This window comes from Micromonospora sp. DT63 (assembly GCF_049841615.1).
Lineage (GTDB): Bacteria > Actinomycetota > Actinomycetes > Mycobacteriales > Micromonosporaceae > Micromonospora.
In genome coordinates this window covers 175,868-224,267 of record NZ_JBNCKQ010000006.1, presented here as the reverse complement: position 1 = coordinate 224,267, position 48,400 = coordinate 175,868, and the positions used below count along the sequence as shown (strand labels likewise).

Here is a 48,400-nt window from a genome sequence, read left to right as displayed (position 1 = left end):
GCGCAGGGATCAAGCCTGACCGCCCGGAGCCGGGCACGGTCGCCCCCAGCCCACAACCGCAACCACCGGCAAGCCCGAGCCCGGTCACCCCCAGCCCACAACCGCAACCACCGGCAAGCCCGAGCCCGGTCGCCCCAGCCCACAACCGCAACCACCGGCAAGCCCCGCAGGCCCGCCAACCCGCCACACCACCGAGCCACGAACGCCAGCCGAAGGCCCCGCACACCCGTCGGTCGCAGCCGGTTCAATCGCCCGTCCCCGGGTAGCAGTCAGGCAGGACCGACGGAGGGCAGCCAGACATGAAGGCGTTGACCTGGCAGGGCAAGCGGGACGTACGGGTCGAGGAGGTGCCGGATCCCCGGATCGAGGAGCCGACCGACGCGATCGTGAAGATCACGTCCACGGCGATCTGCGGCTCGGACCTGCACCTGTACGAGGTGCTGGGGCCGTACCTGAAGCCCGGTGACGTCCTGGGTCACGAGCCGATGGGCATCGTCGAGGAGGTCGGGTCGGAAGTGACCGGGCTCAAGCCCGGCGACCGGGTGGTGGTGCCGTTCAACATCTCGTGTGGCAGCTGCTGGATGTGCCGCCGCCAGCTCTACGCCCAGTGTGAGACGACCCAGGTGACCAGTGCGGGCAAGGGCGCGGCGCTGTTCGGCTACACCTCCCTCTACGGTTCGGTGCCCGGCGGGCAGGCCGAGTACCTGTGCGTACCCCAGGCCCACTTCGGACCGATCAAGATCCCGCAGACCGGCGCGGACGAGCGCTACCTCTACCTCTCGGACATCCTGCCGACCGCCTGGCAGGCGGTGAAGTACGCCGACACCCCGCCCGGCGGCACCCTGGCCGTGTTCGGGCTGGGCCCGGTCGGCCAGTTCTGCGCGCGGATCGGCCGGCACCTCGGCGCCGGCCGCGTCATCGGACTGGACCTGGTGCCCGAGCGGCTGGAACTGGCCCGCCGGCACGGCATCGAGGTGCTCGACGTCCGCGAGTTGTCCGACGTGCCGGGCGCGCTGATCGACCTGGTCGACGGGCGCGGGCCGGATGCCGTCATCGACGCCGTCGGCATGGAGGCGCACGGTTCGCCGGTCGGCAAACTGGCCCACGCGGCCGTCGGGCTGCTGCCGGACAAGCTCGCCCAGACGATGACCGACCGGGTCGGCATCGACCGGCTGAGCGTCCTGCACGCCGCGCTCAAGGCGGTCCGTCGCGGTGGCACCGTGTCCCTCTCCGGCGTCTACGGCGGTGAGGCCGACCCGATGCCGATGATGGAGATGTTCGACCGGGGCATCCAGCTGCGGATGGGGCAGTGCCACGTGCGCCGGTGGACCGACGAGATCCTGCCGCTGCTCTCCGGCGACGACGACCCCCTGGGCGTCGAGGACCTGCGCACGCACCGGCTGCCGCTGAGCGAGGCGCCGCAGGCGTACGAGATGTTCCAGAAGAAGGAGGACGGCTGCATCAAGGTCGTGCTGGCTCCGTGAGTCGGGTGGTGGTGGTCGCGGGCGCGACCAGCGGGATCGGCCGGGCGACGGCCCGGGCGTTCGCCGAGCGCGGCGACCGCCTGGTGCTCGCGGCCCGCGCCCCGCAGACCCTCGCCGAGGTACGCGAGGAGTGCGCGGACGTCGAGGTCCTGACCGTGGCGACGGACGTCACCGAGCCGGGCGCGCTGGAGGCGCTGGCGGATGCGGCGATCGAGCGGTTCGGCCGCATCGACGTGTGGGTGCACACCGCGGCGGTGATGGCCTACGGGCGCTTCGACGAGCTGCCGGAGCGGGTCTTCGAGCAGGTGGTGCGGACCGATCTGCTGGCCGCCGCGGGTGCGGCCCGGGTGGCGCTGCGGCACTTCCGGGCCACCGGCGCCGGCACCCTGATCCTCACCGGGTCGGTGCTGGGGCACATCACCGCTCCGTACATGAGCGCCTACGTGACGAGCAAGTGGGGGTTGCAGGGGTTGGCCCGGACGGTCCAGCAGGAGCTGCGGGACAGCCCGGACATCCACCTCTGCCTGGTCAACCCGGGCAGTGTGGACACCCCGGTGTACCAGCAGGCGGCCAACTACCTCGGTCGGGTCGGCCGGCCCCCGCCGCCGGTCGCCGGGCCGCAGCGGGTGGCCCGGGCCATTGTCGACTGTGTGGACCGGCCGCGTCGGGAGGTGTCGGTGGGCCGGCTGAACGTGGTGCTGCGGGCCGGTTTCACGGTGCTGCCGGGCGTCTACGACGTCCTCGTCGGGCCGTTGATGCGCCTGGCCGGCCTGAGCGGGCGGCCGGTCCCGGCGCACGACGGGACGGTCTTCGCCCCGAACCCGGCCGGCGAGTCGGTCCGCGGCGGCCACCTGCCCGACCTGCGGCAGTTCGCCCGCGCCGTGTCCGGGCCGGCCGCGCAGCTGCGCGGGGCGGCCGCCGGCGCGGTCGACGCCGTGCTGCGCCGACGCCACGGCTGAGGTGTTCGGGACTGTTCGGGACTTCTCTGGGGGCATCGTGCGTCGATCAACTCGCCTAGGGTGGTGGGCCGGCAAGCGCTCCGGCGCCCCACGACGGGAGAGACGATTGACCATCCGACTGAACCGCAGGACGGCACTCGGACTGGGCACAGTGGCCACCGCCGGTACGGTGCTCGGCGCGGCCGCCCCGGCCAGCGCCGCTGAGAGCACCGAGGCGGCACCGACCACCCCTGCCCGGGCCGCCAACCGGGTCGCCGCCGCCTTCACCAGGTACAGCACCGAGGCCGGTGGCAACTGGCAGGCGTACGTCAGCGTGGCCGACCCGGCGGGCCCGCCGGTCGTCGCGGTGGCGGCGGACCCGGACCGGCGGATCGAGGCGTACAGCGTCAACAAGATCGCGGTGGCCACGGCGGTGTTGGACAAGGTGGACCGGGGGCTGCTGGCGCTGGACCAGCGGGTCGACGTCACCGCGTCGATCGTGGTGCCGGGTGGCGATGGCATCTTCAGCCTCGACGGCGCGTACCCCAGCAGCGTGACCCTCGGGCACGTGCTGGCCAATCTGCTGACCGTCTCCGACGACACGGCGGTACGGCTGTGCGGGCTGGTAGCTCCCGCCGCCGAGATCAACTCGATTCTGGTCGGTAAGGGCTTCCCGAACACCCAGGTCGAGCCGGTGGCCAACCCGAACCGGTTCTTCCTCGGCACCAGCACCCCCCGGGAGACCCACGACCTGCTGCGCGCCCTGGTCGCCGGCACGCTGCTGTCGCCGGCCTCGACCGCGCACCTGCTCGGGTTGCTGCGCGCCCCGGTGGCCTTCACCGACGGCATCCGGCGCACCATGTCGTCGGACGAGCGGGCCCGCATCGCCACCAAGGCGGGCTGGTTCGCCGACGCCCGGCACGAGGCCGGGGTGATCTTCGACCGGGCCGGCGCGGCGGTGCTGACCTACGCGCTCTTCGCCGACGGGCAGGCCGACCCGGACAACTTCGGCGCGACCCACCCGGCGGTGCAGGCCCGGGCCGCCATGGGTCCGAAGTTCCTGGCGGCGGTGGACCGTCTCGGCGGCACCGGCACCGTCTTCCGGACGACCGCCCGCCGACCCAGCAACGGCGGCTGATCCCGCTGCCGGGTCGGTCGTCGGGTGACGACCGGCCCGGTGCGGGCCACCGCCGGGGCGGGAACGGCCGGGGGGAACTACCGTGTAGTGCGGGACACGGCGGAGGGACGGCGATGGCGCCAGCGGAACGCACGGACGGGCAACTGTCGCTCGGGCGACTGATGCGGGGAACGGCAGGGCTGGCCGCGCTCGCCGGCCTGGCCTGGGTGGCCCGGGACGTGCCCGCGGCCCTCGGCGGCCGGCTCGCCGGCGCCCGCGCCGAACGGGCGGCCCGCTCGCCCCAGTTTCGCGACGGCACCTTCCACAACCAGGCCGACACCCGCACGATGGTCGCCGCAGAGCCGGGTCGCAACCTGCTCCGGGAGCTGATCTTCGGCAAGCAGAAACGGCGGCCCACCGCGCCCGTGCCACTGCTGCGCCCCAGCGCGCCGCAGGCCGCCGCCGACGAGCTCAACATCATCTGGTACGGCCACGCTTCGGCGCTCATCGAGATCGAGGGTCGGCGGGTCCTGCTCGACCCGGTCTGGAGTGACCGCTGCTCGCCGTCCGGGCTTGTCGGCCCGCGCCGGCTGCACGAGCCGCCGGTACGCCTGGACGAACTCCCCCCGCTGGACGCGATCCTGATCTCCCACGACCACTACGACCACCTGGACCTGCCGACCGTGCGGGCGCTGGTCGCCGGGCAGTCGGCACCGTTCGTGGTGCCCCTCGGGGTGGGCGCCCACCTGGACCGGTGGGGTGTGCCCGCCGAGCGGATCATCGAGCTGGACTGGTCCGAGTCGCACCGGGTCGACGGGTTGGAGATCACCGCGACCGCCGCCCAGCACTTCTCCGGCCGAGGGCTGCGCCGCGACGGCACCCTCTGGAGTTCGTGGGTGGTCGCCGGGGCCCGACGCAAGGTCTTCTACACCGGTGACTCCGGCTACTTCGCCGGGTACGCGGCGATCGGCGCCGAGCACGGGCCGTTCGACGTGACGCTGATGCAGATCGGCGCGTACGACCGGGCGTGGCCGACCATCCACATGTTCCCGGAGGAGGCGGTCGACGCCCACCTGGACCTGCGCGGCGGCCTGTTCATCCCGGTGCACTGGGCGACGTTCAACCTGGCCCTGCACGACTGGTCCGAGCCGGTGAACCGGCTGTGGGCCGAGGCGAAGGCCCGCGACGTCCGACTGGCCGTGCCCCGCCCCGGCGAGCGGGTGGTCGTCGACGACCCGCCCGCCGTCGACGGGTGGTGGCAGTCGGTCGCTTGAGGCGTCGGGTCAGAGCACGAAGGCGTCGGTCCAGAGCGCGCCGGAGCGGCCGGAGAGCGCGTCCAGCATCGCGACCGCCTGACCGTCGGTGAGCTGCGCGACGAAGTCCACGATGGCGCGGCCCCGGGCGCGGCCGATCCGGTCCGGCGTACGCGGGTGCAGCTCCGCCTCGGCCAGCTCCACCAGGTCGTGCAGCCGGCGGGGCAGTCGGGACTCCTCCTCCGGGTCGAGCAGCCACTCCCACAGCGCCTCCACCAGGGTGCCCAGCAGCCGGGCCTGACCACGCTGGTGCAGGGCCAGGTCGGGGCGGGCCAGCACGAACCGGTGGTGGACGAACTTGAGCACCTGCACCTCGTGCCACTGCGCGCAGCCGAGCAGCACGTACCCGGAGCGCACCGACGGCTGGTCGGTCACCGTGATCGCCTCGACGAAGCGGGTCGACCAACGGGCGGAGAACCGCGACACGTACTGCTCCGCCTCGATCGAGCCGTCGAACGGCATCGCCAGCAGCCCGTCCACCAACTCCTCGCGGACGTGCTCGACCGCGGCGGCGAACGCCTCGTCGTCGGCGATCCACGCGTCCTTACGGTGCAGTTGGCGGCGCAGGCGTTCGATGGCGGCGCCGGGCCGCCGGGCGGCGGTGGCCAGCGCGGCATCGGTGATCGCCCGGAAGTGCCCGCTCTCGCGCTGCCAGGCCATCAGCTCGGCGGAGACCGACCCCTGCTGGAGCACACCGACCCGGTAGAAGTCCTCCACGTCGTGGATGGCGTACGCGATGTCGTCGGCGGTGTCCATCACCGACGCCTCCACGGTCTGCTGCCAGTCCGGGATGCGGCCGACGAACGGCTCCCGCGCCTGCCGCAGGTCGTCCAGCTCGGTCCGGTACGCCCCGAACTTCAACGAGCCGCTCTCCGGGTCGTCCGGGGGCGGGGTGGCGCCGCGGGGCGGCGGGTCCAGCAGGCGTGGGTGCGGGTCGGGGTAGTCCAGCCGCGTCCACGGGTACTTCAGCATCGCCGCACGGACCGCGGCGGTCAGGTCCAGCCCGGTGGTGGCCGCGCCCCCGATCTCGGTGCTGGTGACGATCCGGTACGACTGGGCGTTGCCCTCGAAGCCGTCGGCGAGGCCGAGACGCTGGCGGGCCAGCCGGTCGAGCACCCGCTCCCCCAGGTGCCCGAACGGTGGGTGGCCGAGGTCGTGGGCGAGCGCCGCGGCCTCCACCACGTCGGGGTCGCAGCCGCCGAGCTTGTCCAGCAGGCCGCGCCACCTGTCGTCGGCCGTCAGGCGCTCGGCGATCGCCCGGGCCACCTGAGCGACCTTCAGGCTGTGCGTCAGCCGGTTGTGCACCAGCAACCCGGAGCCGACCGGGCTGATCACCTGGGTGACCCCGCCGAGGCGGGCGAAGAACGGCGAACCGACGATCCGGTCCCGGTCGGCGCGGAACGGGTTGGCCGTGAGGTCGCCGAGGGCCCGGGCGCTGCCGCCGAAGAGCCGCCGGGTGCGCGACTCCGCAGGTGATTCCATGATCGCCACGCTAGCGCAGGCCCGGCGGGGCCGTCGCCGGTCACCCCGGCCGAGCGCGGCGGTTCGGTCTGCCGCCTCGGCCGGGCGCGGCGACAGCGCCCCGGGCCGCCCGGCAGAATGCAGGCGGTACCCACTCCCGAAGGCGGATCGAGATCGTGACCCAGTCTGTTCATCAGCGGATCGCCGACGAGCTCGGCGTGGCCGAGCGTCAGGTGCGGGCGGCCGTGGAGCTGCTCGACGGCGGCGCCACCGTGCCGTTCATCGCCCGCTACCGCAAGGAGGCCACCGGCCTGCTCGACGACACCCAGCTGCGCACCCTGGAGGAGCGGCTGCGCTACCTGCGGGAGCTGGACGAGCGGCGGGCCGCCGTGCTGGAGTCGATCCGCGGCCAGGGCAAGCTGGACGAGGCCCTGGAAGCGCAGATCATGGCCGCCGACTCGAAGTCGCGGCTGGAGGACATCTACCTGCCGTACAAGCCGAAGCGGCGGACCCGGGCGCAGATCGCCCGCGAGGCCGGGCTCGCGCCGCTGGCCGAGACGCTGCTGGCCGACCCCAGCCAGGACCCGAAGGCCACCGCCGCCGGGTTCGTCAACGCGGAGAAGGGCGTCGCGGACGCCGCCGCCGCGCTGGAGGGCGCGCGGGCGATCCTCATCGAGACCTTCGCCGAGGACGCCGACCTGATCGGCACGCTGCGCGAGCAGATGTGGTCGCGGGGCCGTCTGGTGTCGCGGGTACGCGACGGTCAGGAGACGGCCGGCGCCAAGTTCTCCGACTACTTCGACTTCTCCGAGCCGTACCCGAAGCTGCCCTCGCACCGGATCCTGGCGATGTTCCGGGGCGAGAAGGAGGGCGTGCTCGACCTGACCATGGACCCGGAGGAGGCCGGCGAGGCGGACGCCGTGCCGACCGGCCCGAGCCGGTACGAGGCGGTGATCGCCGGCCGGTTCGGCGTGTCCGACGCGGGCCGCCCGGCCGACCGCTGGCTGGCCGACACGGTCCGCTGGGCGTGGCGTACCCGGATCCTCATCCACCTCGGTGCCGACCTGCGGATGCGGCTGTGGCAGGCGGCCGAGGAGGAGGCGGTACGGGTCTTCGCCACCAACCTGCGGGACCTGCTGCTGGCCGCTCCGGCCGGCACCCGAGCGACGATGGGCCTGGACCCGGGCCTGCGTACCGGGGTGAAGGTGGCCGTGGTGGACGCCACCGGCAAGGTGCTCGCCACCGACACCATCTATCCGCACGAGCCACGTCGACAGTGGGACGCGTCGATCGAAACCCTCGCCCGGCTGGCCGGGGCGCACGGGGTGGAGCTGATCGCGATCGGCAACGGCACCGCCTCCCGGGAGACGGACAAGCTCGCCGGGGAGCTGATCGCCCGGCACCCGCAGCTCAACCTGACCAAGGTGATGGTCTCCGAGGCCGGCGCGTCGGTCTACTCCGCCTCCGCGTACGCCTCGCAGGAGCTGCCCGGGATGGACGTGTCGCTGCGCGGCGCGGTCTCCATCGCCCGCCGCCTCCAGGACCCGCTCGCCGAACTGGTCAAGATCGATCCACGGTCGATCGGTGTCGGCCAGTACCAGCACGACCTGTCCGAGGTGAAGCTGTCCCGGTCGCTGGACGCGGTCGTGGAGGACTGCGTGAACGCGGTCGGGGTGGACGTCAACACCGCCTCGGCACCGCTGCTGACCCGGGTCTCCGGGATCGGGGCCGGGCTGGCGGAGAACATCGTGCTGCACCGGGACGCCAACGGGCCGTTCCGGTCGCGGACCGAGCTGAAGAAGGTCGCCCGTCTCGGGCCGAAGGCGTTCGAGCAGTGCGCCGGCTTCCTGCGCATCCCCGACGGCGACGACCCGCTGGACTCCTCCAGCGTGCACCCCGAGGCCTACCCCGTGGTGCGGCGCATCCTCGCCAGCACCGGTCAGGACCTGCGCTCGGTGATCGGCAAGAGCGCGATCCTGCGCGGGCTGCGGGCCACCGACTTCGTCGACGACCGGTTCGGCCTGCCCACCGTCACCGACATCCTCGCCGAGTTGGAGAAGCCCGGCCGCGACCCGCGACCGGAGTTCCGCACCGCCACCTTCGTCGAGGGGGTGGAGAAGATCAGTGACCTGACGCCCGGCATGGTCCTGGAGGGTGTGGTGACCAACGTGGCCGCGTTCGGCGCGTTCGTCGATGTCGGGGTCCACCAGGACGGCCTGGTGCACGTGTCGGCGATGTCCCGGACGTTCGTCAAGGACCCCCGCGAGGTGGTCAAGTCCGGCGACGTGGTCAAGGTGCGGGTGCTCGACGTGGACGTACCCCGTAAGCGCATCTCGTTGACCCTGCGCTTGGAGGACGATCCCGCCGCGACCGGTGGTGGTCGGACGAGTCAGGAGGGGCGCGGCGGCCCGGCGCAGCGCGGTCCGCAGGGTGCGCGCGGCGGGCAGGACGGTCGCGGCGGGTCCGGTGGCGGCGCCGGCGGTCGCGGCGGGTCTGACGGTCGCGGCGCGTCCGGCGGTCGCGGCGGGCAGGGCGCACGGGGCGGGCAGCAGCGGCAGGGCGCTCCGGCACCGGCGAACGACGCAATGGCGGAGGCTCTGCGCCGCGCGGGATTGGCCTGATCAGCGCGATCGGTCAGCCCCCGTGAGGAGGCGCCCGGGATGCCCCGCATGGGCGGTCATCCTCGGCGCCTCCCAGGCCACCACCCCGCATTGACCGGCCCGCCGGCCCATTGGCGGGCCCTGTCGAGCTGCCCCATTCGTGGGGCGGGGCGAGCGAGCCCCACCCATGGGTGGGGCCGAGCTGTCCCGCCCGTGGGTCGGGCGAGCGGGCCCCAAGCGTGGACCGGGTGGGTCGGGGGCGAGCGGCCCATGGGTGGGGCAGGCCAGCCATCGACACGCCCTTAACGCCCGCCCACGAGCCCGGGCCCAGCCGCACGCACGACTTCCCGATTTCGGTGTAGATCTTGGACAGTTTCCGTTCGACGCGAACGGAAACTGTCCAAGATCTGGAGTTGTCGGCCTCGTCACCCGGCCCTGCCCCAGATCTGGGGCAGCTCGACAGGGGACGCTGGGGAAGGTTGGGTGCCGAGCGCGCCAGCCGTGACCGTGTCAGTCGGCCGCGGGGGCGAGCGAGCGACGGGGCGAGCGGGCGGCGGGCGGTGAGCGAGCGCACGGCGGGGCGAACGGCAAGCGAGCGCACGGCCGGGCGAACGGCGAGCCGACCGCGAGCGGGCGACGGGCGGCTAGGCAAGCGGGGGGGCGGGCGGGGCGAGCAGAGCGGGCGGAGCGAGCAGGGCGGGGCGGGCGGGCGGGGCGAGCAGGGCGGGGCGAGCAGGGCAGGGCGGGGCGAGCAGGGCGGGGCGGGGCAGGGCGGGGCGGGGCGAGCAGGGCAGGGCGGCGGGCGGAAACGGGTCGCGTGTCCGTGGCGGTCTGGGTGATGATCTCGCGGTGCGGATGCATGCCGACCAGATGGACGTGAGCGCGGACGTTGTTGCCGCGCTGGTGGCCGAACAGTTTCCGCGTTGGCGGGGGCTGCCGGTGCGGCCCCTCCGTTCGGCCGGCACCGTGAACGCCCTGTTCCGGCTCGGTACCGAATTCGTGTTGCGGTTTCCGCTGCGCCCCTCCGCCGACCCCGCGCTGCGCGACGAGCTGCGGCGGGAGCAGGAACACGCCGTGCTACTCGCCGCGCACCTGCCGATCGCGGTGCCCGAACCGCTCGGCCTCGGTGCGCCGGGCGACGGCTACCCCGGGTCGTGGACGGCGTACCGGTTCATCCCGGGGGAGACGGCCCGGGCCGACCGGATCGACGACCCGGACGTCTTCGCCCGTGACCTGGCCGCCGTCGTGGTCGCCCTGCACGGCATCGACACCGGCGGACGGTCGTGGCCGGGGTCCGGCCGGGGTGGGCCCCTGACGGACCAGGATGCCGGCGTACGGGCCGCCCTCGCCATCAGCGGCGAACTCACCGACACCGACGCGCTCGCCGAGGTGTGGGACCGGTGCCGCAACGCGCGCCGGAACGATCCGGCCGACGTGTGGATCCACGCCGACCTGATGCCGGGCAACCTGCTCGTCCGCGACGGGCGCCTGGTCGCGGTCATCGACCTGGAGTCGGTCACGGTCGGCGACCCCGCGGTGGATCTGATGCCGGCGTGGAACCTGTTGGACCCCGGGCCACGGGAGACGTACCGGCGGGCGTTGGGCGTGGACGACGCCACCTGGGAGCGGGGGCGCGGCTGGGCCCTGGAGCAGGCGATCAACGCGCTGCCGTACTACGTCGACACCAACCCCGTGATGGCCGGCATCGCCCGGCACACCCTGCGGGCCGTGCTCGACTGAGTCGGGGCGTACCGTCGGCTCGTGGGTGAGGACGACGGCCGCGAGTGGCGGGAGCGGCAGCAGCGCGCGGTGCGGGCGCACGCCGACGCGGACGCGCGGCGGCGGGCCGCCGAACAGGCGCAGGCCGCGGAACTGGTGGCCTGGTTCGTGGCCGAGGCCACCCGGCGCGGGCTGCCGACCACGCGCCTGGTCGCCCGGGGGTACGACGGGCGCGGGCGCTACCGGACCGGGCTGACCGGTTGGTACGTCGACCGGGCCGAGACGCGGGCGGTGGACGTGGCCGGGCGGTTCCACCTGCTGACCGTGCCGGGCGGCCTGCGGGCCCGACTCCTCGGCGTCGACCCGCAGCCCAGCCCACCGCCGCTGGTGGTGGGGGCGGGTGGCCGGGACGGCGAGTCGATCCCGCTGCGGACCCTGCTCAACCGGCGGCTGAGCGACGGGACCGACGAGCCAGGTTCCACCACCAGAGCTGCTGCACCACGAGCGTGAGCAGCCCGGCCACGACGATCGCGCACACGTTGATCACCAACTGGAGGGCCGAGCCGCCGGCCTCGTCCCACACTCCGTAGGCGGCGGCGACCGCCACGTTCGCCGCGGCCGGGACCGTCGTCACCGAGATCAGTACCCCGACGAGGCTGCCCGACTTCTTCGAGGTCAACGAGAGCATGCCGGCCACGCCGGCGAGCAGGCCGACGACCCAGGACAGCGCGTCCGGTCGCCAGATGAAGTCGGTGAGCGGCCGGTCGGCGAGCAGCATCTCCTTGCTGACCAGCCCGGCGGCGGTCAGGGCCCAGGTGCTCAGCACGGTCGCCACCATGGCCGCCAGGAAGCCGACCGTCAGGGCCTGCACCGACCGGCCGATCACGCCGAGGCGGCGGCGCAGCAGCGCCACGCAGAGCGCGGCGAGCGGGCCGAACTCGGGGCCGACCACCATCGCGCCCACGATGAGGATCGGCTGGTCCAGCAGTACGCCGATGCCGGCGATCATCGTCGCCACGATGATCAGCACCAGGTAGGTGCCGGACAGCTCGGTCTGCTCGCCGGTCTTGGCGGCGATCTCGTCCCAGACCACCGCGTCGGCGCCACTGCCGGGCGCCTCCTCGGCCGCGCGGTCGGCCGCCGCCGAGATGGTCAGCTCGACATCGTCGGCGGCGATCCCTCCGCGCGCCTCCACACCGAGGCGCTGAAGGCCCTGGAGCACGTTGTCGGCGCTCTCCCGGACCACGTCGCACTGGATGAGGTCGCCGCGGGGCTGCCGGGCGACACCGGGCAGCACCACCAGGTGGGTCACGCCGGGGTCGGCGGCCAGCAGGTCGGCCACCGCCTCCGACTGGTCCTTCGGAGCGATCACCCTCAGATGCAGCACCCACAGGCTCCCTTCGCGCGTTGAGCCCACCGGTGGGCGCGGCTCGCAGCACTGTAGCCGCCGCTGACGGGGGCTCGACGCGAAGAGTCTTCCGGGACGGACACCCCCACGGCGGGTGGTATATCCCGGAACCGGCCTCGAAAGGCCAAAACGCATGTATGGGAGCTGTGCTGGTGGTACAACCGGTTTGTCAGTTTGGCCCGGCGACGGCGGGAGTCATCCGAGCATGAGCAAGGTCTACCTCTCCCCGCCCGACGTCGGTCAGCTTGAGGAGTCGTACGCGCTTGCCGCCATCCGCTCCGGCTGGGTGGCGCCGCTGGGTCCCGATGTCGACGCCTTCGAGGCCGAGCTGGCCGAGCGGATCGGGACGTCGTACGCCGTTGCCACCAGCTCCGGCACTGCCGCCCTGCACCTGGCGCTGCTGGCGGTCGGCGCCGGCCCCGGGCAGGTGGTCGTCATGCCGACGCTGACCTTCGCGGCCACCGCCAACGCCGCCGTCTACACCGGCGCCGAGCCGATCTTCGTGGACTGCGATCCGATGACCGGCAACATCGACGTGGACCTGCTCGAGTCGCTGCTCGACCGGCTCGACGCCGAGGGGCGGCGGGTCGCGGCGGTCGTGCCGGTGGACATGTTCGGCGTCTGCGCCGACTACGACCGCCTGCTTCCGGTGTGCGCCCGTGCCGGCCATCCGGTCATCGAGGACGCCGCCGAGGCGCTCGGCGCCACCCGCTCCGGCCGGGCCGCCGGGTCGTTCGGCCGCGCCGGGGTGCTGTCCTTCAACGGCAACAAGATCATGACCACGTCGGGCGGCGGCATGCTGCTCACCGACGACGCCGAGCTCGCGGCCCGCGCCCGGTACCTGGCGACCCAGGCACGACAGCCCGTCGCGCACTACGAACACACCGACATCGGCTACAACTACCGGCTGAGCAACGTGCTGGCGGCGATCGGGAGGGCGCAGCTGTCCCGGTTGGACGGCATGATCCGCCGCCGCCACGAGCTGCGCGACAGGTACGCCAAGCTGTTCGCCTCGGTGCCGGGGGTTCGGCTGCTCGGCGACGGAGATCCCGGCGCCAACTGCTGGCTGACCACCATCGTGGTGGAGCCGGAGATCTCCGGGTGGTGGCCCGGGGAACTGGCCGCGCACCTCGCCGCCCAGGACATCGAGACGCGTCCGGTGTGGAAGCCGATGCACCTGCAACCCGTGCACGCCGGGGCGGAGGCGGTGCTCACCGGCGCTGCCGAACGGCTCTTCGCCACCGGCCTCACCCTGCCCAGCGGCTCGGCGATGGCCGAACACGAGGGCGAGCGGGTCCGCCGGGCCATCGACGAGTTCCTGGGCCGCCGGTGACCGACGGATTCGCGGTGACCGGTCCCGGCGCCCCGGCCGCCCTGCTGGACGCCTCCTGCCCCGACGTGTACTTCACCGCCGGCTACGGCCGGGCAGCCGCCGAGACCGAATCGGGCAGCTGGCAGACCATCCACGAGTACGACCGACTCATGCTGCCCCACGTACTGCGGTCGGTGAACGACACCGACGCCGACGCCGCGAGCCCGTACGGCTACTCGGGTCTGCACGTCGACGCCGGCTGCACCCCCGCGGACCTGGCCCGCTTCTGGTCCCGTGCGGTCGCCCACTGGCGGGACGCCGGCGTCGTCACGCTCTTCCTGCGCTTCTCGCCGCTGGATCCCGCCTCGGTCGAGGCGGTCCGGGGGCTCGCGTCCGTCGAGTTGACCCGCCGAGCCGACACCGTCACCGTCGACGTGTCGCCGGGGCCGGACGAGGTGTGGGACGGGATGGAGGGCCGATCCCGCACCGCCATCCGCAAGGCCCGCAAGAGTGGTCTGACCGGCACCGTCCGTCCCGCCCGCCAGGAGGACCTGCTTCCCGGTACGCCCTTTCGCCGGCTCTACGAGTCGACAATGATCCGGCTGGGCAGCCAGCCCTGGTACCTGTTCCCGGACCGCTACTACCGCCACCTTGCCGCCGGGCTGGACAAGGCTCTGTCCATCGTGGAGGTACGCGACGCGGACGCCGCCGTGGTGGCGGCCGCCCTCGTGCTGCGGCACCGGGACCGGGCCCACTACCACCTGGCCGGGTCCGACCCGCTCGCCGCGCGCGCCGGCGCCAACAACCTGCTGGTCTGGAGCATCCTGGAGTGGGCTGCGGAACACGGGTGCCGGCTGGTCCACCTGGGCGGCGGCGTCCGAGCCGACGACGGGCTCTTCCAGTTCAAGCGCTCCTTCGGCGGCGCCCGCACCCCGTTCTGGACGGGCTCCGCTGTCATCGTCCCGGCCCGCTACCGGGAGCTGGTCGCCGCGCGGGCCCGACGGCTGGGCCGTACGACCGAGGACCTGGAGTCCAGCGGCTACTTCCCGGCGTACCGGGCGGGTGTCGCATGAACACCGCGACCCTCGACACGCAACGTCGGATCAAACGGCTCATCGACGTCGTGGTGAGCCTGACCATCCTGGTCGTGCTCTCTCCGGTGCTGGCCCTGGCCGCGGTCCTGATCCGCCGGCAGCTGGGCAGCCCGGTCCTGTTCCGCCAGCAACGGACCGGCCGGGCGGGCCGCCCGTTCACCGTCTACAAGCTGCGCACGATGACCGACGAGCGCGACGCGCACGGCATGCTCCTGCCGGACGGGGAACGGTGCAAGGGCATCGGTCTGCTGCTGCGGCGGGCGAGCATCGACGAGCTGCCCCAGCTGGTGAACGTGCTCAAGGGCGAGCTCAGCCTGGTCGGGCCGCGCCCGCTGCTGCCCCGGTACGACCCGTTCTACACCGAACGGGAACGGCTGCGCTTCGAGGTGCCCCCGGGGATCACCGGGCTGGCGCAGATCCACGGGCGCAACGGGCTGGCCTGGAACGAGCGTCTCGAACTGGACGTCGTCTACGTCACGAACTGGTCGCTCGGGCTGGAGCTGCGGATCATCGCCCGCACCGTCCGCGCGGTCCTGAGCGGCGCCGGCGTCGCGACGGACCCGTCGGCGCAGATGCTGGACCTCGACCGGGAGCGGATGCTGACGTGACAGTCCTGGTGCCGCGGACCGGCATCGTCACCGTCGACGAGCCGACCGATCCGCACCTCGACGGGATCGTGGAGCTGCTCCGCCAGTCCATACCCACCGGGTGCGCGGGTCTGACGCCGTACCACGCAACCGACTTCGCCGCCTTCCTCGGCGCGGCCGTCGCCCCGCCCAGCGATCTCCGTACGGTCGTGCTGCGCTGTGTCCGCGACGCCTCCCGGGTACGTGCCGTCGCCGACTGGCGGGTGCTGGGGCGGCGACTCTTCCTCAACGGCATAGCTGTCGCCGCCGGGCAGCGGGGACGCGGGTGGGGCGGGCTGCTGCTCGACGACGGGTACGACCTGGCACGCCACCTCGGGTGCGCCGACCTCGCGCTGGACGTGTCGTTGGGAAACCCACGGGCGCGGCGCCTCTACGAGCGACGCGGCTTCACCGACGAGTCGTACGCACAGTGGACCGAGGTGCGACTCGATGGAGTCGCACCCGATCCCACCGTCCGCCTGCTCGACTGGCCGTCGTTCGCGGCGCACCACTCGGCGTACGGCTTCGGCGATCTTCGGATCGGGTGGGCGACCGGCACGACGAGCGTCCGTGTCGTCGGCGCGTCCCTGCGTCTCGCCGCGGACGCGCCCGGCCCGGGTCTCGCCGCCGCCCTGGCGGAGGTCGTGCCGACCAGCCGCTGCTATCGGATCAGCTCGACCCGCAAAGCCGAGGCCGGGACGGCCGACGGGTTCGCTCATTTTGCCCGGATGTCGCGTCCGGTCGAGCTGCGGGGCTGAGAGCTCCGGAGCTGAGCACAGCGCCCGGCGAGGCAGTACGCGAAAAAGACAACTGATCAATAAATAGGAGGTATCACTTCACAAGGCGTAAAAGCCACCGCCGGTCCTGGCGGCCGAACGATTGGGACGAGGACACACATGCCGCGGCACATCGAAGAAGAACGACGCTCGGAACGGGCCGGAGTGCGATGGGGGGCGGTGCCCCGGGCGGCTGTGCTCCTCGGCACGGACGGTGGCGCCTGGATCGTCGGGGTTGTGCTGGCCACCTGGGCGCGGTACGAGTTCGCCCTCACCGCTGGCGAACTGACGCGCGCGGTGACCCTCGGTGGCATCGCGGCGGTCCTGCACACCGGGTTGGTGCCGCTGCGGCGGCTCCGCTCGGGCCGGCACCCCGTCGGCAGCCTCCACGAGGTCCAGCGTGTCGTCGGCACGGCGATCACGATCGCGGGCATCCTGACCGTCGGTCTGTTGCCGCTCGCCGAGCGACCGGTACCCGCCAGCACCCCCCTCATCGGTGGCGCGCTGGCCGTGCTGTTCATGCTCGCCGCGCGGTTCGTCTACCGGCACCGCCACGATCTGGCCATGCGCCCCGACGTCCGCTCGGCGACGCCGGTGCTGCTGTTCGGTATGGGCGACGCGGGCCAGGGCCTGCTGCGGGCCATGCTCGGCGACCCGCGCGGACGGTACCTGCCGGTCGGCGCGCTCGACGACGATCCGGAGAAGCGCGACCTGCGCGTCGGCGGGGTGCGGGTGCTGGGCGGCCGCCACGACGTCGGCGCTGCCGTCCGACGTACCGGGGCCGGTGCCGTGATCTTCTCGGTCGCCAACGCCGACGCCGCCCTGATCCGTCAGATCCGCGAGGCGACCCTCGAGACGGGCGCCGCCTTCAAGGTGCTGCCGCCCGTGCGGGACCTGGTGGACCACCGGATCACCGTCACCGACGTCCGCGACGTGCAGATCAGTGACCTGCTCGGCCGTCGTCAGGTCGTCGCCGACCTGCCGCTGAGCGGCAACAGCCTGACCGGCCTGCGGATCCTCGTCACCGGCGCCGGCGGCTCGATCGGCTCGGAACTCTGCCGACAGGTCATGAAGGCCGACCCGGGTGAGGTGATGATGCTGGACCGCGACGAGACGGCCCTGCACAGCCTCCAGATGTCGCTGGCCGGTCGTGCCCTGCTCGACGGCCCGGAGCTGATCCTCGCCGACCTGCGCGACGACGAGGGCATCCGCCGGATCATCCGCGAACGCCGGCCGGACGTCATCTTCCACGCGGCGGCGCTCAAGCACCTCACCCTGCTCCAGCGGCACCCCGGCGAGGCGGTCAAGACGAACGTCTGGGGCACGCTGTCGGTCCTCGACGCCTGCCGGGACGTGGCCAAGTTCGTGAACATCTCCACGGACAAGGCGGCCAACCCGATCAGTGTCCTCGGTTACTCGAAGCGGATCACCGAGCTGCTGACCGCGCACGCCGCGTCGCGGTTTCCGGGCACGTTCCTCAGCGTCCGGTTCGGCAACGTGTTGAGCAGCCGGGGCTCGGTGGTGACAGCGTTCCAACGGCAGATCGAGGCCGGGAACCCCTTGACCGTCACCCACCCGGACGTGACCCGCTATCTCATGACCCTCCAGGAAGCCGTCCATCTGGTTCTCCAGGCCACGGAGATAGGCCGGGACGGGGAGGCTCTGGTGCTGGACATGGGCGAGCCGGTGCGCATCGCCGACCTCGCCCGGCAGATGGCCGACCATGCCACCAGCAGCGTCCCGATCGTCTACACCGGCCTGCGGCCGGGCGAGAAGCTGCACGAGGACCTGCTCGGGGCCGGCGAGATCGACACCCGGCCGCTGCACCCTCTGGTGTCACACGTGACGGTTCCAACGCTGGACCCGAGGGAGGTGCGCGGGCTCGACCCGTACGCCGAGCCGGCGAAGGTCGTCGAGCAGCTCGCCCTGCTCTGCGCCCAGCCGACGCCGCCGGTGGTGAACGGTCCGCTGGGCGTACCGCTGCAGTCGCGCTGACGATTGCCACAGGGCCGGCCACCGCGGTTCGCGGTGACCGGCCCTGTGGCCTGTCCGGCTGGATGCTCCCGGGTTCGGCGCTGACGGGTTCGGCCCCGGCTGGTTCAGCGGCGGATGCCCGCCCAGTCGTGGTGCCGGCGGACTGTGGAGAGGATGAAGTCGACGACCCGCCGGGAGGTGTCCGGCACCTGGTAGTCCACCGGGCAGGGGACCCCCTGCGCGGCGACCTGGGCCACTGTCACCTCGACCGCCTCGACCACGCCCTGCGGGTCGAGACCGGTCATGATGATGCCGCCGGCGTCGAGCGCCTCCGGGCGTTCGATCGACTCGCGCAGCGTCACCGCCGGGAAGCCGAGGATGGCGGACTCCTCGCTGACGGTCCCGCTGTCCGACAGGGTGCAGTACGCCCTGGTCTGCAGGTGCACGTAGTCGAGCAGGCCGAACGGCTCGTGGAAGGCGATGCCGTCCAGCGCGGTGGCGTCCGGGGCCAGCGCCTCCAGCCGCTTGCGGGTCCGCGGGTGCGTGGAGACCAGCACCGGCAAGCCCCACCTGTCGCGCACCGCGACCAGGCAGTCCAGCAGCCGGCGGAGCCGGTCCGGGCGGTCCACGTTCTCCTCGCGGTGCGCGCTGACCAAGAAGTACCCGCCCGGTTCCAGCTCCAACTGCCGCAGGATCGTCGAGCTGGCGATCGACGCCCGGTAGTGCTCCAGCACCTCCCGCATCGGCGAGCCGGTGTGCAGGATGCGGCGCGGGTGCAGGCCCTCGGCGAGCAGATTGCGCCTGGCGTGTTCGGTGTAGACCAGGTTGAAGTCCGCCACGTGGTCGACCAGCCGACGGTTGGTCTCCTCCGGCACGTTCAGGTCGAAGCAGCGGTTTCCCGCCTCCATGTGGTACACCGGCACCCGCATCCGCCGCGCCATCAGCGCGGCGATGCAACTGTTGGTGTCGCCCAGCACCAGCAGCGCGTCCGGCCGCAGCTCGGCGATCGCCTGCTCCATGCCGACCAGCACGCCCCCGAGGACCCGGCCGAGCGACGAGGTGTCGACCTCCAGGAACCGGTCGGGCTGGCGCAGCCGCAGCTCGGTGAAGAACACGTCGGACAACGTCGGGTCCCAGTTCTGCCCGGTGTGGACCAGAACGTGGTCGACCGTGTCGTCGAGCCGGGCGAGCACCCGCGACAGCCGAATGATCTCCGGTCGAGTGCCGACCACAGTCATGATCCTGGTCATGCCCGTCCTCTCTGCGCAGCCACCTTGGTCAGGATGTCCTCGAACTGGTCGACGCCCACCCGCAGCGACATCCGCTCCTGGTAGACGTGTCGGGCCCGGCTACCCATCTCGCGCCGGACGTCGGTGGGCAGGTCGGCCGCCGCCACGAACTGGTCGGCGAGCGCCCGCCAGTCCTCCGGCGGGCAGACCAGACCCAGCCCGGCCGAGCGGACGAGGGCGGCGGTGTCGCCGCCCGCCGCGGCGATCACCGGCATGCCGCAGGCCAACGCCGCTTGGAGCTTCGACGGGACGGCGGCCCGCAGGGCGGGCACGTCACGCAGACACACCAGCTGCCAGTCCGCGGCCGCGGACAGCTGGGCCATCTGATCGGGCGGGTGCCTGCCGATGAACCGCACGTTGTCGGCGCCCAGCTCGGCTGCCAGCCGACGGGCCGCGTCCTCGCCCGCGCCGGAACCGACGAGCACCAGGTCCAACCGGTCCCGGGCGGCGGCCGCCGCCCGGATGGCCGTGTCCAGGCCCTGCAGGAGCCCGAGGTTGCCGGCGAACATCACCGTGCACCGCCCCCGATGACCCAGCACCGCACGAGCCTCGGCGGTGACCGGCACCGGCCGGAACAGGGCGTCGTCGGTCCAGTTCCAGACCACGCGCACCCGGTCCGGGTCGGCGCCTCCCGCCACCACCCGCTCGGCCATCGTCGGCGAGATCACCACGATGGTGTCCGCCGACCGGTACGTCGCACGCATCAGGGCGCCGACGGCCCCCTCCAGCGAGCGACCGGCCCGGCCGGTGGGCGCCATGCCGGAGTGCGTCACCGAGTCGGGCCACAGATCCTGCACGTGCAGGACCATCGGTGTCCGCCGGGTGGCACGCAGCAGCGCCGCGGCGGCGACGGCCGTGGGGGGCGGGTGGTAGACGTACGTGACGTCGACGTCGGCGAGCCACCGCGCCCCGGGCACCGCGCTGCTGGCGCCGAAGGACAGCAGGCTCAACGCCCGCCGCAGGGCGGAGGCGTCATGACTCGGGTAGGCCGGCACCCGCCGGACCGCCACCGGCCCGTCGGTTTCGCGGTGCCCCCAGCGCTGCCGCCAGCCGGGGTAGGTCCGGCCGTACGGGTAGCTGGGAAAGGTGGTGAGCACCCGCACCTGGTGGCCCCGATCGGCGAGCCCGCTGGCCAGGTTGCCGGGGATGAACGCCCCCTCGGGGGGATACCACTGGCTGATCAGGCCAACCTTCACCCGCCGACCGCCACCGGTGCCGTCCGGGTCGCCTCCACCGGCTCGGGCCAGGTGTCCGGTCGGTCCGGGTCGAACAGCTCGTTGGTCCAGAACATCGTCACCAGGTCGTCCGAGCCGGTGTTGACCAGCTTGTGCGCCCACATCGTGGGCATGTCCACCAGCACCGGCTCGTCGCCGCTGACCGGGAACCGCAGCACCTCAGTGTCGTCGACCCGGCGCAGACTGATCTCGGCCGAGCCGCGCAGCACCACGAACCGTTCCACCTTCGCCAGGTGGAAGTGCTCACCGCGGGTGATGCCGGGGCGGGTGGTGGAGCAGAACGTCTGCCCGGCACCGCCGTGCGCCTTGACCGTCTCGACCAGCTCGCCCCGGGCGTCGGCCCGGCGCGGCAGCGCGAGCGGGTAGTGCGCCGGGAAGCAGTGCGACCGGTAGGTGTTGAACAGCCGCACGTCGTGCCGGCCCACCAGGGACGGGAACTCCCCGGTCCGGTACGTCGCGGCCATGCCGGTGAGCAGGCTGGCCAGAGCCTGCACGCCGATCCGCACCGGCGGCATGGCCGGATCCCACGAGCCGCCCGTCGGCACGCCGATGAGCCGGGCGGCCGCGTCGGTGACGTGCACGAGGCTCAGCTCGCGGTCGGCGTGCACCTCCGGCCGGCCACCCTCGGCGAGCACCCGGCAGAACGTCGCCACTGCCGAGTTGTAGTACGGACGCCCGTGCTCGCCGTACAGGTTCGGCAGCAGCACGTCGTCGACCTCGATGCCGGTGGCCGCCAGCACCCGCGCGGCGGTGGCCTTGGCGTCGCCGTACGGGGTGCCGTTGCCGGCCTGCACCGAGTTCGCGTAGACCACCCGGGCGGGCGGATTCGCACAACGCTTGAGGCCCTCGGCGAGCTGCGCGGCGAGGTGGACGTTCCCGGCCGCGACATCGGCCGGCTCGCCCCGGTTGACGCCGGCCAGGTGCAGCACGCGGTCGACCCCGGCCACCTTCGCGGCGACCACGTCGGGATCGGTGAGGTCGGCCCGGGTGAGCACTACCGGTTCGGGCCAGTCCAACGCCCGCAGCAGCACGCGCACGTGCCAGCCGAGGAACCCGCCGGCGCCGGTGACGGCGAGCCTCAGCACGCCAGCACCGGATCCCGCAGCGCCAGCTCCGCGCGTACCTCGGGCAGCGTCTTCAACAGCGCGATGATCTCGGGTACGCCGAGCTGCGGCGCGTTGGCCGAGTTGAAGTCCTCGCTCGGCCCCTCGCTGAGGTCACCCTCGGAGACGTACAGCGCGTAGTTGAGGTCGCGGGCGTCCAGCGGCACCCGGAGGAAGTCGCCGAAGTCCTCGGCCTGGGCGAGTTCCTCCCTGCTGGCCAGCGTCTCGGCGTGCTTCTCTCCGTGCCGCACGCCGATCACGTCGAGCTTGGCGGGCACGTCGAAGAGGTGGCAGACCGCCTCGGCCAGGTCGCCGACGGTGCAGGCGGCGGCCTTGCGGATGAAGATGTCGCCGGGCCGACCGTGGTGGAAGGCGTGCTCGACCAGCTCGACCGAGTCGGCGAGCGACATCAGGAACCGGGTCATCCCGGCGTCGGTCACGGTGGGCGCACGACCGGCCTTGATCTGCTCGATGAACAGGGGGATCACCGACCCCCGCGAGTACATGACGTTGCCGTAGCGCACGCAGGAGACGGTGGTGCTGCTGTTCGGGTTGTTCCGGGCGTGCGCCTGGGCGACCTTCTCCATGAGGGCCTTGCTCATGCCCATCGCGTTGACCGGCTGGACGGCCTTGTCCGTGCTGAGCACGACTACCGATCCGACGCCGTTGCGCTCGGCGGCCTCGATGACGTTGGCGCTGCCCAGCACGTTGGTCCGGACGGCCTCCAGCGGGAAGAACTCACACGACGGCACCTGCTTGAGGGCGGCGGCGTGAAAGACGTAGTCGATGCCCCGGCTGGCCTTGAGCACCGAGTCGTAGTCGCGCACGTCCCCGACGTAGTAGCGAACCCGTTCGTCGCCGAACAACCGACGCATGGCGTCCTGCTTGGCTTCGTCCCGGCTGAGCACCCGGACCTCACCGGCGCCACGGTCGAGGAGCCGGCGCACCATGGTCTGGCCGAAGGAACCCGTACCGCCGGTGATGAGAACACGGCGTCCGGTGGTTGCGAAATTCATTGATTCTCCCGTGTCGTCGCTGCGCCGGTCCGCCACCCGACGACTCGACGAGAGAGTCACGGGGCGCCCGCGCACCCGTCCCGGAGCAAGGGCCGTATCGGCCAGTTTCAGCATTCGGGACAACGAGAGGCGACCCTCGCAGATACGCTTTTCTTCACGATTTGACCGCAAGCATGACCAGCGACGCAATGATCAGCCGGTCCAATGTGAATCGTCCACTCGTCACCGCGGAAACGCGAGATGAATCGCGTTCGCGTGCCACGCGTGGCCGCTCATGTACGCGGGGCCGCCATTCGTGAAAGACGCCAGATATCCGGTCGGTCACTGGTATAAAACCTTCAGCACTTGTGACACCACCATCGGGCACGCCCCTTTCGCGATCTGACCCGCTCGCACGGCGACATGCCTCTGGCCGATCCAGGTGCCGACCCGGCGGACCAGATCGGGGGCGAGGGGAACCACCCCCGCCGGGAGGCACCCGGCGGATCGGGAACTGATGCGGGAGCACCAGCCGGATGACCACGACAGCACCGAGCACCACACGTTGGAACGTGCCCGCGCCTGCGGCCGCACGGCCGGTTCACCACCATGGCTCCTTCCGTCATTCCTCGCGCGCCTGGTTGCCACTGCTGCTGGCCCTCGGCTGGATGCTGGGAACATTCGGCTTCTTCTGGGCCGGGGCGCTGTCGCAGCAGGTCCCGAACCCCGCCAAGCTGTGCCTGTTCGTGTTCAGTGCGACCGGGGCCTTCGCCGCCGGTTACGCCGCGCAGCTCTACCGCCGCGCCACGCCCCGACGATCAGGTGGCGCGACGCGATCCACCGACGTTCGCCGGATCCGAAGGCTCGTCCTGGCCGGTGGGATCTACCATGTCGCGCTCGGTGTGGCCCTGCTGCTCGAATACGGGGCGACCGGTCCCGGCAGCATCCTCGCCAGCCTGCAGGACCCCGCGGCGGCCTACCTCAACAAGTTCACGGTTTATCAGCAGCAGCAGGACAGTGGGCGGACCAATCCGGCCATCCAGGTTCTCACTCTGCTCGGCGTTCTGGGCACGGTGCTCGTTCCACTGCTCGTCGTCCACTGGCGACGATTGTCGAGCGGCCTGCGGCTCGTCGGAATCGCGGGCGTCGGTGTCTACAGTCTTTTCTTCCTCTACATCGGCACCCTCAAAGGGCTCGGCGATTTCGTGCTGATGATGGCGGCCAGCCTGCTGATCGCCGCGTCGCGTGGGCCGGGCCCGTTCGGCCGGACGAAGAAGCGACGGCGGGCGACGGTGCTGGTGGCGGTCGTCGTGGCCCTCTTCTGCGCCTATCTGGTCAGCAACCAGGCCGATCGGGTGGACCAGTTCGGCACCCAGGACCGCGTCCGCGCCAACCCGACCGTTGAGCGGATCGTCGGCGAGCATGCCGCGACCGGAGTGGCCGCACTGATGATCTATCCGACCCACGGCTATCTCGGTCTCGCGTACAACCTCGACACACCGTTCGTCTGGTCGCACGGACTCGGCAGCACCCCGGCCGTCACCTCGTACGGCACCCAGTACTTCGGCGTCGACGCCGACCGGTATCCGGCCTACCCCCTGCGTACCGAGGCCCGGACGGGGTGGCCGGCGGGCATGTACTGGTCGACGATCTATCCCTGGCTGGCCTCTGACCTCACCTTCCCGGGGACCGTCCTGTTCATGGCACTGCTGGGCTGGTTCTTCGCCGGTCTCTGGCGTGCGGTGAACCTCGCCGGCGGCATCCTGCCGACCCTGCTCTTCGTGCAGATATGCCTGCTCGTCACCTACATCCCGGCGAACAATCAGCTCGGTATGTCCCGTCCGGCGATGATCGGCCTTGCCACCCTGCTGATGCTGTACCTGTGGAACGCCCTGACGAACAGCGCGGGCGACTCAAGGCCGCCCGAGTGGGTGCAGCGGCGACCCGCTCCCCTGCTCCACGGCGTCCACACCCCCTGAGGGAGCGACCGGCAGGCCAGCCAGAAACGACCGGATGCGCCGGCCCTGCGCTGCGGGACCACGGCTCTCCCGTACGAATGCGGCGCCAGCGGCCCCGAGGGCGGCTCTCTCCCCGGGAGGCGTCGCCAGCAGTCGCAGCAACGCTTCGCGCAGCCCGTCGGCCGTGTCCGTCTCGGCGAAGCGCAGGTACGGCTCGTAGTCGGGCGGAATGCCCGGCAACCGTGTGGTCACCACGGGAACGCCGGTGGACAGGTACTCGATGAGCTTCGACGGAAACGAGTAGCGGACGAACGACTGCTCCACCGGCCGGGGGTTCACCAGCACCGACGCGCTGGCGAGGCGCCGCACCAGCGCGGCACGGTCCAGCAGTTCCGGCGGGGAGATCCGGGGATCGACCTCCGCCTGGGTCCGTGACCAGTCCTCCAACTCGCCCCGACCGAACAGGAGCAGGCGCAGATCCGGGTCGGGCATACCGCGAAACGCCTCGATCAGACGATCGACGCCGTACGCCCGGGTCAGCCCGCCCGCGTAGACGATGTCGCGGGTGGCGGCGTCGGGAGGCGGGCCGGCGTCGGGACCGCCCGTTGACGCCCCGGTGGTGGGTGGATCGCAGATCCCCTCCATGACCAGGCGGGGAATCGATGGGGCGAAGTCCTCGCCGAGCGCCGCGGTGAGCACCACGACGCCGGAGGAGCGACGCAGCGCCATGCGGACGAGCGCGTGATCGAGCCGGCGCAGCGCGCGGACGATCCGCCCGTCATCGGGCAGGACCACACCGGGAGGATCGGTCAGCACCGGCACCACCCGGGCCGAGCCCCGCCACGCGACCAGAACGCCGAACCACAGGAACGGCGTGTGGACGCCGTGGATGAGCAGGATGTCGTCGCCGTGTCGGCGCAGGGTCCGCGACCCCGCGCGCACGGCGGCCACGAACCGGGTCAGGTGTTTCAGGCCGAGCAGATTGACGAAGCCGAGCAGTTCGCCGGGCACGCCGTCCTGCTGGAAGTGCCCCGACCGGAAGCGGATCTGCCGGTTGCGCGGGAACGTCGACGCGGGTGCCGCCGAGAGCAGACGTACCGGACAGCCCGCCGCGCGCAGGCTCCGGACCAGGCTCCAGGCGAACGTGTGCGTCTGGGTGGGCAGGACGACATCTCGCGCCACGACCTCTCGGAACACGTCGTCGCCGACCGTGAAGCCGAGCAGCAGTACGCGGGGAGAGTGCTTGTCGGTCACGCCGCTCCTCGCAGGATGCGCTGATAGACGTCGTCGAGGGACCGGAGCATCACCGGCAGGCTGTACGCGTCGTGCACGACCTTGCGGCCGGTCTCCCCCAGGTGCCGGCGTTCGGCGGCGTCGTCGAGCAACGGCTCCAGGGCGGCGGCGAAGGCGACCGGGTCTCCCGCCGGCACGAGATGACCGCCACCCTGACGCAGCACCTCGACGTTGCCGCCGACGGCGGAGGCGACAACGGGCAGCGCGTGGGCCATCGCCTCCAGCAGAGCATTGGACAGGTTCTCGTGCAGGGTGGGAAAGACGAAGATGTCGGCGGCCGAGAGGAGATCCGGCACGTCGAGCCGATTACCGAGCAGCCGCACCTCGGTGCCGTGCGCGTCGGCCAGGGCTTCGGCGATGCCAGCCCGGTCCGGTCCGTCGCCGGCGACCAGCAGCACCCGGCGGCCCGGTCGCGGCGGCAGTCGCCGCAGCGCGTCCGCCAGCACCCCGAAGCCCTTGTCCCAGTTCAGCCGCGCTACCGCGATCATGGCCACGTCCTCGCGGCCCAGGCCGAGGGCGGCACGTCGGCTGCTCCGCACGGCGCCGACGTCGGCAGGTAGTGGAACCCCGTTGGGGATCACGCCGACGAACCTGCCCGCGTGCGCCCGTACGAAGTCCCGGTCGGCGGCGTACTCGCACACGGTCGCGACGTGGCTGGCCATCCGTAGCGTGGCCGGTTCCGCGCAACTGGTCAACATCGCTCTACGCCAGGTGTTGCCGCCGTGCCTCAGGTCCCGCACGGTGCCGTGCACGGTGACCAGGATCCTGGGGCAACCCGCCAACCGGGCGGCGACCACGCCGTGAAAGCCCTCGTTCTGCAGACCGCGCACGTGCACCAGGTCGGGGCGTACCCGCCGCAGGAGTCGGACCCATTCGCGCAACAACGGCACGTTGAGGCCACCGTTGCCGCCGACCTGATGCATGCGGACGAACTCGTATCGCTCGCTCAGCGCGGAATCCAGCACCCGTCCCACGGCGGTCAGTGGCCCGTTGGCGCCGGGTGTGCCGGCCGAGTGCTGCACGACGACCGGCCGGGCGCGCACCGGTGGGGTGCTCGGACCATGGTCGTCCCGGCTGACTGGCTGCACTGGCACTCCATCGTCGACCTCGGGCCGCCGACGGCGTGCCCTGATCCCCGGTAACCGCATGGGTGCGTACAGTAACACCGGCAATAACCGTCAACCGCTTGAGACACGCTTTATACGAACGGAACGCATGAAAAGCGACGAGACCCTCATCTCTCCAGCTCAGTCGGCAATTGCCTCGGGCGAGCCGGTGCCACGAGTGGTCATGGTGGCGGCGTACCGGTTCCCGCACGGTGACGCCATGTCCAATCGGCTGCTCCAACTGGCCCGCTCCGCGACTCCCCCGGGCGCGACAACCGTGATCGTGAACGACTGGCCTGGCACCGACCGTCCACCCGAGCCGGTCGCCCTGCCACCCGGACTGCGCCTGATCACGCTGTTCGCCGCCGGCGGGGGCGGCCGATTCCGACGCTGGGTGCGCCGACAGAGTCGCCCACTGCGCGTACTCCGGGCCCTGCGCCGGGCGGGAATACCCACCGGTGAGATCACCGGCATCTGCCTTCCGCTGGGATTGTGGAACCTGAGCACCTGGATCGTGTTGCGGCTGACGGTGCGCTGCCCGTTGACGGTGGACGTCCTCGAACGGCACGAGCCCGGCCAGTTCCGTCACGGACGCCTGACGCCCTACTTCATCCGGCACCGGTGGCACTCGCTCCTCGCGGACCGGTTGGCGGACCAGGTCATCGCGATCTCCACGACGCTGCACCGACGCCTCGCCCGGCCGAACCGTCCCATCCTGGTGGTGCCGCCGCAGGTCGACCGCGCCGACTACCGCCAACCGGCGCCGCCCTCACTGACGAACGGCCTGCGGTTGCTGTACGCCGGCACCGCGGGGCCCAAGGACCGCCTCGCCGTGGTGCTGGAGGGCATCCGTCGGCTACCGGAGCCCGAGCGCCAGCGGGTACGCCTGACCGTGGCCGGGATGACCCGGGAGCAGACCGCAGCCATGTCCGACCTGGACGAGGGGGTCGTGGCGGACCTCGCCGAGCAGATCGTCTTTCTGGGCCGGGTGTCGCGTGACCGCGTCCTGGCCGAGTTGCGCGCTGCACACTTCTCGGTGCTGGTCCGACCCAGCGGGGGCTACGCCGAGGCGGGCTTCCCGTCGAAGGTCCCCGAGAGTCTGGCCGCCGGCTGCCCGGTGCTGCTCAACCACACCAGCGACCTGGCGACGTACATCGGCGACGGGCGAGAGGGCATCGTGCTGGCGGGGCCTGGCGCGGACGACGTCCGGGACGGCCTCGTGCGGGCGCTCACCCTCAACGACGCGCAGTGGTGGCAGATGAGCCACCACGCCCGGGAGCGGGCGTCAACGTTCGACTACCGCACCTGGGCGCCCGTGGTGAGCGCGTTTGTAGCCGGTCGGCGAAGCAGCCAGGACCAGGTGAGCGGGCCGGGCGGCGTCCACCCACAGCGGCGGGAGCAGTGACCAGCCCGCGATCACCCCACCGGACCAGTCGGTGCCGGTGGCTTACGGGCCGTGACGCCGCCCGCTGATCTCACCCCGCTGTCCGGGCGCCCCGACACGCCGTAGATCTCGCGGATCACCGCGGCCTTCTCCTGGGCCGGCAGGTGGCCGCAGCCGAGCGACTTGGCCTTCATCGCGGCGAGGTACTCGTCGGTGCTGCGCAGAACGCGGGCCGGCACGCCGGCGGCGACGCTGCCGTCCGGAACGTCACGGGTCACGACCGAGCCAGCCCCGATGACACAGCGATTTCCGATCCGCACCCCCGGCATGATGATCGACCGTACGCCGATGTAGACGTCGTCGCCGATGCTGATCGGCGCGGTCCATTCGAGGTCGGGGTGTTCCCTGCGCAGAATGAGAGTGCCGCCGTCGTGGGTGAGGAACTGCACCCCGGCCGTGATGTAGACGTTGTCGCCCAACGTGATCAGCCATGGCTCCGAGCCGAACATGCTCCGGTCGATGCCGTAGAAGCGCACCCGTCCGCGTAGATTCACCCCGATCGAACGCGCGAACTCCTCCGGGTCGCGGGCCGCCGCGCGTCGATCACGCAGGGCAGCGACGATGCCGCGGAACGTACTCACCATCATGCTCCATTTCGATCGGACTCGACTCTCTCGCTGGCACGCTTGCCAACGCCTTGCGGTATCCGGCGATGGCGACGGGAAGCACGGTGACCCCGTACGACAGCGCCGAGGCCAGCGCGACACCGGGCAGGCCTTCCCGGCCCGCCAGAAGGATCTTCAGCGGTACGGCGACGACCAGGCAGGCCGCCCAACCGAGAAACTGCGGCCCCAGCAGTCCGACGCTGTTCTGCACCATGAGAAGTGGCGCCGCGACAGCCACGAGGACCGACCACACGGCGAGCGCGGCGAACAGTGTGGTCGGAACCTGATCGAGGTCGTCCGACCGTACCCAGAGTCGGAGGATGTCATTACCGGCCAGCACGAGGCAGAGCGCGGGCAGCGTCACCGCAGCGGCGGACAGGAGGACCATCCGTCGGGTGCTGCGCCGGACCCAGCCCACATCACCACGGGCGAGCGCCTCGCCGTTGGCGGGCCACAGCGGCAGGTTCACCAGGGTGACGAACAGCGCCAGCACGGCGAACATCCGCAGGATCACCGCGTAGTTCGCGGCCGCGTGCAGACCGAGCACCCGGCCGACCAGGAAGCTGTCGATGTTGAGGGCGACGGAACTCAGCACGGAGAGCCCGAAGAACCGGGACCCCAACCGGAGCAGCCCGCGCGCCTTCGCGGCGCGCACGTCCCTGACCCGTGGTCGCAGGTCGGGTCTCTGCCAGCGGAAGAAGCAGATCGAGTTGGCCAGGTTCATCAGGGGAACGGCGAGCACCGCGGCCGCGATCACCAGGACCGGATCGGCGTTCGCGGTGACAGCCGCCACCACCAGACCCGCCGAGACCAGACTGCCGCCCGCCTGCCAGAGGTTGCTCTGCCCGACCTGCTGGTGGGCGTACTGCACCCGCTGGATGAGGGCCAGCGGAATGTTGACGAGAAAGGCGCCGAAGCAGAGCAGCACGACCCCTCGGGCGTCCCGGGCCACCGCCGGATCCGCGACGTTCAGCAGCGCCGGCCAGGACACCAGCCGGACGGTGCTCACCAGCACCAGCATCAGCGTTACCGCCAGCGAACCGAGCAGGGCGTAGGCGCTGGCGATCTCTCGGGCCGCCGCGGCGCGATCACCTGTGGCGTGAAGCCGCGAGAGCCGGGTGAGCAGGCCGTTTCCGAGGCCGAAGTCGGCGAACAGCGCCATCGCGGTCAGCGACGTGATCGCCATCCACATGCCGTACCGCTCGGAGCCGAGGTAGTGGAAGGCCGCCGGGGTGATCAGCAGGGGCGCGACCAGGCCGACGGCCTTGCCCGCGAGCGATGACGCGATGCCGGTGACCAGCGCTCTGCCCCGCGAGCGTCGCGCCACCGACAGGTCGTCCTCGCGCGCCTCCGACTCCGCCCTAGCCGCCCGTCTCGTCGACGTGGTGTCGGCGGACCCGGCGTCGACCGCGTCGACAGGAATGGGCGGGGCCGCCCCGGCGCCCGGAGGCCTGTCGACCATCAGGCGGGCTGCTTCAGCACATGCGCTTCGAACCATTCGACGGTGGCCCGCAGGCCGTCGTTCCGGGGAGTGGGCACCACGTCGGGAAAGAGTGAGCGGAGCACCCTGTTGTCGGCCTCGGAATGGCGGACGTCACCCGGGCGCGGCGCCACGTGCTGCCGGGTGATCGGGCGGCTGATGATCTGCTCCAGTTCGGACACCACCGTGTGCAGCTCCGCCCGGGCGCCGAAGGCGAGATTGACCGGCTGAGGATGGGCGACCGAACGTTCCACCGCGTCGAGCAGCACCGCGCAGACCGTCTCGACATAGGTGAAGTCGCGGGACTGCCGACCGTCCCCGTGCAGCTCGACAGGCTCACCGCGCAGGGCCGCGTAGATGAAACGGGGGATGACAGCCGCGTAGCCGTGATCGTGTCGCTGGGCCGGGCCGTAGACGTTGAAGAACCGGAACGCAAGCGTGGGAAGACCGAAGGACGCCTGGTACGCCAGCGCGTATGCCTCGGTGGCCAGTTTGCTCACCGCGTACGGGCTGAGCGGGCGGGTCCAGGCGAGCTCGGTCTTGGGCAGCATCGGGTTCGCGCCGTAGACCGAGGAGGACGAGGCGACGACGACGTGGCCCACCTCGTGGCGGCGAGCGGCCTCCAGCACCCGCAGCGTGCCGGTGGCGTTGGCGTGGTGCGACGCGATCGGGTCACGCAGCGAACGCGGCACGCTGGGCAGCGCCGCCAGGTGCACCACCGCGTCCCGGCCGGCCATCGCCCGATCCAGCGCCTCGTCGTCGAGCATCGAACCCGGAATGGTGTCGACGTCGAGACCGTCGAGGTTGCTCATCCGCCCCGTCGCGAGGTCATCGAGGATCCGGATGTCGGTGACGGTGCGGCGCAGGACCGCGGCACGGGCCAGGTTGGAGCCGATGAATCCCGCGCCGCCGGTGATGAGTAGTCGCATGCGTTCCGCCTTCACGCCCCGTTGAGTGGTCATCCGGTCCAACGACTCTCCCCGGAGGCTGTCACGCTTCGTCATCGTGCCACTACGAAATGACACCGACGGGTCGATCAAGCGACATCAGCTGCCGGCGGTCGCGGAGGAGACCGGCCGGGCCGGCGACCCCGCAAGGTCCGACAACGCCGCCAGCTCCGCAGCGGCCAGCCGACGGTCCGGAGGGTAGAGCTGCTGTTCGTGCGCAAGGATCGTCTCCACCGGCCAGCGCAGCCGGATGACTCGGGCCGGATTGCCGGCGACCATCGCGTAGGGCGGCACCGACCGGGTCACCACCGCGCCCGCCCCGACCACGGCGCCCCGACCGATCGTCACACCATGGAGGATGACGGCACGGGTGCCCACCCACACGTCGTCGCCGATCGCCACTCCCCGATCGAGAGCCCCGTCCGAAGCAGACTTCTCGACAGAGATCATCGGGACGCCGACCCGGTCGATCCGATGATTGCCGCCCCGGATCGTGACCTCGGGGCCGAACATGACGTTGTCACCGATCCGGATCCGCGATCGAGCGGCGATGATGATCGGACGGTGACCGAGGTCGACGTTGTGGCCGACCTCGATCGTCTCGTAGGTGTAGACGCCATCGGGATCGAAGGTGAAGTTGTCACCTCGGGCGGCGAACCGGCCGACGGTCGCCAGGCCGCGGACGCCCCTGCGGACCCTCGTGCCGCTGACCCAGATCAGGTCCAGCAGACGGGCGACCCCCACGACCACACGCGCGGGACGGTACGACGACACGCGCATCAGACTCCGCACCGCCCGACAGCGACAGCTTCCCGCTGGCCCACCTCGTGGACCTGACGCATCGAGCGCCTCCCTCGCCAGACTCCGGCGACACCACTTCGGACACGGAACAGCGTACGGACCATTGGTCGGCTTGATGGTCTATTGCGTGTTTCACTGCGGCTGGCGGGATTCATCATCCTTCGTACAACGAACCGGTGCTCCGGTGGCAGCCGCCCCGCGCCCGCTCTGACCGTCACGCCAGGCGTCCGCATCGACACGTTCAGCGACCTCGCACCCATCGACCTATTGACACCGGTCACGCCGCACCGAAGGCTCGCGCCTACAGGTCCTTCACCCAAGGAGGCGCGATGAGACCGAGACGACTGGCGATCGCCGGCGTGGTCACCCTGCTCGGCGCCGTGGCGCTGGCCCCGCCGGCGAGCGCGCGGCCACCATCGGATCCGGGTGCCCGGGAGGGCCTGGAGGTGTACGTCGGCACTGTCGACGCGAAGCAGCGCGACCTGCTGCGCGAGGCCGGGGTGGACCTCGGTCACGACGCCACTGCGGACTCCACCGGCCGCACCGCCGTCGAGACGGTCCTCACTCCCCGGCAGGCGAAACGGCTGACCGACCGGGGCGTACCCCTGCGGGTGAAGAAGGTCCGCGGCAAGGACGCCTCGCAGGCGCTGCGGGAGCAGGCGGCGGCGGGCTGGTCGGCGTTTCGCCCGTACAGCGAGCCGGGTGGCCTGCGCGACGAGCTCAGCGCCACGGCGGCGCGGTTCCCGAAGCTGACCAAGTTGGAGACCATCGGCAGGACCCAGCAGGGTAAGCCGATCCTCGCCGTCAAGGTGACCAGGGACGCGAGGAAGGTCCGCGACGGTCAGCGACCGGCGGTGCTCTACGCCGGCGCCCAGCACGCCCGCGAGTGGATCACGCCGGAGATGACCCGCCGGCTGATGCACCACGTGCTCGACAGCTACGGCACGAACCGGGAGATCACCCGCCTGCTCGACACGACCGAGCTGTGGTTCCTGCCGGTGGCCAACCCGGACGGCTACGACTACACCTTCACCCCCGGCAACCGGCTGTGGCGCAAGAACCTGCGCGACAACGACGGCGACGGCCAGATCGGCCCCGGCGACGGCGTCGACCTCAACCGCAACTTCGCCTACAAGTGGGGGTACGACAACGAGGGCTCCTCGCCCGACGCCAACAGCGAGACCTACCGGGGCCCGCGCCCGGCCTCGGAGCCGGAGACGAAGGCGCTGGACGGGCTGCTGCGGCGGGTCGGCTTCGAGTTCTTCGTCAACTACCACTCGGCGGCCCAACTGCTGCTCTACGGCGTCGGCTGGCAGGTGAGCACGCCGACACCCGACGACGTGATCTACCAGGCGATGGCCGGTGACGACGCCCACCCGGCCGTTCCCGGCTACGACCCGGACATCTCCGCCGAGCTGTACACCACCAACGGCGACACCGACAGCCACGCCACCGTCCGGTACGGCACGTTGGGCTTCACCCCGGAGATGTCGACCTGTGACTCCGCAGCGAACGTCGACCCGGACGACCAGTGGCGCCCGGAGGACTGCGTCAGCGACTTCATCTTCCCCGACGACGAGACGCTGATCGCCGGCGAGGTGAGCAAGAACCTGCCGTTCGCGCTGGCCGTCGCGAAGTCCGCGGCCGACCCGGACGACCCGGTGTCGGTGGTGGGCCGCAGCACCCCGGACTTCGTGGTGGACGCCTTCGACACCTCGTACGGGCGCACCCAGCAGGTCGCCTCGATCACCCGCCGCGCCCTGAAGAACGTGCGGATGCACTACGTCGTCAACGGTGGCCGACCGAAGACCGTCGGGGTCCGCGAGTGGCGCGGCGGCGAGCGGTACGGCGACACCAACGACGACTACTACGCCGAACTGCGCGGCACTGTCACCGGCACGAAGCCCGGCGACCGGGTGGAGGTCTGGTTCACCGGCGTCAAACAGCGCGCCAAGGCGACGGCGGGCAGGGTGGTGGCCAGCGAACACTTCACCTACCGGGTGCACACCGACATCGGCGGTGACGTACTCGTCCTCGCCATGGAGGACGTCACCGGGTTGAGCCCGACGCAGACCGGCACCACAGCGAAGTACGCCGACGAGGTCGCCGCGTCGCTGACCGCCGCCGGGCGCAGCAGCGACGTGTACGACTTCGACGCGATGCGGCGCGCGGCCCCGCACCCGCTCGGTGTGCTGTCGCACTACAAGACGGTGGTCTGGGAGACCGGCGACGACGTCATCCTGCGCTCGCCCGGCCAGGTGGCCGGCACCGCGGCCAAGGCGGCGCTGGACACCGAACTGGCCGTGCGGGACTACCTCAACGAGGGCGGCAAGCTGCTCGTCAGCGGCCAGTACGCCCTCTACGCCCAGGGCGCCAACGGGTCGTACGTCTACCACCCGGACGCGCCGCCGGAGTGCACCGACGGCGACGATGCCACCTGCCTGCCGCTGCTGAACGACTTCCAGCAGTACTGGCTGGGCGCCCACACCTACGTCAGCGACGGCGGCACCGGCACGGACGGTCCGTTCCCGATCCACGGCTCCGAGGGGGCGTTCGCGGGCTTCGACGGCACCCTCAACGCGGCGGGTTCGGCGGGCAACCAGGAGCACACGGCCTCGTTCCTGACCACGTCGAGCTTCCTGCCGGTCGACCAGTTCCCCCAGTTCGCCAGCTCCGCGCCGGTGGACTGGGTCCGCCCGGGGTCGGCGCCGTTCGACCCGCGCACCGGTGACTGGTACCTGTGGAGCGGGCAGGCCGACGAGTCGTACAAGCGCCTCACCCGCACGGTGGACCTCTCGGGGGCCACCAGCGGTGAGTTGCGGTTCGCCGCCTCGTACGACATCGAAGCGAACTGGGACTTCATGATCGTCGAGGCGCACGAGGTGGGCAGCGACGACTGGACGACCCTGCCCGACGCCAACGGGCACACCGGCCGGGAGACCGGGGAGAGCTGCGAGTCGGGTTGGCAGACCCTGCACCCGTTCCTGGGGCACTACCAGGGCGCGGACTGCTCGGCCACTGGCAGCACCGGGGAGTGGCACGCGGTCACCGGCGCGTCCGGCGGCTGGCAGGACTTCTCGATCGACCTGTCGGCGTACGCCGGCAAGCAGGTCGAGGTGTCGATCTCGTACGTCTCGGACTGGGGCACCCAGGGCCTGGGTGTCTTCCTGGACGACGCCCGGGTGCTCGTCGACGGGGCCACGGTCACCGAGACCTCGTTCGAGTCCACCGACCTGGGTGGTTGGGCGGTGGCCGGGCCGCCCGCGGGTTCCGGAGGCAACACCACCGACTGGTCGCGCAGCCAGCAGGCGTTCGAGGAGGGGTCGGTGGTGGTCACCACGGACACCGTGTACCTCGGCTTCGGGCTGGAGGGTCTGCCGCCGGCGGCCCGCAACGACCTGGTCGCCCGCTCGCTGACCCACCTGAGCGGCCGGCCGCGCCGCTGAGGCCACGACGGTGCGCCGGCGGTCCGTGGACCGCCGGCGCACCTTCCCCGGTACGCCGGACGCGTCCGACGCCGGTGTGGTGAGCTGTACTGGTGTCGGGTCTGGGACTGGTACTGCACCCCACCCGGGATGTCACCGAGGTGGTCGGGATCATCGAACGGTGGGCTACGCGCCACCACAAGTCGCTCTACGTGCGCGCCCAGGACAAGCACCGCGTGCCGGCCAACGTCGAGCCCCTGCCGGAGGACGAGGTCGCCGTCCGCGCCGACGCCTTGATCAGCATCGGCGGCGACGGCACCATGCTGGGCGCGCTGCGCTCCGCCATCCGCGATCCGAAGCCGGTGCTCGGCGTGCACCTGGGCCGGCTCGGTTTCCTCGTCGAGATCGAGCCGCCGGCGCTGCCCGAGGCGCTGAGCCGGCTGCTGTCGAAGGACTTCACGATCGAGTCGCACGCCTGCCTGGCCTGCGACGTGTGTGGCGACGACGTGGTGGCGTTCAACGACATCGCGCTGGTCCGGCGGCCCGGCTCGGGCTTCGTCACCGCCACCCTGGCCATCGACGGGCAGGAGTACGGCTACTACCGGGCCGACGCCGTGGTGGTGAGCACGCCGATCGGCTCCACCGCGTACAGCTATGCCGCCGGCGGTCCGCTGATCTCCCCGGCGGCGGACGCGGTGGTCGTCACCCCGTCGGCGCCGATGGCCGGCATCTCCCGCTCGGTGGTGCTCTCCGGGGACGAGAAGATCCGGCTGGAGCTGGAGCCGCACTCTTCGGCAGTCGTGGTGGAGATGGACGGGCTGGTGTTCCGGGACGCGGCGGACGAGGGCGCGGTGGACATCAGCTACCGGCGCAACGCGGGGCTGGTGGTGCGCTTCGACCCGCTGCGGTACCAGGAACGCAACCAGTTGAAGATGAGCCTGCTCGACCTGCCGTTCCTTCCCGAACAGCTCAAGGCACTACTCCCGAAGGAACTCCAGAACCCCAACGAAAACGAAATCCCCCCACGCTGCTAACCCCACCCCGCTCGCGTTGATCATGAAGTTATTGCCGCGACACGCCGTGCCACTGGGCAATAACTTCATGATCAACGCAGGCGGGAGCGGGAGGTGGGTCGGGGCCGGGTCGGGGTTGGGTCAGGCCTGGGACAGGGCCTGGTCTACCAGGGTTTTGGCTTCTTCCTGGATCTTCTTCAGGTGGTCGGGGCCCTGGAAGGACTCGGCGTAGATCTTGTAGACGTCTTCAGTGCCCGAGGGCCTCGCGGCGAACCAGCCGGACTCGGTGCTCACCTTGAGGCCGCCGATCGGGGCGTTGTTGCCCGGGGCGGTGGTCAGGGTCGCGGTGATCGGCTCACCGGCCAGCTCGGTGGCGTCGACCTGATCCGGGGAGAGCTTGGCGAGCACGGCCTTCTGCTCCCGGGTGGCCGGGGCGTCGATCCGGGCGTACGCGGGCGCACCGAACCGCTCGGCCAGCTCCGCCCAGTGCTCGCTCGGGCTGCGCCCGGTGGTGGCCAGGATCTCGGAGGCGAGCAGGCAGAGCAGGATCCCGTCCTTGTCGGTGGTCCAGGTGGAGCCGTCGCGGCGCAGGAACGACGCCCCGGCGCTCTCCTCACCGCCGAAGCCGACCGAACCGTCGAGCAGGCCGGGCACGAACCACTTGAAGCCGACCGGCACCTCCAGCAGCGGCCGGCCCAGGTCGGCGGCCACCCGGTCGATCATCGAGGAGGAGACCAGGGTCTTGCCCACCGCGGCGGCCGGACCCCAGTCGGCGCGGGTCCGGAACAGGTGCCCGATCGCCACCGCCAGGAAGTGGTTGGGATTCATCAGGCCGGCGTCGGGGGTGACGATGCCGTGCCGGTCGGCGTCGGCGTCGTTGCCCGTGGAGATCTGGTAGTCGGCGCGGGCGGCGATCAGGGACGCCATCGCGTTCGGCGAGGAGCAGTCCATCCGGATCTTGCCGTCCCCGTCGAGGGTCATGAACCGCCAGGTCGGATCGACCGTCGGGTTGACCACCGTCAGGTCCAGCCGGTGCCGCTCGGCGATCTCGCCCCAGTACGCCACGCTGGCCCCGCCCAGCGGGTCGGCGCCGATCCGGATGCCGGCGTCGCGGATCGCGTCGATGTCGATCGCCGCCGGCAGGTCGTCGACGTAGTTGGCGAGGAAGTCGTACTCCCCGGTGGTGTCGGCGGCCCGGGCCCGCGCGTAGGTGATCCGGCGGACCTCCTTGAGCCCGGCGGCGAGGATCGCGTTGGCGCGGTCCTGGATCCAGCGGGTGACGTCGGTGTCGGCCGGCCCGCCGTTGGTGGGGTTGTACTTGAAGCCGCCGTCGTCGGGCGGGTTGTGCGACGGGGTGATGACGATGCCGTCGGCGAGCCCGCTGGTGCGACCCCGGTTGTGGGTGAGGATCGCGTGCGACAGCGCCGGGGTGGGGGTGTACCCGTCGCGGCTGTCGAGAAGCACGGTGACCCCGTTGGCGGCGAGCACCTCGAGGGCGTCCACGGCGGCCGGCGCGGAGAGCGCGTGCGTGTCCCGGGCCAGGAACAGCGGGCCGTCGAGGCCCTGCTCCCGCCGGTAGTCGCAGAGCGCCTGGGTGACCGCGAGGATGTGGTCGGAGTTGAACGCGTTGCGCAGGCTGGAGCCCCGGTGGCCGGAGGTGCCGAAGGACACCTGCTGCGCCGGGTCCGCGGGGTCCGGATGCTCGGCGTAGTAGGCGGTCACCAGGCGCGGCACGTCGACCAGGTCGGCGGGCTCGGCGGGCTGGCCGGCACGGGGATGGGTCACGGGGGTCTACCTCCTTGATAGTGCGACTGTCACGGCTCGACCCGCTGGCCCTTGCCGATCACCACGATGCCGTTGTCGGAAACGGTGTAGCGCTGCCGGTCCTTCTCCAGGTCGACGCCGATCTCGGCGCCCTCGGGGACGAACACGTTCTTGTCCAGGATGGCCCGGCGCACCACCGCGTGCCGGCCGATCTCGACACCCTCCATCAGCACCGAGCCCTCGACGTGCGCCCAGGAGTGCACCCGCACCTTCGGCGACACGATCGAGTTCTCCACCAGCGAGCCGGAGATCACCACACCCGGCGAGACCATCGAGCCGACCGCGCGGCCGACCCGCTCACCCCACTGGTGGACGAACTTCGCCGGCGGCCACGGCGGCTGCTCCGTGTAGATCGGCCACTCGAAGTTGTAGAGGTTGAACACGGGGTGCACGTTGATCAGATCCATGTGGGCGTCGTAGAACGAGTCGAGCGTCCCCACGTCGCGCCAGTAGCCACGGTCCCGGTCGGTGCTGCCCGGCACCTCGTTGTCGCGGAAGTCGTAGACGTTCGCCTCGCCCCGCTCGACGAGCATCGGGATGATGCTGCCGCCCATGTCGTGCTTGCTGGACTTGTCGGCCGCGTCCCGCTCGACCGCCTCGCACAGGGCGCGGGTGGTGAAGACGTAGTTGCCCATCGAGGCGTAGATCTCGTCGGGCGCGTCCGGCAGGCCAACCGCGTCGGTGGGCTTCTCGCGGAACGCACGGATCTTCCGGCCGTCCTCGCCTACCTCGATGACACCGAACTGGTCGGCCATCGAGAGGGGCTGCCGGATGCCGGCGACGGTCACCGCCGCGCCGGAGGCGATGTGGTCCTCCACCATCTGCCGCGGGTCCATCCGGTAGATGTGGTCGGCGCCGAAGACGATCACGTAGTCGGGCTGCTCGTCGTTGATGAGGTTGAAGCTCTGGTAGATGGCGTCGGCCGAGCCGGCGAACCACCACGGGCCACGACGCTGCTGCGCGGGCACCGGGGTGACGTAGTTGCCGAGCAGCGTGGACATCCGCCAGGTCTTGGTGATGTGTCGGTCGAGGGAGTGGGACTTGTACTGGGTCAGCACGACGATCTTGAGATAGCCGGCGTTGGCCAGGTTGGAGAGGACGAAGTCGACCATGCGGTACATCCCGCCGAACGGGACGGCCGGCTTGGCCCGGTCCGTGGTGAGTGGCATCAGGCGCTTGCCCTCCCCACCCGCCAGGACGATCGCGAGCACCTTGGCAGCCATGCCCCGACGCTATCCACCCGCGTCGGACTTCACCACTCGTACGGGGAGTCTTCTGCACTAGGGTGCGGGGTCATGACGGAACCCACCCCGCTGCGCGTCGATCTGCTCACCCGCGAGTACCCACCGGAGGTCTACGGCGGCGCGGGCGTGCACGTCGAGTACCTGGCCCGGGAGTTGCGCCACCTCACCGACGTACGCGTGCACTGCTTTGGCCTGCCGCGCACCGAGCCGGGCGTCACGGCGTACACCGATCCGCCCGGCCTGACCGGCGCGAACGCCGCGCTGCGGACGATGGGTGTGGATCTGGAGATGGCCGCCGGCGCCGCCGGCACCGACGTGGTGCACAGCCACACGTGGTACGCGAACATGGCCGGGCACACCGCGAAGCTGCTGCACGGGGTGCCGCACGTGCTGACCGCGCACAGCCTGGAACCGCTGCGGCCGTGGAAGGCCGAGCAGCTCGGCGGCGGTTACACGCTCTCCTCCTGGATCGAGCGCACCGCGATGGAGGCCGCCGACGCGGTGATCGCGGTCAGTGCGGGAATGCGCAACGACGTGCTCGCCGCCTACCCGCAGGTCGACCCGGACCGGGTCCGGGTGGTCTACAACGGCATCGACACCGTGCAGTACGCGCCGGACTCCGGCACCGACGTGCTGGAGCGGCTCGGCATCGACCCCACGCTGCCCAGCGTGGTGTACGTGGGCAGGATCACCCGGCAGAAGGGCCTGCCGTATCTGTTGCGGGCGGCCCGGGAACTGCCGGCCGACACCCAGCTCGTGCTGCTCGCCGGCGCACCCGACACGGCCGAGATCGCCGCCGAGGTCCAGGAGCTGGTCGCCGAGCTGCGGGCCAACCGCTCCGGCGTGGTCTGGGTGGCCGAGATGCTGCCCAAGCCCGAGGTGATCCAGGTGCTCACCCACGCGACAGTCTTCGTCTGCCCCTCGGTGTACGAGCCCATGGGCATCGTCAACCTGGAGGCGATGGCCTGCGAGACGGCGGTGGTGGCGACCGCCACCGGCGGCATCCCCGAGGTGGTGGCCGACGGCGAGACGGGCCTGCTGGTGCCGATCGAGCAGGCCACCGACGGGTCGGGGACGCCGCTGAAGCCGGAGACGTTCGTCGCGGACCTGGCGGCGGCGATCAACACGCTGCTCGCCGACCCGGCGCGTACCGAGCGGTTCGGCCTGGCCGGTCGGCGGCGCGCGGTGGAGCACTTCTCCTGGGACGCGATAGCCCGGCAGACCCTCGACGTGTACCGCTCGGTGCTGGGGGCCTGACAGCGCCCAGCCCGTCGACGATGCCCGGCCGATCTAGATCGCCGTTCCGGGTGGGGATTTGAGCAACGACGTCGCCTCAGCAGGGTGACCACCGTGGCCGTTGCGGAGCGCGCTCGCCGCTATGCGGATGAGGTCGATGTTGACCCCGGCGGCGCCGCTCGGGTCGTCCACCTTCAGCTTCACGTCGAGGCTCACCACCGTCTCGCCCCAGCCCTGCGCCTCGATGTTGAGGTGCGCCACCTTCTGTGATCCCAGGTGCGGCAGATAGCCGAGCGGGGCCACCTCGACCCGGTCGGCGTCCGGCAGGGCGTTGAGCTTGGACTGCTTCTTGGTGCTGGGGTTCTCGACCAGGTTGCGGAAGTCCTCGGTGCCGCCCAGGTTGACCTGGTAGGAGCTGACGAGCGTGAGGCCCCGTTCCCGGAGCAACCGCAGCAGCGCGTTGTGCACCACCGAGGTGCCGAACTGGCTGGCCAGGTCGTCTCCGAGCAGCGGCAGGCCGGCCGCCTCGAACCCGCTCATCACGTCCGGATCGCGGGAGATCGGGTCGGCGGTGGTGTTGATGAAGGCGACACCTGCGGTACGCGCCGCCTCGGCGTACGCCCGGGCGGTCTCCGGTCGGCCACTCGGCGCCGAGTAGAGCAGCACCTCCGCCCCGGCCAGTGCCGCCGCCACCCGGTCCACCCCGGCCGAGTCGACGAGTCCCTCGGTGACGGCGACACCCGCCTCGGGCAGGTCGCAGTCGAGTCGGGGGAAGTTGTTGGGCGGCAGGAAGATCGCCTCGGTCAGGTCCCGGCCGATCTTCTCCCGGGAGGTGGCGAAGGCCGCGACGAACTCGATGTCGCCCACCGCGAGCCCGTCGACGATCGGCCTGCGGACACCCACCAGACTGCCGCTGTCGCGGTGGAGAGCGATTCCCTGCACCAGCGCGGAGGTGTTGTTGCCGACGCCCACGACCGCGACCTTCACCTTTTCGATCATGGCCGGAGGCTACGGCACCTGCGCGCACACCGTGGTGCGGTGATCCGCTCCGGCCAGCCCGGCGACGGGCCTCGATCGTTGTCAGTTGAGCAATTCGACGCGCCGAGGGTGCTGCTGCTGAGGTGCCAACGATCCGGGCGGGGCGCGGGGTAGGTCCCGCGACACGCCCTGGAACACCTGGGCATCCGATGTCATCGCGGGAAGGGCACCTGGCGGGCTTGGCCGCGCGCGAGCCGATCTCGCACAGTAGGTTGGCGGGGTGACAGGACGGTTCCCGATCGAAGACGTCTCCCCCGTCGTCTCGTGCGGGCGGTACCCGGCCAAGGCAGTCGTCGACGAGCCGGTCCCGGTGTCGGCGCGCGCCTACCGGGAGGGGCACGACGCGCTGGGCTGCAACGTGGTGTGGAGCGGCCCGGACGGCGAGCAACGGCCGTTCACCCGGATGCGCCCCGGCGAGCCCGGCCAGGACCGCTGGCACGCCACGATCCGCCCGGACGCCGTCGGCTCCTGGACCTTCTCCGTCGAGGCGTTCGGAGACCCGTACCTGACCTGGCAGAACGCGGTGACCAAGAAGATCGCCGCCGGGCAGGGGCCGGAGGACCTGGCCAACGACCTGGCCGAGGGCGCACGTGTGCTGGCCGCCGCCCGCGAGCTGGTGCCGGCCGCCGACCGGGCCCGCCTCGCCGACGCGCTCACCGCCCTCGTGGACACCGGCCTTCCGTTGCCGCAGCGCGTCGACCCGGCGCTGGCCCTGGCCGACCTGCTCTGGGAGCACCCGGTGCGGGAGCTGGTGACCGCCGGTGAGGCGTACACCCTCTGGGTGGACCGCAAGCGGGCCCTCTTCTCGGCCTGGTACGAGTTCTTCCCGCGCTCCGAAGGAGCGGCGGGTGGGCGCTCCGGCACCTTCGCCACCGCGACCGAGCGGCTGCCGGGTGTGGCCGCGATGGGCTTCGACGTGCTCTACCTGCCGCCGATCCACCCGATCGGCCGGGTCAACCGCAAGGGCCGCAACAACGCGCTCACCGCCGGACCGACCGACGTCGGCTCGCCGTGGGCCATCGGCGCCGCCGAGGGCGGCCACGACACGATCCACCCCGACCTGGGTACGCCGGCGGACTTCCGCGCCTTCATCGAGGCGGCCGCGGCGCAGGGCCTGGAGGTGGCGATGGACCTGGCGTTGCAGTGCGCGCCGGACCACCCGTGGGTCACCGAGCACCCGGAGTGGTTCACCACGCGGGCCGACGGCAGCATCGCGTACGCGGAGAACCCGCCGAAGAAGTACCAGGACATCTACCCGGTCAACTTCGACAACGATTCCGAGGGCATCCGCGCCGAGGTGCTGCGGGTGGTGCTGCACTGGGTGGGCGAGGGCATCCGGATCTTCCGGGTGGACAACCCGCACACCAAGCCGTTCGACTTCTGGCACTGGCTGATCGCCGAGGTCAAGGCTGTCGACCCGGACGTGCTGTTCCTCGCCGAGGCGTTCACCCGGCCGGCCATCATGCACGGGCTCGGCAAGATCGGCTTCACGCAGTCGTACACCTATTTCACCTGGCGCACGACGGCCGCGCAGATGCGGGAATACTGCGAGGAGCTTGTCGCGTCGGCCGACCACATGCGGCCGAACTTCTGGCCGAACACGCCGGACATCCTGCACTCCTCGTTGCAGCACGGCGGCCCGCCGATGTTCAAGATCCGGGCGGTGCTGGCCGCGCTGCTCTCCCCCTCCTGGGGCCTGTACGCGGGCTACGAACTGTTCGAGCACGTGGCCCGCCCGGGCGCCGAGGAGTACCTGGACAACGAGAAGTACGAGCTGCGCCCCCGCGACTGGGCCGCCGCCGAGGCGCAGGGCCGCTCGCTGGCGCCGTTCCTGGCCACCCTCAACCGCGTACGCCGGGACAACCCGGCGCTGCACCAGCTCCGCAACCTGCGCTTCCACGAGATCGACAACCCGGCGCTGCTGTGCTGGTCGAAGCACGACCCGGAGACCGGCAACACGGTCATCGTGATCTGCTCGTTCGACTCGCGCGAGGTGCAGTGGGGCAACACGACGCTCGACATGCCGGAGCTGGGGTTCGACTGGCACGAGCGGTTCACCGTGTACGACGAGCTGACCGGCACCAGCTACGACTGGGGTCAGCGCAACGCGGTGCGGCTCGACCCGTACCTGCAACCGGCGCACGTGCTGACCGTCCGCCGGCCGGTCGCGCCCTCCGTGCCGACATCCGCCGTCGTCGAACCGGCGGACCTCACCGTCACCGACGTCCCGGACGACCTGTCCGGCGGCACCGCCCCGACGACCCCGGCCCCGACCGCGGGCGCTGACACGACGGGCGCTGGCTCGACGGCCGACGCCTCGACCGGCGCGGGCCTGACGACCGGCGCTGGGACGGCGGCGCGTTCGTCCGCTCCCCGCCCGTCCGGCCCCCGCCCGGCCCCTCCCCGCTCGGCCGGGGGTCGCTCGGCGAAGCCCCGCCCGCCCGCCTCCGCACCGACCGACGCCGCCCCGAAGGACGACCGATGGACCAGCTGATCACCGGCGTGACGCACGACCCGCACGCGCTGCTCGGCGCGCACCCCGCCGACGGGTGGACGACGATCCGCACGATGCGCCGGGGCGCGGGCGACGTGCTGCTGCTCGTCGGCGACGAACGGCACCCCATGAAGCGGGTGCACGACGTGGGCGTCTTCGAGACCCACGTCGAGGGCACCGTGCTCGACTACCGGGTGGAGGTCGACGGCACCGTCCACGACGACCCGTACCGCTACCCGCCCACCCTCGGCGAGCTGGACCTGCACCTGATCGGCGAGGGCCGGCACGAGCGGCTGTGGGACGCGCTCGGCGCGCGGGTCTTCGACGAGGGCGTGGCGTTCAGCGTGTGGGCGCCCAGCGCACGCGGAGTGCGGGTCGTCGGCGACTTCACCGGCTGGGGTCCGGACGACGGCTGGCCGATGCGGTCGCTCGGCTCCAGCGGCGTCTGGGAGCTGTTCGTCCCCAACGCCCGGGTCGGCGCCCGCTACAAGTACCGGGTGCTCGGCGCCGACGGGCAGTGGCGGGACAAGGCAGATCCCCTGGCGGCGTACGCCGAGGTGCCGCCCGCCACCGCGTCGGTGGTGCACCACTCGACCTACCGCTGGAACGACGCGGACTGGCTGGCCCGGCGGGCCGAGCGCCAGCCGCACCAGGAACCGATGAGCGTGTACGAGGTGCACCTCGGCTCCTGGCGGCCCGGCCTCGGCTACCGCGAGCTGGCCGAGCAGCTCACCGCGTACGTCACCGAGCTGGGCTTCACGCACGTGGAGTTCCTGCCGGTGATGGAGCACCCGTTCGGCGGTTCCTGGGGCTACCAGGTGACCGGCTACTACGCGCCGACGTCCCGCTTCGGTGACCCGGACGAGTTCCGCCACCTCGTCGACTCCCTGCACGCCGCCGGCATCGGCGTGATCCTCGACTGGGTGCCCGCGCACTTCCCCAAGGACGAGTGGGCCCTGGCCCGCTTCGACGGCACCCCGCTCTACGAGCACCCCGATCCGCGGCGCGGCGAGCACCCCGACTGGGGCACGTACGTCTTCGACTTCGGCCGCCGCGAGGTGCGCAACTTCCTGGTCGCCAACGCGCTCTACTGGTGCGACCAGTTCCACGTCGACGGGCTGCGGGTCGACGCGGTCGCGTCGATGCTCTACCTGGACTACTCCCGCGACGAGGGCCAGTGGGCCCCCAACCAGTACGGCGGTCGGGAGAACCTGGAGGCCATCGCGCTCATGCAGGAGGTGAACGCGACGGTCTACAAGCACCACGCCGGGGTCGTGATGATCGCCGAGGAGTCGACCGCCTGGCCGGGCGTCACCCGGCCCACCGCCGACGGCGGGCTCGGCTTCGGCTTCAAGTGGAACATGGGCTGGATGCACGACACCCTGCTCTACACCTCGAAGGACCCGATCTACCGCCAGCACCACCACCACCAGCTCACGTTCTCCCTGGCGTACGCCTGGAGCGAGAACTACGTGCTGCCGATCAGCCACGACGAGGTGGTGCACGGCAAGGGCTCACTGGCCGGCAAGATGCCCGGCGACACCTGGCAGCGGCTGGCCAACGTCCGGGCGCTGCTCGCGTACATGTGGGCGCACCCGGGCAAGCAGCTCCTCTTCATGGGCTCCGAGCTGGCCGACGACCGGGAGTGGAGCGAGGAACGCGGCCTCGACTGGTACCTGCTGCACGACCCGGCCCGCGCCGGCGTGCAGCGACTCGTCGGTGACCTCAACCGCGTCTACCGGGCCACCCCGGCGCTGTGGGCCCAGGACACCGAGCCGGCCGGGTTCCGCTGGATCGCCGGCGACGACGTCGCCAACAACACCGTGTCGTTCATCCGGATCGCCCCGGACGGCTCGACGCTCGTGTGCGTGGCGAACTTCTCCGCCCAGCCCCTGCACGACTACCGGATCGGGTTGCCGGCCGGCGGAACGTGGACCGAGGTGCTCAACACCGACGCGCACCACTACGGCGGGTCGGGGGTGGGGAACCTGGGTGCGGTGCATGCCGAGGACGTCCCGTGGCACGGGATGGTGGCGTCCGCGGCACTCCAGGTGCCCCCGCTGGGCGTCATCTGGCTGCGCCAGAGCTAGTGCCTCGTCATGCAGACTTGAAAGGTTTGATCCAGTAATCCGGGTAGCGGATCGTTGAGTTGCGCGCCGCCTGCGCTACGCGTTTGTTGCGCTGGCCGGCAGCCTTCGCAATCCAAATCGATGTGAGGTGGTCCACCGCTATCGGCCCGATGGACCACCCCCACACCTATACGTCAACCTACATAGTCAAAAGCGCACCCCGACTCATTAGATATCTGACTCGGCGTCAGCATCTTCTCCGAGTTCGCGCTCTCGTCATAGACATATTTAACTGAACGAGGATCAGCGTCGGCGGGGTATTCCGGCACACCCGAGAGCCGGAACGCGTCCCCGACGACGCGTCGTCGATCCCCCTTGATGACCGTGATTTCAACAGCCGTTATATCTGGCAAGGGCGCACCATTTTCCACCGCAACAAGGACCTGAGCGAATAAGTCGTCTTGACCAATTACGAACTCACCCTTCGCGGCAGCATCGCTTCGCGGATCCGCCACCTTCCAGTACGGCACGCGTGCGGGTCCGCTGGCCTGGGAGTCCGTGCGCTCGGCTGCCGCCTTATTGTCGTACACCTCGACAGCAGAAATTCGTTCACCTTCACATACCGGGGCAAAAATGTGGACCTCGTCGCCCAATTTTGCCACCCCCACGGCATAGACGGCATCGCCTGGGAACTGGCAGCCCGCAGCGACGACAAGCAGGCAAGCGGACAGGAAAACGCCCACAACCCGCCGCAGGGATCTCGCCCTCAGAAACATGAGTAGCTCCCTCCGCCGTTGCTTGCAATCTCGGCTTGAGCCTCGAAGATGTTGCAGACCAACCCCGTATCATTCTTTTGCTTTTCCGCAGCCAAATAGAGGGGGCCGAACAAAAATCCCATCTTGTTCCACTGCTCATCGCGATGGTACTTCTCATGCGTCATCAGCGGACCGTTGACGGCCTCTGGGGCTTGATCGGTCACAAACACCGTGCCGTAGGTCGTCCCTCCGCGAGCCTTGAGAGGAATCCTGACCGGGCCTTTGCCTGCGATTGAAACCCCCCTGCTCTGCTGGCAAACTCTCATTCCATAGGCATCGCCACAGCGGCCACCCGTACGGACGACAGCCTCCTCCATGGCCGCTCCGACAAGCATGGATTCGACACGCTTTTCCCTCGCCCATTCATCGGCGATGGCACCGGGAATGGTCTGAGTCACGAAAGAATTGGTAGTCTGCCACGCCTGGGTGGCGGGTTGTACCACGTAGCGGTTCCACATCGCGTTGACCGCACTGCCGTTCCGTCCACCCATGCACATGTTCCAGTAGCAGCGACGACCATTGTCCTTGATCGGTCGGGCCGGCGGCACGTACTTGCCGCGCTTCATTTTCGTGCTGGTCAGCTTATTCGCCTTGCCATATTTGATGTTATCGGTCGACCCGCAGCCGCCCGAGCAGCCCTTCTTGACGTCGTACCCGTAGCAGTCGAAGTACTTGCAGTCGTCCGGGATCAATCCGGTGGGGTCGCTGGACGTCACCGGCGTGTTGTTGGCGTAAGAGTAGCCGTTCCACTGTTGCGGCTGATCAGCGTCTTGCAACGGATCCACGGATAGGAAGCGGCCGAGAACGGCGTCATAGGCGCGGGCGCCAATGATGCTGATTCCGACCGGGCTCATCGGCTTGTCGAGGAAGCCGTGGTTGTCGGGCGCGGCGACGACCGTACCCCGAGCCCCACCGTACGGGGTGTACTGCCGCCAGGTCGGATTCTGTGCGGTGCTGTCCAGGTAGAGCGACGGGGTGCCCTGGTGGTCGGCGATGGCGAAGGTGTACGCCGTGCCACTGCCGGTGCGAATGCAGGTGCCCCCACCGGGGAGGGCGTAGTAGCGGCTGCCGGTGATGACGGTGGTGGTCGTGTTGAGGGTGTGTTGTTGCCCGGGTAGGTAAAGGGTGTTCTTGCCCGGCTCCTTCTGCAGCAGCAGGTTGCCG

Annotated in this window: 36 protein-coding genes (1 of these 36 only partly in view); 19 read left to right on the top strand and 17 right to left on the bottom strand. The window is 71.1% G+C overall.

Annotated elements, in window-relative coordinates; all coding sequences use genetic code 11:
* Positions 1-299 precede the first annotated feature (299 nt).
* From ACLQ27_RS22440 to ACLQ27_RS22425, 4 genes are all read left to right on the top strand, one after another.
* On the top strand, positions 300-1,484 hold the full coding sequence (locus ACLQ27_RS22440; protein ID WP_425868493.1) for a zinc-dependent alcohol dehydrogenase: 1,185 nt from the start codon (positions 300-302) through the stop codon (positions 1,482-1,484).
* Positions 1,481-2,443: an SDR family NAD(P)-dependent oxidoreductase gene (locus tag ACLQ27_RS22435; protein ID WP_357574390.1), complete on the top strand. Its 963-nt coding sequence runs from the start codon at positions 1,481-1,483 to the stop codon at positions 2,441-2,443. The genes ACLQ27_RS22440 and ACLQ27_RS22435 overlap by 4 nt, the downstream gene beginning before the upstream one ends.
* Positions 2,444-2,549: 106 nt before the next feature.
* A complete protein-coding gene (locus ACLQ27_RS22430; RefSeq protein ID WP_425868492.1) occupies positions 2,550-3,560 on the top strand; it encodes a serine hydrolase in 1,011 nt (336 codons plus the stop codon).
* A 113-nt stretch (positions 3,561-3,673) separates the two neighbouring features.
* Entirely contained in the window at positions 3,674-4,813 is a 1,140-nt protein-coding gene (locus ACLQ27_RS22425; RefSeq protein ID WP_425868491.1) for an MBL fold metallo-hydrolase, read from the top strand.
* A 9-nt stretch (positions 4,814-4,822) separates the two neighbouring features.
* On the opposite strand, the gene ACLQ27_RS22420 is transcribed toward ACLQ27_RS22425, so the two are convergent.
* The gene (locus tag ACLQ27_RS22420; protein ID WP_234587873.1) at positions 4,823-6,334 is read right to left on the bottom strand and encodes a deoxyguanosinetriphosphate triphosphohydrolase family protein; all 1,512 of its coding nucleotides are present in this window, start codon (positions 6,332-6,334) and stop codon (positions 4,823-4,825) included.
* Between the two features lie 155 nt (positions 6,335-6,489).
* Here ACLQ27_RS22420 and ACLQ27_RS22415 point away from each other — a divergent pair, with 155 nt between their 5' ends.
* The 3 genes from ACLQ27_RS22415 (at position 6,490) to ACLQ27_RS22405 (ending at position 11,142) form a co-directional block, all read left to right on the top strand.
* Entirely contained in the window at positions 6,490-8,934 is a 2,445-nt protein-coding gene (locus tag ACLQ27_RS22415; protein ID WP_425868490.1) for a Tex family protein, read from the top strand.
* 834 nt (positions 8,935-9,768) lie between these two features.
* Positions 9,769-10,653 carry an aminoglycoside phosphotransferase family protein gene (locus ACLQ27_RS22410; protein ID WP_425868702.1) on the top strand — a complete coding sequence of 295 codons (885 nt, stop codon included), beginning with the start codon at positions 9,769-9,771 and terminating at the stop codon, positions 10,651-10,653.
* Positions 10,654-10,674: 21 nt separating this feature from the next.
* On the top strand, positions 10,675-11,142 hold the full coding sequence (locus ACLQ27_RS22405) for a hypothetical protein (protein ID WP_357574393.1): 468 nt from the start codon (positions 10,675-10,677) through the stop codon (positions 11,140-11,142).
* Here the strand turns inward: ACLQ27_RS22405 and ACLQ27_RS22400 are convergent.
* Positions 11,072-12,019, bottom strand: a complete 948-nt coding sequence (locus ACLQ27_RS22400; protein ID WP_357574394.1) for a DUF389 domain-containing protein — start codon at positions 12,017-12,019, stop codon at positions 11,072-11,074. The two genes, ACLQ27_RS22405 and ACLQ27_RS22400, sit on opposite strands and share 71 nt — an antisense overlap.
* A gap of 226 nt (positions 12,020-12,245) precedes the next feature.
* Between ACLQ27_RS22400 and ACLQ27_RS22395 the strand changes: the two genes are divergently transcribed.
* From ACLQ27_RS22395 to ACLQ27_RS22375, 5 genes are all read left to right on the top strand, one after another.
* Positions 12,246-13,373: a DegT/DnrJ/EryC1/StrS family aminotransferase gene (locus tag ACLQ27_RS22395; protein ID WP_357495001.1), complete on the top strand. Its 1,128-nt coding sequence runs from the start codon at positions 12,246-12,248 to the stop codon at positions 13,371-13,373.
* Positions 13,374-13,387: 14 nt separating this feature from the next.
* Positions 13,388-14,425 carry a GNAT family N-acetyltransferase gene (locus ACLQ27_RS22390; protein ID WP_357574395.1) on the top strand — a complete coding sequence of 346 codons (1,038 nt, stop codon included), beginning with the start codon at positions 13,388-13,390 and terminating at the stop codon, positions 14,423-14,425.
* Positions 14,422-15,054: a sugar transferase gene (locus tag ACLQ27_RS22385; RefSeq protein ID WP_425868489.1), complete on the top strand. Its 633-nt coding sequence runs from the start codon at positions 14,422-14,424 to the stop codon at positions 15,052-15,054. The genes ACLQ27_RS22390 and ACLQ27_RS22385 overlap by 4 nt, the downstream gene beginning before the upstream one ends.
* Positions 15,051-15,830, top strand: a complete 780-nt coding sequence (locus ACLQ27_RS22380) for a GNAT family N-acetyltransferase (protein ID WP_357495007.1) — start codon at positions 15,051-15,053, stop codon at positions 15,828-15,830. The genes ACLQ27_RS22385 and ACLQ27_RS22380 overlap by 4 nt, the downstream gene beginning before the upstream one ends.
* Before the next feature lie 198 nt (positions 15,831-16,028).
* Positions 16,029-17,843, top strand: a complete 1,815-nt coding sequence (locus ACLQ27_RS22375; protein WP_425868488.1) for a polysaccharide biosynthesis protein — start codon at positions 16,029-16,031, stop codon at positions 17,841-17,843.
* A 104-nt stretch (positions 17,844-17,947) separates the two neighbouring features.
* Here ACLQ27_RS22375 and wecB read toward each other — a convergent pair whose 3' ends face one another.
* From wecB to ACLQ27_RS22355, 4 genes are read right to left on the bottom strand one after another with little or no spacing between them, the layout of a single operon-like run.
* Positions 17,948-19,072 carry a non-hydrolyzing UDP-N-acetylglucosamine 2-epimerase gene (wecB, locus tag ACLQ27_RS22370; RefSeq protein ID WP_425868487.1) on the bottom strand — a complete coding sequence of 375 codons (1,125 nt, stop codon included), beginning with the start codon at positions 19,070-19,072 and terminating at the stop codon, positions 17,948-17,950.
* Complete coding sequence (locus tag ACLQ27_RS22365; RefSeq protein ID WP_425868486.1) at positions 19,069-20,307, bottom strand: glycosyltransferase family 4 protein; 1,239 nt, start codon at positions 20,305-20,307, stop codon at positions 19,069-19,071. Before ACLQ27_RS22365 ends, wecB begins: the two co-directional genes overlap by 4 nt.
* A complete protein-coding gene (locus ACLQ27_RS22360; RefSeq protein WP_425868485.1) occupies positions 20,304-21,431 on the bottom strand; it encodes an NAD-dependent epimerase/dehydratase family protein in 1,128 nt (375 codons plus the stop codon). Before ACLQ27_RS22360 ends, ACLQ27_RS22365 begins: the two co-directional genes overlap by 4 nt.
* A complete protein-coding gene (locus ACLQ27_RS22355) occupies positions 21,425-22,465 on the bottom strand; it encodes an SDR family NAD(P)-dependent oxidoreductase (protein WP_357574401.1) in 1,041 nt (346 codons plus the stop codon). Before ACLQ27_RS22355 ends, ACLQ27_RS22360 begins: the two co-directional genes overlap by 7 nt.
* 620 nt (positions 22,466-23,085) lie before the next feature.
* Between ACLQ27_RS22355 and ACLQ27_RS22350 the strand changes: the two genes are divergently transcribed.
* Entirely contained in the window at positions 23,086-24,423 is a 1,338-nt protein-coding gene (locus ACLQ27_RS22350; protein ID WP_425868483.1) for a hypothetical protein, read from the top strand.
* Here ACLQ27_RS22350 and ACLQ27_RS22345 read toward each other — a convergent pair.
* Together ACLQ27_RS22345 and ACLQ27_RS22340 are read right to left on the bottom strand one after the other, a co-directional pair.
* Positions 24,358-25,656, bottom strand: coding sequence for a glycosyltransferase (locus ACLQ27_RS22345; RefSeq protein ID WP_425868481.1), 1,299 nt, complete (start codon positions 25,654-25,656; stop codon positions 24,358-24,360). The genes ACLQ27_RS22350 and ACLQ27_RS22345 overlap by 66 nt on opposite strands.
* Entirely contained in the window at positions 25,653-26,783 is a 1,131-nt protein-coding gene (locus tag ACLQ27_RS22340) for a glycosyltransferase (protein ID WP_425868479.1), read from the bottom strand. Before ACLQ27_RS22340 ends, ACLQ27_RS22345 begins: the two co-directional genes overlap by 4 nt.
* Before the next feature lie 238 nt (positions 26,784-27,021).
* On the opposite strand from ACLQ27_RS22340, the gene ACLQ27_RS22335 reads away from it, so the two are divergent.
* On the top strand, positions 27,022-28,206 hold the full coding sequence (locus ACLQ27_RS22335) for a glycosyltransferase family 4 protein (RefSeq protein WP_425868477.1): 1,185 nt from the start codon (positions 27,022-27,024) through the stop codon (positions 28,204-28,206).
* An 11-nt stretch (positions 28,207-28,217) separates the two neighbouring features.
* Here ACLQ27_RS22335 and ACLQ27_RS22330 read toward each other — a convergent pair whose 3' ends face one another.
* From ACLQ27_RS22330 to ACLQ27_RS22315, 4 genes are read right to left on the bottom strand one after another with little or no spacing between them, the layout of a single operon-like run.
* Positions 28,218-28,829, bottom strand: coding sequence for a DapH/DapD/GlmU-related protein (locus tag ACLQ27_RS22330; RefSeq protein ID WP_357574406.1), 612 nt, complete (start codon positions 28,827-28,829; stop codon positions 28,218-28,220).
* Positions 28,789-30,312 carry a lipopolysaccharide biosynthesis protein gene (locus ACLQ27_RS22325; RefSeq protein WP_425868475.1) on the bottom strand — a complete coding sequence of 508 codons (1,524 nt, stop codon included), beginning with the start codon at positions 30,310-30,312 and terminating at the stop codon, positions 28,789-28,791. Before ACLQ27_RS22325 ends, ACLQ27_RS22330 begins: the two co-directional genes overlap by 41 nt.
* A complete protein-coding gene (locus tag ACLQ27_RS22320; protein WP_425868473.1) occupies positions 30,312-31,334 on the bottom strand; it encodes an NAD-dependent epimerase/dehydratase family protein in 1,023 nt (340 codons plus the stop codon). Before ACLQ27_RS22320 ends, ACLQ27_RS22325 begins: the two co-directional genes overlap by 1 nt.
* A 42-nt stretch (positions 31,335-31,376) precedes the next feature.
* Positions 31,377-32,021 carry an acyltransferase gene (locus ACLQ27_RS22315; RefSeq protein ID WP_425868471.1) on the bottom strand — a complete coding sequence of 215 codons (645 nt, stop codon included), beginning with the start codon at positions 32,019-32,021 and terminating at the stop codon, positions 31,377-31,379.
* A gap of 386 nt (positions 32,022-32,407) precedes the next feature.
* Here ACLQ27_RS22315 and ACLQ27_RS22310 point away from each other — a divergent pair, with 386 nt between their 5' ends.
* Together ACLQ27_RS22310 and ACLQ27_RS22305 are read left to right on the top strand one after the other, a co-directional pair.
* On the top strand, positions 32,408-35,524 hold the full coding sequence (locus tag ACLQ27_RS22310; RefSeq protein WP_425868469.1) for a M14 family zinc carboxypeptidase: 3,117 nt from the start codon (positions 32,408-32,410) through the stop codon (positions 35,522-35,524).
* An 89-nt stretch (positions 35,525-35,613) separates the two neighbouring features.
* Positions 35,614-36,537: an NAD(+)/NADH kinase gene (locus ACLQ27_RS22305; RefSeq protein ID WP_255787537.1), complete on the top strand. Its 924-nt coding sequence runs from the start codon at positions 35,614-35,616 to the stop codon at positions 36,535-36,537.
* Positions 36,538-36,657: 120 nt separating this feature from the next.
* Here ACLQ27_RS22305 and pgm read toward each other — a convergent pair whose 3' ends face one another.
* Together pgm and glgC are read right to left on the bottom strand one after the other, a co-directional pair.
* The gene (pgm, locus tag ACLQ27_RS22300) at positions 36,658-38,301 is read right to left on the bottom strand and encodes a phosphoglucomutase (alpha-D-glucose-1,6-bisphosphate-dependent) (RefSeq protein WP_234588067.1); all 1,644 of its coding nucleotides are present in this window, start codon (positions 38,299-38,301) and stop codon (positions 36,658-36,660) included.
* Positions 38,302-38,330: 29 nt separating this feature from the next.
* A complete protein-coding gene (gene glgC / locus ACLQ27_RS22295) occupies positions 38,331-39,563 on the bottom strand; it encodes a glucose-1-phosphate adenylyltransferase (protein WP_357495032.1) in 1,233 nt (410 codons plus the stop codon).
* 72 nt (positions 39,564-39,635) lie between these two features.
* Here glgC and glgA point away from each other — a divergent pair, with 72 nt between their 5' ends.
* On the top strand, positions 39,636-40,841 hold the full coding sequence (gene glgA / locus ACLQ27_RS22290) for a glycogen synthase (protein WP_357495034.1): 1,206 nt from the start codon (positions 39,636-39,638) through the stop codon (positions 40,839-40,841).
* A gap of 33 nt (positions 40,842-40,874) precedes the next feature.
* Here glgA and ACLQ27_RS22285 read toward each other — a convergent pair whose 3' ends face one another.
* Positions 40,875-41,819, bottom strand: coding sequence for an inositol-3-phosphate synthase (locus ACLQ27_RS22285; RefSeq protein ID WP_425868468.1), 945 nt, complete (start codon positions 41,817-41,819; stop codon positions 40,875-40,877).
* 259 nt (positions 41,820-42,078) lie between these two features.
* Here ACLQ27_RS22285 and ACLQ27_RS22280 point away from each other — a divergent pair, with 259 nt between their 5' ends.
* Together ACLQ27_RS22280 and glgB are read left to right on the top strand one after the other, a co-directional pair.
* Positions 42,079-44,352 carry a maltotransferase domain-containing protein gene (locus ACLQ27_RS22280; protein ID WP_425868467.1) on the top strand — a complete coding sequence of 758 codons (2,274 nt, stop codon included), beginning with the start codon at positions 42,079-42,081 and terminating at the stop codon, positions 44,350-44,352.
* Entirely contained in the window at positions 44,340-46,442 is a 2,103-nt protein-coding gene (gene glgB, locus ACLQ27_RS22275) for a 1,4-alpha-glucan branching protein GlgB (RefSeq protein ID WP_425868465.1), read from the top strand. Before ACLQ27_RS22280 ends, glgB begins: the two co-directional genes overlap by 13 nt.
* 173 nt (positions 46,443-46,615) lie before the next feature.
* On the opposite strand, the gene ACLQ27_RS22270 is transcribed toward glgB, so the two are convergent.
* Positions 46,616-47,197: a hypothetical protein gene (locus ACLQ27_RS22270; RefSeq protein ID WP_425868463.1), complete on the bottom strand. Its 582-nt coding sequence runs from the start codon at positions 47,195-47,197 to the stop codon at positions 46,616-46,618.
* Positions 47,188-48,400, bottom strand: the 3' portion of a protein-coding gene (locus ACLQ27_RS22265) for an RHS repeat domain-containing protein (RefSeq protein WP_425868462.1). The gene runs 5,108 nt beyond the window's last position; the window shows 1,213 of its 6,321 coding nt (coding positions 5,109-6,321); the start codon falls outside the window, past its right edge — the gene reads right to left on this strand; it ends in the stop codon at positions 47,188-47,190. The genes ACLQ27_RS22270 and ACLQ27_RS22265 overlap by 10 nt, the downstream gene beginning before the upstream one ends.

Bases quoted from the DNA above. Each gene is read 5' to 3' on its own strand.
- ACLQ27_RS22440 (WP_425868493.1), top strand. From the start codon at position 300: ATGAAGGCGTTGACCTGGCAGGGCAAGCGGGACGTACGGGTCGAGGAG.
- ACLQ27_RS22425 (WP_425868491.1), top strand. From the start codon at position 3,674: ATGGCGCCAGCGGAACGCACGGACGGGCAACTGTCGCTCGGGCGACTG.
- ACLQ27_RS22420 (WP_234587873.1), bottom strand. From the start codon at position 6,334: ATGGAATCACCTGCGGAGTCGCGCACCCGGCGGCTCTTCGGCGGCAGC.
- ACLQ27_RS22410 (WP_425868702.1), top strand. From the start codon at position 9,769: ATGCATGCCGACCAGATGGACGTGAGCGCGGACGTTGTTGCCGCGCTG.
- ACLQ27_RS22395 (WP_357495001.1), top strand. From the start codon at position 12,246: ATGAGCAAGGTCTACCTCTCCCCGCCCGACGTCGGTCAGCTTGAGGAG.
- ACLQ27_RS22385 (WP_425868489.1), top strand. From the start codon at position 14,422: ATGAACACCGCGACCCTCGACACGCAACGTCGGATCAAACGGCTCATC.
- wecB (WP_425868487.1), bottom strand. From the start codon at position 19,072: ATGACCAGGATCATGACTGTGGTCGGCACTCGACCGGAGATCATTCGG.
- ACLQ27_RS22355 (WP_357574401.1), bottom strand. From the start codon at position 22,465: ATGAATTTCGCAACCACCGGACGCCGTGTTCTCATCACCGGCGGTACG.
- ACLQ27_RS22335 (WP_425868477.1), top strand. From the start codon at position 27,022: ATGTCCAATCGGCTGCTCCAACTGGCCCGCTCCGCGACTCCCCCGGGC.
- ACLQ27_RS22330 (WP_357574406.1), bottom strand. From the start codon at position 28,829: ATGGTGAGTACGTTCCGCGGCATCGTCGCTGCCCTGCGTGATCGACGC.
- ACLQ27_RS22325 (WP_425868475.1), bottom strand. From the start codon at position 30,312: ATGGTCGACAGGCCTCCGGGCGCCGGGGCGGCCCCGCCCATTCCTGTC.
- ACLQ27_RS22320 (WP_425868473.1), bottom strand. From the start codon at position 31,334: ATGACGAAGCGTGACAGCCTCCGGGGAGAGTCGTTGGACCGGATGACC.
- ACLQ27_RS22310 (WP_425868469.1), top strand. From the start codon at position 32,408: ATGAGACCGAGACGACTGGCGATCGCCGGCGTGGTCACCCTGCTCGGC.
- glgC (WP_357495032.1), bottom strand. From the start codon at position 39,563: ATGGCTGCCAAGGTGCTCGCGATCGTCCTGGCGGGTGGGGAGGGCAAG.
- glgA (WP_357495034.1), top strand. From the start codon at position 39,636: ATGACGGAACCCACCCCGCTGCGCGTCGATCTGCTCACCCGCGAGTAC.
- ACLQ27_RS22285 (WP_425868468.1), bottom strand. From the start codon at position 41,819: ATGATCGAAAAGGTGAAGGTCGCGGTCGTGGGCGTCGGCAACAACACC.
- glgB (WP_425868465.1), top strand. From the start codon at position 44,340: ATGGACCAGCTGATCACCGGCGTGACGCACGACCCGCACGCGCTGCTC.
- ACLQ27_RS22270 (WP_425868463.1), bottom strand. From the start codon at position 47,197: ATGTTTCTGAGGGCGAGATCCCTGCGGCGGGTTGTGGGCGTTTTCCTG.